The organism is Algibacillus agarilyticus (genome assembly GCF_003286125.1).
GTDB classification, from domain to species: Bacteria; Pseudomonadota; Gammaproteobacteria; order Enterobacterales; family Alteromonadaceae; genus Algibacillus; species Algibacillus agarilyticus.
The window spans coordinates 1-57,671 of the sequence record NZ_QMED01000017.1 but is presented as its reverse complement, the minus strand read 5'-3'; the positions used below and the strand labels follow the sequence as shown (position 1 = coordinate 57,671).

At 39.3% G+C, this 57,671-nt stretch carries 53 protein-coding genes (1 of these 53 running past the window's edge); 28 read left to right on the top strand and 25 right to left on the bottom strand.

What is annotated here, in order from left to right:
* The 3 genes from yidC to dbpA form a co-directional block, all read left to right on the top strand.
* Positions 1–1,609 carry the 3' portion of a membrane protein insertase YidC gene (gene yidC, locus DPX34_RS13730; RefSeq protein ID WP_111979024.1) on the top strand. It extends 23 nt beyond the left edge of the window, so only the last 1,609 of its 1,632 coding nucleotides appear in the window; its start codon lies off the left edge, out of view; its stop codon occupies positions 1,607–1,609.
* 114 nt (positions 1,610–1,723) lie between these two features.
* On the top strand, positions 1,724–3,097 hold the full coding sequence (mnmE, locus tag DPX34_RS13725; RefSeq protein ID WP_111979065.1) for a tRNA uridine-5-carboxymethylaminomethyl(34) synthesis GTPase MnmE: 1,374 nt from the start codon (positions 1,724–1,726) through the stop codon (positions 3,095–3,097).
* Positions 3,098–3,145: 48 nt separating this feature from the next.
* A complete protein-coding gene (dbpA, locus tag DPX34_RS13720) occupies positions 3,146–4,531 on the top strand; it encodes an ATP-dependent RNA helicase DbpA (RefSeq protein ID WP_111979023.1) in 1,386 nt (461 codons plus the stop codon).
* A gap of 326 nt (positions 4,532–4,857) precedes the next feature.
* Here the strand turns inward: dbpA and DPX34_RS13715 are convergent, their stop codons facing one another.
* Positions 4,858–6,366, bottom strand: coding sequence for an MFS transporter (locus tag DPX34_RS13715; protein WP_111979022.1), 1,509 nt, complete (start codon positions 6,364–6,366; stop codon positions 4,858–4,860).
* Between the two features lie 215 nt (positions 6,367–6,581).
* Positions 6,582–7,277 carry a M48 family metallopeptidase gene (locus DPX34_RS13710; protein WP_269815528.1) on the bottom strand — a complete coding sequence of 232 codons (696 nt, stop codon included), beginning with the start codon at positions 7,275–7,277 and terminating at the stop codon, positions 6,582–6,584.
* 167 nt (positions 7,278–7,444) lie between these two features.
* On the opposite strand from DPX34_RS13710, the gene DPX34_RS13705 reads away from it, so the two are divergent.
* On the top strand, positions 7,445–9,229 hold the full coding sequence (locus DPX34_RS13705) for an ABCB family ABC transporter ATP-binding protein/permease (RefSeq protein WP_111979020.1): 1,785 nt from the start codon (positions 7,445–7,447) through the stop codon (positions 9,227–9,229).
* 56 nt (positions 9,230–9,285) lie between these two features.
* On the top strand, positions 9,286–9,639 hold the full coding sequence (locus DPX34_RS13700) for a RidA family protein (RefSeq protein WP_111979019.1): 354 nt from the start codon (positions 9,286–9,288) through the stop codon (positions 9,637–9,639).
* A gap of 43 nt (positions 9,640–9,682) precedes the next feature.
* On the opposite strand, the gene DPX34_RS13695 is transcribed toward DPX34_RS13700, so the two are convergent.
* Positions 9,683–10,273: a TetR/AcrR family transcriptional regulator gene (locus DPX34_RS13695; protein ID WP_111979018.1), complete on the bottom strand. Its 591-nt coding sequence runs from the start codon at positions 10,271–10,273 to the stop codon at positions 9,683–9,685.
* Positions 10,274–10,430: 157 nt separating this feature from the next.
* On the opposite strand from DPX34_RS13695, the gene DPX34_RS13690 reads away from it, so the two are divergent.
* From DPX34_RS13690 to DPX34_RS13680, 3 genes are all read left to right on the top strand, one after another.
* Positions 10,431–10,904 (top strand): nuclear transport factor 2 family protein, encoded by a 474-nt coding sequence (locus DPX34_RS13690; protein ID WP_111979017.1) that lies wholly within the window; start codon positions 10,431–10,433, stop codon positions 10,902–10,904.
* A gap of 143 nt (positions 10,905–11,047) precedes the next feature.
* Positions 11,048–11,989 (top strand): 23S rRNA pseudouridine(2604) synthase RluF, encoded by a 942-nt coding sequence (rluF, locus tag DPX34_RS13685; RefSeq protein WP_111979016.1) that lies wholly within the window; start codon positions 11,048–11,050, stop codon positions 11,987–11,989.
* Between the two features lie 102 nt (positions 11,990–12,091).
* Entirely contained in the window at positions 12,092–12,958 is an 867-nt protein-coding gene (locus tag DPX34_RS13680; protein WP_111979015.1) for an aldose 1-epimerase family protein, read from the top strand.
* 161 nt (positions 12,959–13,119) lie between these two features.
* Here DPX34_RS13680 and DPX34_RS13675 read toward each other — a convergent pair whose 3' ends face one another.
* A complete protein-coding gene (locus tag DPX34_RS13675; protein WP_111979014.1) occupies positions 13,120–13,821 on the bottom strand; it encodes a glutathione S-transferase C-terminal domain-containing protein in 702 nt (233 codons plus the stop codon).
* A 438-nt stretch (positions 13,822–14,259) separates the two neighbouring features.
* Entirely contained in the window at positions 14,260–14,574 is a 315-nt protein-coding gene (locus DPX34_RS13670; protein ID WP_232824743.1) for a DUF1294 domain-containing protein, read from the bottom strand.
* Between the two features lie 618 nt (positions 14,575–15,192).
* Between DPX34_RS13670 and mnmG the strand changes: the two genes are divergently transcribed.
* The 14 genes from mnmG to glmU all read left to right on the top strand — a co-directional run bounded on the left by mnmG (position 15,193) and on the right by glmU (position 28,148).
* Positions 15,193–17,079 (top strand): tRNA uridine-5-carboxymethylaminomethyl(34) synthesis enzyme MnmG, encoded by a 1,887-nt coding sequence (gene mnmG / locus DPX34_RS13665; protein WP_232824742.1) that lies wholly within the window; start codon positions 15,193–15,195, stop codon positions 17,077–17,079.
* Positions 17,080–17,167: 88 nt separating this feature from the next.
* Complete coding sequence (gene rsmG / locus DPX34_RS13660; RefSeq protein ID WP_111979011.1) at positions 17,168–17,797, top strand: 16S rRNA (guanine(527)-N(7))-methyltransferase RsmG; 630 nt, start codon at positions 17,168–17,170, stop codon at positions 17,795–17,797.
* 34 nt (positions 17,798–17,831) lie between these two features.
* Complete coding sequence (locus DPX34_RS13655; RefSeq protein WP_111979010.1) at positions 17,832–18,623, top strand: ParA family protein; 792 nt, start codon at positions 17,832–17,834, stop codon at positions 18,621–18,623.
* A 25-nt stretch (positions 18,624–18,648) separates the two neighbouring features.
* Complete coding sequence (locus DPX34_RS13650) at positions 18,649–19,545, top strand: ParB/RepB/Spo0J family partition protein (RefSeq protein WP_111979009.1); 897 nt, start codon at positions 18,649–18,651, stop codon at positions 19,543–19,545.
* A gap of 209 nt (positions 19,546–19,754) precedes the next feature.
* Positions 19,755–20,126: an ATP synthase subunit I gene (locus DPX34_RS13645; protein WP_111979008.1), complete on the top strand. Its 372-nt coding sequence runs from the start codon at positions 19,755–19,757 to the stop codon at positions 20,124–20,126.
* Positions 20,127–20,148: 22 nt separating this feature from the next.
* On the top strand, positions 20,149–20,949 hold the full coding sequence (atpB, locus tag DPX34_RS13640) for a F0F1 ATP synthase subunit A (protein ID WP_111979007.1): 801 nt from the start codon (positions 20,149–20,151) through the stop codon (positions 20,947–20,949).
* A gap of 123 nt (positions 20,950–21,072) precedes the next feature.
* Positions 21,073–21,294, top strand: coding sequence for a F0F1 ATP synthase subunit C (atpE, locus tag DPX34_RS13635; protein WP_111979006.1), 222 nt, complete (start codon positions 21,073–21,075; stop codon positions 21,292–21,294).
* A 42-nt stretch (positions 21,295–21,336) separates the two neighbouring features.
* Positions 21,337–21,807: a F0F1 ATP synthase subunit B gene (atpF, locus tag DPX34_RS13630; RefSeq protein ID WP_111979005.1), complete on the top strand. Its 471-nt coding sequence runs from the start codon at positions 21,337–21,339 to the stop codon at positions 21,805–21,807.
* An 11-nt stretch (positions 21,808–21,818) separates the two neighbouring features.
* Positions 21,819–22,352 (top strand): F0F1 ATP synthase subunit delta, encoded by a 534-nt coding sequence (gene atpH / locus DPX34_RS13625; RefSeq protein ID WP_111979004.1) that lies wholly within the window; start codon positions 21,819–21,821, stop codon positions 22,350–22,352.
* An 11-nt stretch (positions 22,353–22,363) separates the two neighbouring features.
* On the top strand, positions 22,364–23,905 hold the full coding sequence (atpA, locus tag DPX34_RS13620) for a F0F1 ATP synthase subunit alpha (RefSeq protein WP_111979003.1): 1,542 nt from the start codon (positions 22,364–22,366) through the stop codon (positions 23,903–23,905).
* A gap of 37 nt (positions 23,906–23,942) precedes the next feature.
* Positions 23,943–24,803: a F0F1 ATP synthase subunit gamma gene (atpG, locus tag DPX34_RS13615; RefSeq protein WP_111979002.1), complete on the top strand. Its 861-nt coding sequence runs from the start codon at positions 23,943–23,945 to the stop codon at positions 24,801–24,803.
* Positions 24,804–24,827: 24 nt separating this feature from the next.
* Positions 24,828–26,213 carry a F0F1 ATP synthase subunit beta gene (gene atpD / locus DPX34_RS13610; RefSeq protein WP_111979001.1) on the top strand — a complete coding sequence of 462 codons (1,386 nt, stop codon included), beginning with the start codon at positions 24,828–24,830 and terminating at the stop codon, positions 26,211–26,213.
* A 22-nt stretch (positions 26,214–26,235) separates the two neighbouring features.
* Complete coding sequence (locus DPX34_RS13605; RefSeq protein ID WP_111979000.1) at positions 26,236–26,652, top strand: F0F1 ATP synthase subunit epsilon; 417 nt, start codon at positions 26,236–26,238, stop codon at positions 26,650–26,652.
* 128 nt (positions 26,653–26,780) lie between these two features.
* On the top strand, positions 26,781–28,148 hold the full coding sequence (glmU, locus tag DPX34_RS13600) for a bifunctional UDP-N-acetylglucosamine diphosphorylase/glucosamine-1-phosphate N-acetyltransferase GlmU (protein WP_111978999.1): 1,368 nt from the start codon (positions 26,781–26,783) through the stop codon (positions 28,146–28,148).
* Positions 28,149–28,249: 101 nt separating this feature from the next.
* Here the strand turns inward: glmU and arsJ are convergent, their stop codons facing one another.
* Together arsJ and DPX34_RS13590 are read right to left on the bottom strand one after the other, a co-directional pair.
* The gene (arsJ, locus tag DPX34_RS13595) at positions 28,250–29,473 is read right to left on the bottom strand and encodes an organoarsenical effux MFS transporter ArsJ (protein WP_111978998.1); all 1,224 of its coding nucleotides are present in this window, start codon (positions 29,471–29,473) and stop codon (positions 28,250–28,252) included.
* An 87-nt stretch (positions 29,474–29,560) separates the two neighbouring features.
* Entirely contained in the window at positions 29,561–30,571 is a 1,011-nt protein-coding gene (locus tag DPX34_RS13590) for an ArsJ-associated glyceraldehyde-3-phosphate dehydrogenase (protein WP_111978997.1), read from the bottom strand.
* Between the two features lie 94 nt (positions 30,572–30,665).
* Here DPX34_RS13590 and DPX34_RS13585 point away from each other — a divergent pair, with 94 nt between their 5' ends.
* Positions 30,666–31,016, top strand: coding sequence for an ArsR/SmtB family transcription factor (locus DPX34_RS13585; RefSeq protein ID WP_111978996.1), 351 nt, complete (start codon positions 30,666–30,668; stop codon positions 31,014–31,016).
* 87 nt (positions 31,017–31,103) lie between these two features.
* Here DPX34_RS13585 and DPX34_RS13580 read toward each other — a convergent pair whose 3' ends face one another.
* From DPX34_RS13580 to DPX34_RS13560, 5 genes are all read right to left on the bottom strand, one after another.
* A complete protein-coding gene (locus tag DPX34_RS13580) occupies positions 31,104–32,030 on the bottom strand; it encodes an AEC family transporter (RefSeq protein WP_111978995.1) in 927 nt (308 codons plus the stop codon).
* 105 nt (positions 32,031–32,135) lie between these two features.
* Entirely contained in the window at positions 32,136–32,477 is a 342-nt protein-coding gene (locus DPX34_RS13575) for a hypothetical protein (protein WP_111978994.1), read from the bottom strand.
* Positions 32,470–32,649, bottom strand: a complete 180-nt coding sequence (locus tag DPX34_RS13570) for a hypothetical protein (protein ID WP_111978993.1) — start codon at positions 32,647–32,649, stop codon at positions 32,470–32,472. The genes DPX34_RS13575 and DPX34_RS13570 overlap by 8 nt, the downstream gene beginning before the upstream one ends.
* 13 nt (positions 32,650–32,662) lie before the next feature.
* Complete coding sequence (locus DPX34_RS13565; protein WP_111978992.1) at positions 32,663–33,361, bottom strand: DUF4097 family beta strand repeat-containing protein; 699 nt, start codon at positions 33,359–33,361, stop codon at positions 32,663–32,665.
* A gap of 156 nt (positions 33,362–33,517) precedes the next feature.
* Entirely contained in the window at positions 33,518–35,455 is a 1,938-nt protein-coding gene (locus tag DPX34_RS13560; RefSeq protein ID WP_157964733.1) for a lytic transglycosylase domain-containing protein, read from the bottom strand.
* Positions 35,456–35,935: 480 nt separating this feature from the next.
* Between DPX34_RS13560 and DPX34_RS13555 the strand changes: the two genes are divergently transcribed.
* The gene (locus DPX34_RS13555; protein WP_111978990.1) at positions 35,936–36,586 is read left to right on the top strand and encodes a class I SAM-dependent methyltransferase; all 651 of its coding nucleotides are present in this window, start codon (positions 35,936–35,938) and stop codon (positions 36,584–36,586) included.
* Positions 36,587–36,641: 55 nt separating this feature from the next.
* Here DPX34_RS13555 and DPX34_RS13550 read toward each other — a convergent pair whose 3' ends face one another.
* The 5 genes from DPX34_RS13550 to trxA form a co-directional block, all read right to left on the bottom strand.
* Complete coding sequence (locus DPX34_RS13550) at positions 36,642–36,878, bottom strand: DUF1059 domain-containing protein (protein WP_111978989.1); 237 nt, start codon at positions 36,876–36,878, stop codon at positions 36,642–36,644.
* A 486-nt stretch (positions 36,879–37,364) separates the two neighbouring features.
* Entirely contained in the window at positions 37,365–38,543 is a 1,179-nt protein-coding gene (locus DPX34_RS13545; protein ID WP_111978988.1) for a methyl-accepting chemotaxis protein, read from the bottom strand.
* Positions 38,544–38,593: 50 nt separating this feature from the next.
* A complete protein-coding gene (locus DPX34_RS13540) occupies positions 38,594–38,884 on the bottom strand; it encodes a hypothetical protein (protein ID WP_157964732.1) in 291 nt (96 codons plus the stop codon).
* 214 nt (positions 38,885–39,098) lie between these two features.
* Positions 39,099–39,896, bottom strand: coding sequence for a substrate-binding periplasmic protein (locus tag DPX34_RS13535; RefSeq protein WP_157964731.1), 798 nt, complete (start codon positions 39,894–39,896; stop codon positions 39,099–39,101).
* A 488-nt stretch (positions 39,897–40,384) separates the two neighbouring features.
* A complete protein-coding gene (gene trxA / locus DPX34_RS13530; protein WP_111978985.1) occupies positions 40,385–40,702 on the bottom strand; it encodes a thioredoxin in 318 nt (105 codons plus the stop codon).
* Positions 40,703–40,864: 162 nt separating this feature from the next.
* Between trxA and DPX34_RS13525 the strand changes: the two genes are divergently transcribed.
* The gene (locus DPX34_RS13525; protein WP_232824740.1) at positions 40,865–41,761 is read left to right on the top strand and encodes a LysR family transcriptional regulator; all 897 of its coding nucleotides are present in this window, start codon (positions 40,865–40,867) and stop codon (positions 41,759–41,761) included.
* Positions 41,762–41,844: 83 nt separating this feature from the next.
* Here DPX34_RS13525 and DPX34_RS13520 read toward each other — a convergent pair whose 3' ends face one another.
* Entirely contained in the window at positions 41,845–42,261 is a 417-nt protein-coding gene (locus DPX34_RS13520) for a hypothetical protein (protein WP_111978983.1), read from the bottom strand.
* Between the two features lie 231 nt (positions 42,262–42,492).
* On the opposite strand from DPX34_RS13520, the gene DPX34_RS13515 reads away from it, so the two are divergent.
* Complete coding sequence (locus tag DPX34_RS13515; protein ID WP_111978982.1) at positions 42,493–43,116, top strand: porin family protein; 624 nt, start codon at positions 42,493–42,495, stop codon at positions 43,114–43,116.
* Positions 43,117–43,360: 244 nt separating this feature from the next.
* On the opposite strand, the gene DPX34_RS13510 is transcribed toward DPX34_RS13515, so the two are convergent.
* The 7 genes from DPX34_RS13510 to DPX34_RS13480 form a co-directional block, all read right to left on the bottom strand.
* A complete protein-coding gene (locus DPX34_RS13510) occupies positions 43,361–44,413 on the bottom strand; it encodes an aldo/keto reductase (protein ID WP_111978981.1) in 1,053 nt (350 codons plus the stop codon).
* Positions 44,414–44,559: 146 nt separating this feature from the next.
* Positions 44,560–45,276 (bottom strand): DUF6445 family protein, encoded by a 717-nt coding sequence (locus DPX34_RS13505; RefSeq protein WP_111978980.1) that lies wholly within the window; start codon positions 45,274–45,276, stop codon positions 44,560–44,562.
* Complete coding sequence (locus DPX34_RS13500) at positions 45,257–46,771, bottom strand: tryptophan halogenase family protein (RefSeq protein WP_111978979.1); 1,515 nt, start codon at positions 46,769–46,771, stop codon at positions 45,257–45,259. The genes DPX34_RS13505 and DPX34_RS13500 overlap by 20 nt, the downstream gene beginning before the upstream one ends.
* 132 nt (positions 46,772–46,903) lie before the next feature.
* A complete protein-coding gene (locus DPX34_RS13495; protein WP_232824739.1) occupies positions 46,904–47,890 on the bottom strand; it encodes a cupin-like domain-containing protein in 987 nt (328 codons plus the stop codon).
* An 84-nt stretch (positions 47,891–47,974) separates the two neighbouring features.
* A complete protein-coding gene (locus DPX34_RS13490) occupies positions 47,975–48,703 on the bottom strand; it encodes a SapC family protein (protein WP_111978978.1) in 729 nt (242 codons plus the stop codon).
* Between the two features lie 30 nt (positions 48,704–48,733).
* A complete protein-coding gene (locus DPX34_RS13485) occupies positions 48,734–50,317 on the bottom strand; it encodes a tryptophan halogenase family protein (RefSeq protein WP_111978977.1) in 1,584 nt (527 codons plus the stop codon).
* Positions 50,318–50,984: 667 nt separating this feature from the next.
* Positions 50,985–54,002, bottom strand: coding sequence for a TonB-dependent receptor (locus DPX34_RS13480; protein ID WP_111978976.1), 3,018 nt, complete (start codon positions 54,000–54,002; stop codon positions 50,985–50,987).
* Positions 54,003–56,020: 2,018 nt separating this feature from the next.
* Here DPX34_RS13480 and istA point away from each other — a divergent pair.
* Complete coding sequence (istA, locus tag DPX34_RS13475; RefSeq protein WP_438938521.1) at positions 56,021–57,058, top strand: IS21 family transposase; 1,038 nt, start codon at positions 56,021–56,023, stop codon at positions 57,056–57,058.
* On the top strand, positions 57,055–57,671 hold a 617-nt coding region (gene istB / locus DPX34_RS13470; protein WP_111978974.1), incomplete at its 3' end, for an IS21-like element helper ATPase IstB. The genes istA and istB, both read left to right, overlap by 4 nt.

Genomic DNA, 57,671 nt, shown 5'->3' with positions numbered 1-57,671 from the left:
GATTATTGGCTTGCTCCTTGTCAGCTTCATGCTGTGGCAGCAGTGGCAAGTAGATTACGCACCGAAACCCGTTGAAACTGAACAAGCAGAACAAACATCATCTGCAAATTTAAGTAACAGCCAACCAGTAAACGGTAACTCAGATGTACCGGCTGCTTTACTTCAACAATCGGTAGCGGAACAAGCAAATAAATCAGCTTTTGTAACGGTTACCACCGATGTATACGAGCTTACAATAAGTTTAGTGGGTGGTGATATCACTAACCTTAAGTTATTAAAGTATCCAACAGAAAAAGACGGCGATATTCCTTTCCCGCTGTTAAAAGAACAAACAGCTGAAATATACCAAGCACAAAGCGGTTTATTAGGTATCGACACTCGTGCTGGCCGAGCCGTTTATCAAGCTAACCAAGAAGCCTATCAGTTAACGGGTGATACCTTAACCGTGCCGTTTACTTATACCAACGCTAAAGGTATGCAAGTCACTAAAATATTCACGTTCAATGCGAACAGCTACACTATCAATGTGGAATATGTTGTTAATAACCAAACTGACAGTGTGCAAGCCGTGCAATTATATGCACAGTTAAAACAAAGCACAGCAATGCAAGGTGGCAGCATGATGATGCCGACTTACCGTGGTGGGGCTTATTCAGCTAATGATGATAATTATGAAAAAGTTGATTTTGACGACTTTTATGAGCGTGACATAAACGTATCAACTAAAGGTGGTTGGGTTTCGATGATCGAGCATTACTTTGTCAGTGCTTGGGTACCCACACAAGAAGACAAAAACCAAATTTATTCTAAAACCGTAAATGGTAATGCAATCATTGGTTTTAAAGGCCCGCAAGTTGATGTCGCGCCTGGCACCATAAGTAAGGTTAATACAAATTTATATGTCGGGCCAAAAGATCAAGAAGTACAAGGTCAATTAGCTAAGCACTTAGATCTCACTATTGATTACGGTATTTTGTGGTTCTTATCTCAGCCGCTATTTACGTTATTAAAATTCTTCTATGGTTTAGTCAGTAACTGGGGTGTAGCGATTATCTTAATCACCATCGCAGTAAAAGGGGCTATGTATTGGTTAACGAAAAAGCAATACACGTCAATGGCAAAATTACGTCAACTACAACCTAAAATGGCAGAACTTAAAACACGTTTTGGTGAAGACAGACAAAAAATGTCAGTCGCCATGATGGAGCTTTACAAGAAAGAAAAAGTTAACCCGATGGGTGGTTGTTTACCTATGTTGATCCAAATGCCTATTTTCTTGTCGCTTTATTGGGTATTTGTAGAAAGTGTTGAATTACGCCATGCTGAATTTGCCCTTTGGATCCACGATTTATCGCAGCAAGACCCATACTACGTGCTTCCTATTTTAATGGGCGCGAGTATGTTCTTAATGCAACGTTTACAACCAACACCCATGACAGACCCGGTACAACAAAAGATATTCCAATTCATGCCGCTCATGTTTACGGTATTCTTTTTGTGGTTCCCATCTGGCTTAGTATTATACTGGTTAGTCAGTAACGTAATTTCTATTCTTCAAATGTTATTAATAAACCGCTCTATAGAGAAGCAAGGTTTAAATAAAAAATAACGGTATTTGAAAAAGCATTAAACCAACGGCCGCTTGCAACATGCGGCCGTTTTTGTTTATCCCGAACGATAAATTTCGCGTTAAATAAATTTAAAGTAAAGAGTGTTAAACATGATCGATAATCAAGATACGATAGCGGCTATAGCCACCGCACCCGGTAGAGGGGGAGTGGGAATTATTAGGGTTTCAGGTAAATTAGCAGAGCAAGTCGCCCACACGATATTGCACAAGTTACCCAAAGTCCGCATGGCCGAATATTTAAAATTTTATGATGAAAATGATCAAGTTATCGATCAAGGTATTGCCCTATTCTTTAAAGGACCCAATTCATTTACCGGTGAAGATATTCTTGAACTGCAAGGGCATGGCGGCCCCGTTATTCTTGATATTTTATTACGTACTATTTTAAGTATGCCAAATATTAGAATGGCCAACCCAGGTGAATTCTCTGAACGCGCATTTTTAAATGACAAACTCGATTTAGCACAAGCAGAGGCCATAGCGGATTTAATCGAATCATCATCAGAACATGCAGCCCGGAGTGCTTTGCAAACACTACAAGGCGAGTTTTCTAAACATGTGCATTCACTTAACGAAAAAATTATTAATTTACGCATATATGTTGAAGCCGCAATTGATTTCCCAGAAGAAGAAGTCGACTTTTTATCAGACGGTAAAGTGCTCAACAGTTTAAATACCGTAATCGCGCAAACCAAAGAGGTGCAAAAGAAAGCCCAACAAGGTGCTATCTTAAAAGAAGGTATGCGCGTGGTCATCGCAGGTCGACCCAATGCGGGTAAATCAAGTTTACTCAACGCGCTTTCTGGTAAAGATTCAGCGATCGTAACGAATATCGCTGGCACAACACGCGATGTATTAAGTGAACAAATTCATATCGATGGTATGCCTTTACATATTATTGATACAGCAGGCTTAAGAGAAAGCCCAGATGAAGTTGAGCAAATCGGTATACAACGAGCGTGGAAAGAAATAACCCAAGCCGACCGTGTTTTACTGGTTGTTGATGCAACCGATACCGAGCATGAACCACAAGATTTCTGGCCCGAGTTTTTTGAAAAGCTGCCAACCGATATGGGTGTCACCCTTATTCGAAATAAAATCGATGAACTCGACTCGTCAATTATTGAAAAAGCAGGGTTTACTGAAGAAGAACCTTATTCGGTGGTGCGCATATCCGCTAAAACACATGATGGTTTAGACGATTTAAAAAACCATTTAAAAGGTTGTATGGGCTATCAAAGTTCAACCGAAGGTCAGTTTATGGCTCGTCGCCGCCATATAGATGCCATCAATCGCGCTTTAACCCAATTACATAATGGTAAAGACCAATTGCTTGGCGCTGCAGCGGGTGAGTTACTCGCTGAAGATCTACGCGCAGCACAGCAGCATTTGAATGAGATCACCGGTGAATTCACCAGTGACGATTTATTGGGCCGGATCTTTAGTAGTTTTTGTATTGGCAAATAATAATTTAAGGCGTTAATCATAACGCCTTTTAATCAATAGGATAACCTCGTGAGTAACGCAGCGTTTAATTCATTAAATTTAAAACCTGAACTATTAACCACACTTGAATCATTAAAATATACGGCAATGACGCCGATCCAAGAAAAAAGTCTACCGCCAATTTTGGCCGGGAAAGATGTCATTGCACAAGGACAAACCGGTTCAGGCAAAACAGCCGCCTTTGCTTTAGGCTTATTGCAAAAACTCAATGTGAAACGTTTTCGCATTCAAACACTTGTATTGTGTCCAACACGTGAACTCGCTGATCAAGTGGCAACTGAAATCCGAACCATCGCCCGCGGTATTCATAATATAAAGGTATTAACCTTATGTGGTGGTATGCCATTTGGGCCACAAGTTGGCTCACTCGAACATGGTGCTCATATTATTGTCGGCACGCCTGGTCGTATTGATGATCATCTCAACCGTAAAACATTATCACTGGCGGATGTGGATACTCTTGTGCTTGATGAAGCTGATCGCATGCTCGACATGGGCTTTCAAGAAACATTAGATGCGATCATCGACCGTACACCAAAACACCGACAGACCTTGCTCTTTAGTGCGACCTACCCTGACACCATTCAAGCGATTGCTAAACGGGTAATGAAATCGCCCGAGATGATAAAAGTAGCCTCTCAACATAGCGAAAGCACAATCCAAGAAATTTTTTATAAAGTTGATGGCGAATCTCATCGTTTAACGGCCGTACGATTATTACTGCAAGCCCATAAACCACAATCAACTATCGTTTTTTGTAACATGAAAAAAGATACACAAGCGGTAGCCGATTCATTATGTGATCATGGGTTTGCTGCACTCGCGTTAAACGGTGATTTAGAGCAACGTGATCGTGACAAAATGCTCGTTCAATTTGCCAATAAAAGTGCCACGGTATTAGTGGCCACCGATGTAGCCGCCCGTGGCTTAGATATTTCAGATTTAGATGCAGTAATTAACTTTAATTTAGCCCACGACCCTGAAGTGCATACACACCGTATCGGTCGAACAGGGCGTGCAGGTAGCAAAGGTATTGCCTGCACACTCTATAATGAAAAAGAATCATATCGTGCAGCTCAATTAGATTCACTTGTTGACCCTATCGACGATTGCCAGCCATTACCATCAAGTAGTTTGTTGCAAGATACACCACCACAGCCATTAAATACCACATTGCTTATCGACGGTGGTAAAAAGCAAAAACTACGCCCAGGTGACATACTAGGCGCGTTAACTGCTAAAAATGGGATCGATGGTAAGCAAGTGGGTAAAATTAATGTTGCGGCTACGTGGTCGTATGTCGCGGTCAATACCAAAGTCGCTAAGCGCGCATTAAAGATATTAAGTGAAGGAAAAATGAAAGGCCGTAATTTTAGAGTGCGTACGGTAAGTTAATCGCTACACATGCCGCTAACTTATAGTCAAAGCGATCGGGGTTTAGGGGCAGGTTTCTAGTTACAGACGAAACATAAGTACTTACATCCATGTCAGCAAAGCAGTCAAAGCTACCGCGTCCTGCTCTCGCCCCTTACCTGCATCCATGCAGGCAAGCTTCGAGACGCTATGAGCATATGCTCTACTATGTGATTGGGGCGAGTAAGCGCTGACAATGAACCATAAAACCTGAACTAGAAGACTATATTTAGCGTTTGAACACATAACAAAAAGCCGCTTTTCAGCGGCTTTTTAATTTTGATTCTAAAACGCAGTCGGTGACAAACTTAATTTGTACTACCGGTTAACGTCGCGTCATCACTTACCGATTCATCTTCATCTGGTGCATCGTCAACAATAAAGACCGAAGCGGCACCTAAAATCATGGCAACCCCCGCCAACATTAAAATATAAATTGCATTGTTATCAAATACAGCACTCACAATCCAACCGGCAAATAAACCTGAGATAATTTGCGGAGCGGCGATCGTAAAGTTGAAGATCCCCATATAAACCCCTGTTTTTTCGGCCGGTAACGAGCCCGCTAAAATAGCGTAAGGCATGGCTAAAATTGCCGCCCAAGCGACCCCAACACCGATCATTGGGAATATTAGGTTTAACGCACCACTTGGAATTTCAACTTCAGTGATCAATAAATTAGCCGTTACAATTGTCGGATCATCAAACAAAACAAAACTTAAGTAACCTAATCCACCGGCTAATAATGCCAAAGAATAAGTTAATTTGCGCCCGACTTTATTGGCAATTCGGGTAATAAAAATAGCAAAGATAGCGGCAAATAATGAATATGCGGCAAACAAAATCCCCACCCAATCACCCGCGGCACCTTTAGCTTCGGCAATATAAGCAGGCACTTCACTTAACGATGACAAATAAGCTGAATCAAACCATTTAGCTTCGATTCCCCAGGCATTTTGGGTTATTGCCGGCATGGTATAAACCCACATAATAAATAACGCAAACCATGAGAAAAATTGCACTAATGCGAGTTGCTTCATTGTTTTAGGCATGGTGATCATTAATTGCACAAAACGACGCATTTTCTCGCCAAAAGTTGCTTTGCGCTCGGCGGCGAGTTGCGCTTCAACTTCTTTACGATCAAGGCCTTTATAAGCGTAATATTTTTTAGGTGGATATTCACGCGTTCTAAATACCGTCCATAAAACCGTGCCCAACATAATTGAAGCTCCAACATAAAACGCCACCGTAACAGACGGGGCGACCTCACCCGCTTTAGAAGCATTTTCGAGCCCAACAACATTGGTTAAAACAAACGGTAAAATAGAGCCAATAATCGCACCAACATTAATTAAAAACGCTTGTACGGCATACCCTTTATTACGCTGTGAAGACGGCACCATATCTGAAACTAATGATCTAAACGGCTGGAATGCCACATTAAACGAAGCATCCATCAAGGCTAACATCACAGCCCCAAATAACATCGGCGACATTAACTGCACAAACAAAGGGGCATTCGGCATCATGCACATCGCAAAAGCAGCCGCGACTGCCCCCCCTAAAATATACGGGTTACGTCGACCCACACCATTCCAGGTATGATCAGAAGCCGCACCAACAATAGGTTGAATTAGCAACCCCATAATCGGTGCGACTAACCAAAATAAAGAAAGAGAGTGTAAATCGGCACCTAAATCAGACAAAATACGACTGACATTAGCATTTTGTAAAGCGAAGCCAAATTGCACGCCTAGAAAACCAAAACTGACATTCCAAATTTGCCAAAAAGATAATTTAGGTTGTTGTTTCATCAAACGAATCCTTAATAACGGACCGGCGCAGCATAAACAATGCGAAGTCACAATAATGAGTGTTAATAAAAAGTAACAATGATTAAAAATTAATTACAGCATGTTTTGTCTATTTTCGCGACAATGATTTGAATACATACGTATGCTAAACAAAATGAAGTGGAAAAAAGCCAGGCTCTCGGCTACTTTCGCAAAATTAATGAAGACTCAGTGGCTGATTAAAACCAAATTTGCGTACTATATTGGCGCAAAACTTGTTTATGAAATTGATATTCGGGATCATACTTAGCGACTAAGGCCCAAAAATCACGACTGTGATCTAAATGTTTTAAATGAGCCAACTCATGTATGCAAACAGAATCAATGGTTTCAAATGGCATGGCGGCTAAGCGCCAATTAAAATCTAATTCACCTCTATTATTGCAACTGCCCCATTTCGCTTTGAAATTTTTAACACTGACTTTTTGATAAACTAATCCCATATTATCGGCTAATATCGGCAACCTATTTTGTAGTTGAGCTTGTAGTTGCTCACGATAAAAAAGTTGAACTTGCTTGCTCAAATGCGCTTGAACATTCTCTGGTTTCACACGTGTAGAAATAATTAACGCAAGCCTGCCGCGATTAAAAACAAACTGTGTTTTTGTACCTGATTTAATGGATATCGAAAACGGCTTACCAAATAACGTGAGCGTCGTATCTTCAGCAATGACAGGTAAAGGGGGCCGAGTGGCTAATAAGGCATTTTGTTCTTTAAGCTTATTTGTTATCCATTGTTGCTTCGCATTCAGCATGGCTATTATTTTTTTTTCACTCAACCACGTGGGTGCTAAAACCCGCACTACCGCCTCTTTAATTATAATCGATAGCGTTTTTCGTTTTGACGAACGAGTGATGGTGTAATCGAATGGCAACAAAAAAATCTCTATTTAATAGATAACAACAAGGAGAATTATATACCTTAGCCACTTAAGGATAAATTGCAGACAGGTAATCAATTAGAAATAAGTTAGGTGATATAAACAGACAAGGTTAAAATTTACACTTTACTGACCGCTCATATATTCAACACAGGACACACATGCGCCCTTCTCACCACGCTAATCACCCAACTGGTCCGATAAATTGGCAGGTTGCCAAAAAAATATGGCCTTATCTATTTGAATTCAAAGCGCGAATATCACTCGCCGTTTTATGCTTAATACTGGCCAAGTTAGCCAGTATAAGCATGCCCTTTTTGCTTAAAGATGCGGTAAATGCACTCGACGACCCTATTAATATTGCACTAGCAGCCCCCATTTCATTAGTGCTCGCTTATGGTTTATTTCGTTTTTTAAATACGATTTTAGGTGAGATCCGCGATACGTTATTTGGCCGAGTAACCGAACGTGCAATGCGTCGTATGGGTTTAAGTGTTTTTCAGCATTTACATAATCTTGAGCTTGCGTTTCATCTTGATCGGCGCACCGGTGGGTTATCACGCGATATTGAACGTGGCACATCTGGGGTTAGCTTTTTAATGCGTTTTATGGTGTTTAATATTATTCCGACATTACTGGAAATTCTGTTAGTGATAGGCATTTTCTTTAATCAGTATGGTATTGAATTTGCGATGATTACCTTTATGGCGATCGCCTCATATATTGCATTTTCTGTTATCGCGACTGAAAAAAGAACCGCTTTTGTAAGAGAAGCAGCTAACGCCGATTCAAACTCGAACACGACAGCAATCGACAGTTTATTAAATTTTGAAACCGTAAAATATTTTAACAACGAACAATACGAAGCCAAACGATACGATCAAGCACTAGCCGATTGGGAGCAAGCTAAACGTAAAAACCGGCTCTCATTGTTTGTATTAAATGGTGGGCAAGCTTTTATTATTGCCGCCTCAATGACGGCAATGATGGCTTTAGCCGCAATACAAACGCATGATGGCACAATGACACTGGGTGATTTTGTTTTAATAAACGCCTTTATGATGCAACTTTTTTTACCCTTAAATTTTTTAGGTTTTGTTTATCGCGAAATACGTGGATCATTAGCAAATATAGAACGCATGTTCGAATTATTAGCCAGAACCCCCGCAATTAATGACAAAGAACACGCACGTGAATTAACGGTCTCTAATGCTGAAATAAACTTTGAGCAAGTGCAATTTAATTACAGTGCCGATCGCGCTATTTTAAATAATGTCAGTTTTAGTATCAAAGCCGGTCAAAAGGTTGCGATTGTTGGGGATAGTGGCGCAGGCAAATCCACATTAATTAAATTACTCTTTCGATTTTACGATTTAGATCAGGGCGGTATAACCATAGATGGCCAAAATATTGCAGATGTTAGTCAACAAAGTTTGCGTCGAGCGATAGCGATCGTGCCACAAGACACCGTTTTATTTAATGCGACTTTGTATGAGAACATTCGATATGGCAGACCTGATGCCAGCGACACCGAGATACAAAATGCGATAAAATCAGCTTACTTAGAAGAATTTGTACAAAGTTTATCAAAAGGATTAAACACGCAAGTCGGTGAACGAGGATTAAAACTATCAGGAGGTGAAAAACAGCGGGTTGCGATTGCCCGTGCAATTTTAAAACAAGCCCCCATTTTAGTGTTTGATGAAGCCACCTCTAGCCTTGATTCACGAGCTGAACAATCAATTCTGCAAGCACTAAAAGCGGTTGCAGCCGATCATACAAGCTTAGTGATAGCGCATAGATTGTCTACGGTTATCGATGCCGATAATATAATCGTATTAAGCAAAGGTAAAATAGTAGAACAAGGCACTCATGCTGAATTGCTGCAACAAAATGGCTTATTTAAAAAAATGTGGCAGTTACAGCAAGAAGATCAACACGCGTAAAAAATTGACGTAAAATAACGCCAAGAAAATTAACAACATAAATAGGTAATAAGATAATGACAACGATCGAACGAATTGAAACAAAACAACGCATGAGCCGTATTGTAAAACACAACGGTACAATCTATTTATGTGGGCAAGTTTGCACAGATGCCACCCAAGGCATTACCGAACAAACACAAACCATGTTAGATAAAGTTGAAACATTACTTGAACAAGCCGGTAGTGACAAAGAACATATGTTATCGGCCACTATTTATATAAAAGACATGCAATATTTCGCTGAAATGAATGCCGTTTGGGATGCTTGGGTACCGGAAGGCTATGCCCCAGCAAGAGCCTGTGTGACCGCAAGCATGGCACGTGAAGCCTTGTTAGTAGAAATTTCAGTGGTTGCCGCAGAGAAATAAATGGGTGTATAAATGACGTTGATATACTCAATAAATTTTAAGTTTATTGAGTATAATTTAAGCAAAAATGAGTCAGTACGGCCTGAGCCGCTATTTTAGCAAACCGTGTAGAATCCGATTCACTCATCGTATGTGCCCCCACAATGGCGCCATCAGCAATAATAGAGAGCTGACGCACAACACTTTTTTTATCACTCAATTCAACTTCCACTAACAACGATTCGATAAGCTGCATCATTAAAAGTTTGTGTTCTCGACACGCTAAATGAATAGGATCATCATGCCGAGGATATTCAGCCGACCCATTGATAAACATACAACCAAAAAATTGTTCAGATGTGATCCATTCCGCTAAAGCATCAAAAAAAGCCATTATAGGCGCAAGCTTAGTTTGACACGTTTGCACCGGTATCAGTCGTTGCGTATCGGTTTTTAACCGTAATAAAAGCTGTTGATCACGCTGCATTAAAGTTGCAATGATCAAATCGTCCTTAGAAGTAAAATGATGATATAACGTTTTTTTAGCAACGCCTGCTTCAGCCAAAATAAGATCGATACCCGTCGCTCTAAAACCATTTTTATAAAAAAGCGCTTGTGCGGTATCAATTAATAATGCTCTTTTACTACTCGCCATCACATCGCCTCATTTCTAAAATCAGCAGAAGTATACAGGTCGGTCTAGTTATTTCCAACAACGTATTGACATGCTTAGTGTTCAGCCTATACTGCAAAAGTAGACAAGTCTGTACACCACCAATACAAAACGAATAACAACTTAAAGGAAAAGCATAATGACAACAGCCCAACGCCCACCTTTACCTCCCTTTACCACCGAAACAGCAATACAAAAAGTACGTATGGCTGAAGATGGCTGGAATTCACGTAATGCTGATAAAGTTGCTTTAGCTTATACAGCAGATTGCACATGGCGAAATCGTGCAGAGTTTATACAAGGCAGAGCCGAAATAACCGACTTTTTAAATCGAAAATGGGCCAAAGAATTAGAATATAGATTGATAAAAGAACTATGGGCTCATAGCGAAAACCGTATCGCGGTTAGATTTGCTTATGAATGGTTAGATGATTCAGGCCAATGGTATCGATCATATGGTAATGAAAACTGGCAATTTGATGAAAACGGTTTAATGGAAAAACGCATTGCCAGCATCAATGATTTGCCTATAAAACCTGAAGAACGTTTATTTCATTGGCCACAAGGCAGAAGACCAGATGAGCATCCAAGCCTAAGCGACTTAGGCTTATAATTAAATGCGTCGGTTATTTGCAGTTTAATTACAACCCGACCATGATTAACCGTGTCGGGTTGTATTAACTATTCATTGCGGGCAACCGTTATCCTCTCTACAATGCGAATCTTATTTTCTGTTGTTAAGTAAACCTATTATTTATGTCTGATCCAAAACGCTTAAACAAATACATTAGTGAAACAGGTTTTTGTTCACGCCGAGACGCTGATCGCTTTATTGAAAAAGGCCGAGTGACCGTTAACGGTAAATTACCCGAATTAGGGACGAAAGTGACCGATGATGATGACATAAAAATAGATGATAAACCTTTAAAAGCGAAGCCCAAGCAAGTTTACATTGCTTATAACAAACCGGTTGGCATTACTTGCACTACCGATTCACTCGTTGAAGATAACATTGTTAAAGCCATTCGTTATCACGAACGAATATTTCCTATTGGCCGCTTAGATAAACCATCTGAAGGGTTGATATTTTTGACCAATGAAGGCGATATTGTTAATAAAATTTTACGCGCTGGTAACCAACACGAAAAAGAATATATTGTGACCGTAGACAAACCGATCACAAAAGACTTTATTAATAAGATGGCAAATGGCTTACCTATTTTAGATACCATTACTAAAAAATGTCGAGTTGAACAAATCAGTTCACGGACTTTTAAAATGGTATTAACTCAGGGTTTAAACCGCCAAATTCGCCGTATGTGTGAATATTTAGAATATCATGTACGTACTCTTAAACGCGTGCGCATCATGAATGTTGAATTAGGTGATTTACAAGCAGGTGAATGGCGCCATTTAACAGCTGATGAAATGGCTGAAATAAATGATTCGATTAAAGATTCTGGTAAAACAGAAGAACAATCGGTTGATCACAACAAACGCCCTAGCAGTCAGCCCAATCAAACAAATGCTCAATCACCTCAGCATAAAACAAAACGTACGCGGGCAAACACGAATAATCGCAACAATGATCGCAATAATGAACACAGCAAACGCGATAACCGCTTTAATAACGATCAAGAACAACGTCACACTCAACCACGTAAAAAAAAGCCAAGTAAATTTGCACGTCGCTCGTAAAAATTACACCGCTCACTAAACCGCTCAGCTATAAATCAGTTTATACCCAAGTCACTTGGGTATAAACTCAAGATATCACTCCATCATCAAAAATACACACCGATGTCTTACGTTGAAATAAGTAATGAATTTTTAAAAGCCAAGATCAGACTTTTTGGTGCCGAACTCGCTAGCCTGACAAAAACAGAAACAGAAGTCGAATACATTTGGCAAGCAGACCCAACTGTTTGGCAAGGTAGCGCCCCTATCCTTTTCCCGTTTGTCGGAAAACTCAATCAAGGCAAGTTTTTATACCAAACACAATCATTTGAAATTGCGAAACATGGCTTCGCACGTAATCAATTGTTTAATCTGATTAGCCAAACAGCAAACAAAGTGACCTTAGGCCTTAGTCAAAATGACGAAACGCTCACCGCTTACCCTTTCGAATTCTATTTAGAAGTCACGTTTGAGTTGGTTAAAAATAAAATGTTTGTGAGTTACCAAGTAACTAATAACAGTAATACCGATATGCCATTTAGTATAGGTTCACATCCTGCGTTTAATCTGCCAGCAGAGACAATGGAAAACGCACAATGTAGCTTAGCTTTTGATGCAGAAGAAAACCCTGATTGCTACACACTGATTCAGGGGTTACTTTCGGAAAGCACGCAAACAAGTCCAATAAAAAATAAATGTTTACCATTAACAGCTGGTACCTTTGCTAAAGATGCTCTCATTTTACGCCATATCAATTCTAAAGAGGTAAGCTTAATCGATGCCCACGAGAAGCAATTATTAACCATGCGCTTTGATGTACCACATTTAGGGTTATGGGCAAAGCCTAATGCTCCCTACGTTTGCATAGAACCTTGGTTTAGTACCGATGATAAAGCATCATCTCCATTAGAGTTGGAAGAAAAAGAAGACTTAATAAATCTAGCTTCAAAAGTCGTGTTTGATTGCCAATATGAAATAGAAATTTATTAATTTTACCCTGTGCGACTCAACAAAATTTAACAATCCCAATCTATAGCACTAAGCACTAAGCACTAAGTAATTTGGGTATGGATTAAATTATTTATCAACTTGTTTAATGTATACCCAAGTGACTTGGGTATACATTGTCATTTTTAAGAATTTATCCGGCTTTATTTATAATAAAGCTCATTTATACGATGACAGTAAGCAACTAAGTTATCGTAGCTACGCGCTAACTCGCACATAGGATTGGTTAAATCAACTAAAATCAGCTCAGCGAGAAAAGCAAATACACTGGCATCCAATGAGCTCGGCTTATCACCAAATATATACGATTGGCTGCCTAACAGGTGTGCTAAGCTCTCTATCGTTTCTTGCGCAATATCCATTATCTCGGCATCATTATGTAAACCCATACCATGTTTAATAAAGGTTTGTTTAATCTTTCTACGTGCGACTATCGGTGCAATATAGCGAATAGGAAAAGGGAATTTGCTAAAAAAAGTCTGTTTTAAAATAGGCCAAGTATCTTCTCTTATCCAACGTGAATAAATAATGCACCAATAAAAATTTTCATCTAACGACTTAGTAATTAAGTGACTTGTTGCAACTTGTTCTTTTGTTAAATGCGCGTCTATCTCTAAGTTATATTTCCGCTTTAAGTGCTGAATAATAAAAAATGAATCACTTACACGTGTTTCATCATCTTTAATAAAAGGTAGTTTACCTTTGGGCGCTTTGCGCATGTAACCCAAGCCTGTTTTAGTTTGGTATTCAAGGCTGGTTAAACGCAGAAAAGCATCTATTTTTAAAACAAATGGGCTGGCGTCTGTAACACCAAAACGCGGCCCAAAGCCATAAAGTGTGATCATATAATCCCTTAAAAAAACACCACAATGTTAAATTAATTGCGGTATCGATAATTAATCTAAATAGGCAATCATAAAAATGAATCATCGCACTAATTAGTTAAAATTAAAGTATTGCAGCTATTCTTATCATTTTTAGCTACTTAAAATTAGTCTCTAAATCTGCAATATACAAAAAAATGATCATGTAATGATTAATTAAACAGCTAAAATATAAGTTTATAAACACGAATTTTTAATTAATTATAAAAGCGATAACCCTAATAAAACCGAACCTAAAAGTTAAAAAGCTGTGTGTAACCTTAAAAGTAGCCCTATTTTAGATAACTAGGCGCCCAAAAAATTAAAATAGAAACTACGTTAAAACTTCATATTTAGTCAAAATAACGGCTTGTGATCATTAAATAACAACATTTGATCATCAATTATAATAAGCGATCGTTAGTTAAAAAAATGACTGAATTGCAACCCCGTTTCAGACCAATTAATAAGCCCAAATAAGCCCACAAACCAACCCAAACCGATCGTATAAAAACGGATCAAAAAAGCCGTTTTATTCGTTTTATGCCTAAATAAATACATAGAGACCCACCCACCAAACCATCCACCAATGAGTGAAAATAGGTATAAATTACGTTCTGGCACTCTATTTTTGTCTTTGATCGCACAGTATTTATCAAACGCAAATATGATCAAAGTGATCGAATTTATTAAATAAAAAAAGATTAAAACTAATAAAAAGGCATTTATTTGCACTATCAAACACACTAAAACCGTTATAAACAGACTAAATATTCGCAAAATGCAGCCTTTTTGAAAAAAAATAAAAATAATTTAAAAATAATTTCGATGTGTGATCAATTATGATCTTACTAAATAAATGTGAGTGAAAAACAGCCTTTTTGCTAGTTTTATCCACTAGATCAGAGGAAGCACACAGAGAACACACAAGTTACCCACAAAATCCGATCGAATTTGATCACGCTGTGCATAAACTAGCTAACAACAAGTGATCAAACCGTGATCAACCTGATGAAAAATAGCAGGTTGCGATCGGGTTGTGTATAACTAGCACTTTAATCCTCAGGTTGATCAAAGTTTGATCAACGATAAGTTACAAGTTTAAAAAAATATAACAATATGAAATATAAAAGTTTTTTTGGCTTGTCCACAGAGATCGCAGATCCTAATAACAACAAAAATAAGATCTCTATATAAAGATCTTTATATTATTAAAGCCCATCACAAAATAAAAAATCACAAAAAAGAGTCCTACAAAAAAAGAAAAGTGAAATCAAGATTCCCTTTCTGATCGATTGACTATAAAATAGCCGCCCTTTTCTTCAACTTGGCTATTGGAGATCGCAAATGTCGATGTTTGACCAAAAATTTGATGTAATTATTGTTGGCGGTGGTCATGCAGGCACTGAAGCCGCAATGGCATCTGCCCGTATGGGGCAAAAAACATTATTACTTACCCATAACATTGAAACCTTAGGTCAGATGTCATGTAACCCTGCAATTGGTGGTATTGGCAAAGGCCATTTAGTTAAAGAGATTGATGCTTTAGGCGGCCTAATGGCAAAAGCCACCGACAAAGGTGGCATCCAATTTAGAACACTAAATTCAAGCAAAGGACCTGCGGTTAGAGCAACACGCGCTCAGGCAGACAGAATTTTATACAAAGCAGCAGTACGCGAAGCTTTAGAAAACCAAGAAAATTTACTTATTTTTCAACAAGCATGTGATGATTTAATTGTTGAAAACGATACAGTCGTTGGTGTTGTGACCCAAATGGGTCTTAAATTTACAGCCAAGTCTGTAGTTTTAACGGTAGGTACATTCCTAGGCGGACAAATCCACATAGGTTTAGAAAACTATCGTGGTGGTAGAGCCGGTGATCCACCATCAATCGCCCTTGCAGAACGTTTACGTGCTTTACCGTTTAGAGTTGGCCGATTAAAAACCGGTACACCTCCTCGAATTGATGCACGTACTGTTGATTTTAATCAGATGCAAGAACAACCAGGTGATTTTCCAACACCGGTATTTTCATTTTTGGGTAAGCAAACCGATCATCCACAACAGATCCCTTGTTACATAACCCATACAAATGAAAATACACACGATATTATTCGAGGTGGATTAGATCGTTCACCCATGTATTCTGGTGTTATCGAAGGGATTGGACCTCGTTATTGTCCATCAATTGAAGATAAAATAGTTCGTTTTGCCGATAAAGATTCACATCAAATATTTATCGAACCTGAAGGTTTAACCACTCATGAACTTTATCCAAATGGTATATCAACGAGTTTACCTTTTGACGTGCAATTAAATTTAGTTCGTTCAATCAAAGGCATGGAAAATGCGCATATAACTCGACCGGGTTATGCTATTGAATATGACTTTTTTGATCCACGCGATTTACGTCAAACGCTTGAAACCAAATTTATTAAAAATTTATATTTTGCTGGCCAAATTAACGGCACAACAGGTTATGAAGAAGCGGGCGCTCAAGGTTTATTAGCGGGAACAAACGCGGCTTTACGCGCTCAAGAAAAAGATGATTTTATTATACGTCGTGATCAAGGCTATTTAGGGGTACTGGTTGATGATTTAATCACCATGGGCACTAAAGAACCTTATCGCATGTTTACCAGTCGAGCGGAATACCGATTGTTATTACGTGAGGATAATGCTGATATTCGTTTAACTGAATCTGGCTACAATGTTGGTTTAGTGGGTGAAGAGCAATGGACTGCATTCAATGAAAAATTAGAATCAATTGAAAAAGAACGTCAGCGTTTAAAAACGACATGGATCCATACTAAACACGAATGCATTGATGAACTAAATCCATTGCTAAAAAACCCAGTTAGCCGTGAGCATTCACTTGAAGATTTGATTCGACGCCCTGAAATGAGTTATGACGATTTGATGAAAATTGGCAACTTAGGGCCCGCTCTTGAAAATAAGCAAGCCGCGGAGCAGGTCGAAATTCAAATCAAATATGCAGGTTATATTGAACGCCAGCAAGAAGAAATTAATAAGCAATTACGGAATGAAAATACCTTGTTGCCTGCTGATTTTGATTACACCAATGTTAATGGTTTATCAAATGAGGTTATTGCTAAATTAAATGATCATAAACCTGAAACAATCGGCCAAGCTTCACGTATATCAGGTGTTACACCCGCCGCAATTTCTCTTTTGCTAATAAGTTTGAAAAAACAAGGTTTATTAAAACGCTCAGCGTAATATAATCTACCCATCTACGGCTATATTGTTTAAAATATAGCCGCTTTACCTTTGAATGTGTTATCGCATTAAGAAAATTAGAACTATCATGTCTTTATCTGAACAATTTTCGAACTTATTGAAAAAAACATCGCTAACCGTTACAACAGAACAAAGTGAAAAATTATTAGCTTTAGTTGAAATGCTAAATAAATGGAATAAAGCGTATAATTTAACCTCGGTTAGACAGCCATCTGATATGCTGGTTAGGCATATTATGGATTCAATTGTTCTGATTGAGCATTTACCACAAGAAGGTAAACTTATTGATGTTGGAACGGGGCCTGGTTTACCCGGTTTACCACTGGCTATTTGCATGCCTGATGTACAATTTACCTTGCTCGACAGCTTAGGTAAGCGAATCAGATTTATTCGACAAGTATGTTATGAGCTTGAAATCACCAATGTGACAGCCATTCAATCAAGAGTTGAAGAGCACCAACCTGATATTTTATACGATGGCGTGTTAAGTCGAGCTTTTGCATCACTTGAAGATATGCTCACTTGGTGTCACCATCTAGTACCTGAAGATGGAAATTTTTATGCTATGAAAGGCATTCATCCTGATTCAGAAATCGATAATTTGCCTACTGGCTTTACGCTTTGTAAAACCATAACGTTAAACGTTCCTAATTTAGCGGAAGAAAGGCATTTGTTGCATATAAGAAAATCGTCGTAACAAACCGGAATTGGTTCTAAAAGAGAGGCGTGTCATGGGAAAAATTATAGCAGTAGCAAATCAAAAAGGTGGCGTTGGTAAAACAACGACAGCGGTAAATCTAGCCGCGTCAATGGCCGCTACTAAACGTAAAGTATTATTGATTGATCTCGATCCACAAGGTAATGCCACCATGGGCAGCGGCGTTGATAAATATGATGTGCCGGCAACCGCTTATGAATTATTGATTGAAGAAAAGCCCGTCGATGAAGTGGCGGTGAAAGAAACATCAGGCAGTTATCATCTTATCGCGGCTAATTCAGACGTTACCGCTGCCGAGATTAAATTAATGGAATGCTTTGCACGTGAAGTTCGTTTACGCAATGCGCTTGAAAAATGTCGTGACCAATATGATTTTATTTTCATTGATTGCCCACCATCGTTAAATATGTTGACGGTTAATGCCATGGCTGCTGCTGATTCTGTATTGGTTCCTATGCAATGTGAATATTATGCACTTGAAGGTTTAACTGCGTTAATGGATACAATCCAAAAATTGGCTTCAGTTGTTAACCCTAATTTAGCTATCGAAGGGATCTTGCGTACGATGTATGATCCGCGCAACCGTTTAGCGAATGATGTATCAGAACAATTAAAAAGTCACTTTGGTGATAAAGTTTACCGAACGGTTATTCCACGGAATGTGCGATTAGCTGAAGCGCCTAGTTTTGGTACGCCTGTAATGTATTATGATAAATCATCAACCGGTGCTAAAGCGTATTTAGCGCTTGCCGGCGAAATGATCCGAAAAAGCGAAACGACTAAAGCAAGACAGCAAGTCGCTTAATAATAAAAATTGAATTGGATAAAAAATGTCGGCAAAAAAAAGAGGTCTCGGACGCGGTTTAGATGCGCTACTCACAACCAGTGGTGCTTTTCAACCCTCGCATCAAGATGGTGTTCAGGAAGAAAGTGAATCACAGCGTAACGAATTACAAAAAATAGCTATTGAATATTTACACCCTGGTAAATATCAACCTCGCAAAGATATGTCGCCGGAAGCATTAGATGATTTAGCTAATTCAATTAAAAGCCAAGGTATTATCCAGCCAATTGTTGTTAGATTGATAAGCGAAAATAACTATGAAATTATCGCGGGTGAACGCCGTTGGCGAGCCGCGCAACTCGCGCAATTAGATTTAGTTCCGTGTTTAATTAAAAATGTGCCGGATGAAGCCGCCGTTGCTATTGCATTAATTGAAAATATACAGCGCGAAGACCTTAATGCCATGGAAGAAGCAACCGCGTTGCAACGTTTAATGAGTGAATTTGAATTAACACATCAACAAACGGCAGATGCGGTGGGTAAATCACGTACCACAGTAACAAACCTATTAAGATTAAATAATCTTAATACTGATGTAAAAACGTTATTGGAACATGGTGATATTGAAATGGGGCACGCTCGTGCACTATTAGGTTTAACGGGAAATTTACAATCTGATACCGCTAAAACGGTTGTTGCTAAAGGTTTAACGGTTCGTGATACCGAAAAACTTGTGCATAAAGTTCAACAACCAGAACAACCTAAAGTTGAAAAAGTGATTGATCCTGATCTTGCTGCTTTGCAAAATACGTTAACCGATATTGTTGGTTCAAATGTGACCATTAGTCACAACGCGAAAGGAAAAGGTAAATTAGTGATCGATTTTTCAAATTTGAATACGCTAGATGGCATTATTGAAAGATTAAAAAAACAGTCATCTTAACGCCTTTTTGACGTTTTTTTTTGTTAACAATGGTTACGTAGCCCTTAATATCAAAATATTATAAGAAACTTAATATCAATTCCATCTGATCAAGTTGAAAAGCTAGTATAAAACAGTATACTTTCGCTAGCTTTTTTACGCCTTGAGTTGTAATACTCGTAAATAAAGCAGCAAGCTGTAAGGACTTAATAATTTGGAGCTCAATAACCTTGAATAAATTAGCGCTTAAAGGCCTAAAGATAGGATTCAAGTTAATTGCAATTCAAGCTTCATTTGTCTGCAGTGCTGCAATTATTGGGCTTATATTTAAAAACGTAGAATCGATGCAATCGATTTTAGTTGGTGGCTTTTCAGTTATTTTACCAAATAGCCTTTTTGCTTTACTGCTGTTTTCAACGGCAGGTGCCAGCCAACTAAATACGACGATGAGACGATTCTTCAGAGGAGCCGCACTGAAATTAGTGCTCTCTAGCATGTTATTTGCTTTAGCAATGAAATCAGGGTTTTTAATTCCCTTTTTGTTTATTGGTTTTGTTGTTGCTATTTTGGCTCACGTTTTTACACCAGTTTCAATTACTTAAACTTTTATTAGGAACTTTAACAATGGCAGCAAATGGTGAAGCCTTGACAACACAAGGTTACATCCAGCACCACCTTACCAACGCCGCAGTTGGTGAGGGCTTTTGGACATGGCATGTAGATACACTTGCTTGGTCAATCGCTCTTGGTCTGGTTTTTATCCTTTCTTTCCGTAGCGTTGCAAAAAAAGCAACCTTGGGTGTACCGGGCAAATTTCAATGTTTCGTTGAAATGATTGTCGAATTCGTGAGTCAGAGTGTAAAAGATACATTTCATGGCAAAAACGCATTAATCGCTCCGCTTTCATTAACGATATTCGTTTGGGTTCTGCTTATGAACTTTATGGATATTATTCCGGTTGATTTTTTACCGTCATTTGCCCAATGGGTTGGTGGTTTAATGGGCTACGATCCTCATCATGTTTACATGAAAGTTGTACCCACAACTGATTTAAATACGACATTAGCATTGGCGCTAGGTGTATTTGCATTAATGATTTACTATTCAATCAAAATTAAAGGCTTTGGCGGCTTCATGAAAGAGCTATATGCTCATCCATTTAATACGCCTTGGTTATATTGGTTCAACTTTATCCTTGAAGTTATCGCGCTTATCGCGAAGCCAATGTCACTCGCTTTACGTTTGTTCGGTAACTTATATGCAGGTGAGCTTATCTTTATCTTGATAGCTGGCTTGATTGGTATTTGGCAGTTGCCTGCGCACTTTATCTGGGCTGCATTCCACTTACTCGTAATTCCGCTTCAAGCCTTTATATTTATGATGTTAAGCATCGTATATTTAAGCTTGGCGCACGAAGATCACTAACTTTTCGGGATTTAAGTTAGGCGACTTATTTTAAGTCGGCCCGAAGGGTAAAGGGCAGGATGCCCAAAAAACTTTTTACATTTTATTTTTTAAACTTTAACTTTCTACAATTGGAGAAAAACAATGTTATACATCGCTGTTGCTCTGTTAATCGGTTTAGGTGCGTTAGGTACTGCTATCGGTTTCGGTCTTTTAGGTGGTAAATTCTTAGAGTCTGCTGCACGTCAACCTGAGCTAGCTCCACAGCTTCAAGTTAAAATGTTCATCGTTGCAGGTCTTATCGATGCGATCGCTATGATCGGTGTTGCTATTGCCTTGTACTTATTGTTCGTAATTGGCGCTTAATAACAACTTTTGCTTTTTAACGAATAATAAGGAGGCGCGATTGTGAATATCAACGCCACTCTACTCGGCGAATTAATCGCATTTGTATTTTTTGTTTGGTTCACCATGAAATATGTGTGGCCACCATTAAACGGTGCAATTGAAGATCGTCAAAAGAAAATAGCCGATGGTTTAGAAGCATCTGAGCGTGCAGCTAAAGATTTAGAATTAGCTCAAGCAAAGGCGTCTGAGCAACTTAAAGAAGCTAAAGCGCAAGCTGCTACTATCATCGAACAAGCCAAGAAACGTGAAAATCAAATTATTGATGAAGCGGCTCAGAAAGCGCGTGTTGAAGCTGAAAAAATCTTAGCTCAAGGTCAATCTGAAATTGAAGCTGAGCGTAATCGTGCAAAAGAAGATCTTCGTAAGCAAGTTGCTGTTCTAGCAATTTCTGGCGCAGAGAAAATTCTTGAGCGCTCGATTGATGCAACTGCACACGCTGACATTCTTGATAAGCTTGTTGAAGAATTATAAGGGGTATAAAGATGTCTGAATTGACAACTATAGCCCGACCATACGCTAAAGCTGCGTTTGATTTTGCTGTTGAAACAAATAAAATTGATGCTGTATTTGCTCAATTGACATTTGCTGCAGAAGTAACGAAAAACGAATCAATTAAAGGTTTGTTATCGGGCTCTGTAAATCCAGAACAACTTGCTGAAATTTTCATCAAGGTTTGTGGAGAACAGCTTGATCAAAATGGCCAAAACTTGATTAAAGTGATGGCTGAAAATGCACGCTTAGCGGCTTTACCTGACGTTGTTGCTTCATACTCTGCATTAAAAGCAGAGTATGAGAAAACAGCTGAAGTTGATGTTTTATCAGCAGTAACGCTGACAGAAACACAAATGAGCTCGCTAGCGGCATCTTTAGAAAAGCGTTTAGCAAAAAAAGTTAAGCTGAATTGTATAGTAGATACATCCGTGGTTGGTGGACTTGTGATCAAGTCTGGCGACATGGTGATCGACGCTACTATTCGCGGAAAATTGGATCGACTAGCAATTAGTTTGCAGTCGTAGGGGAACAGAGCATGCAACTGAATTCCACAGAAATTGCCGAGCTGATCAAAAAACGTATTGAACAGTTTGAAATCGTCAGTGAAGCTCGAAATGAAGGTACAATCGTATCTGTAACCGATGGTATCATCAGCATTCACGGCTTAGCCGATGTAATGCAAGGTGAAATGATCGAGCTTCCTGGTAGCCGTTACGCAATCGCGTTAAACCTTAACCGTGATTCGGTTGGTGCGGTTGTTATGGGTCCTTATGCGGATCTACAAGAAGGCACAAAAGTAAAAGGTACTGGCCGTATTTTAGAAGTACCGGTTGGTCCTGGTTTATTAGGTCGTGTGGTTAACACTTTAGGTGAACCAATCGACGGTAAAGGTCCTATCGAAAACGATGGTTTTGAAGCAGTTGAAAAAATTGCACCAGGCGTAATCGAGCGTCAATCAGTTGATGAACCTTTACAAACGGGCTATAAGTCAATTGACTCAATGGTTCCAATCGGACGTGGTCAACGTGAGTTGATTATCGGTGACCGTCAAGTAGGTAAAACTGCTTTAGCCATCGATGCCATCATTGCACAAAAACATACAGGCGTTAAAAGCGTTTATGTTGCAATTGGTCAAAAAGCGTCAACAGTTTCTAACGTTGTACGTAAATTAGAAGAGCACGGAGCATTAGAAAACACGATTGTTGTTGTTGCTACCGCTTCTGAATCTGCAGCGTTACAGTACTTATCAGCTTACGCTGGTTGTACGATGGGTGAATACTTCCGTGACCGCGGTGAAGACTCGTTAATTGTATATGATGATTTGTCTAAGCAAGCTGTTGCTTACCGTCAAGTATCATTATTATTACGTCGTCCGCCAGGTCGTGAAGCCTACCCTGGTGATGTATTCTATCTTCATTCACGTTTATTAGAGCGTGCATCACGTGTAAATGCTAACTATGTTGAGCGTTATACAAATGGTGCGGTAAAAGGTAAAACCGGTTCTTTAACTGCGTTACCGATTATCGAAACGCAAGCGGGTGATGTATCAGCATTCGTACCAACTAACGTAATTTCAATTACTGATGGTCAGATATTCTTAGAATCTAGCATGTTTAATGCGGGTATTCGTCCTCCTGTTAACGCGGGTATTTCTGTATCACGTGTTGGTGGTGCTGCTCAGACTAAATCAGTTAAGAAATTAGGTGGTGGTATTCGTTTAGCACTTGCTCAATATCGTGAATTAGCGGCATTTGCTCAATTTGCATCTGACCTTGATGATGCAACTCGTGCTCAATTAGAGCATGGTGAGCGCGTTACTGAATTAATGAAGCAGAATCAATATGCTCCATTAACAGTAGGCGAAATGACGGTTTCTTTATTTGCTGCTGATAAAGGCTATTTAAACGATATCGAAGTTAATAAAGTACTTGATTTCGAAGCAGGCCTGCAATCATTTATGCGTTCTGAATACGCTGAACTAATCGAAAAAATCGACGCAAGTGGTGCCTACGACAAAGACGTAGAAGCAGGCTTGAAAGAAGGTATCGAGAAGTTTAAAGCTACTCAAACTTGGTAAGAGTAGACGATTAACACATTAATCGGAGTGATTGATTATGGCTGGCGCTAAAGAGATAAAAAGTAAAATTGCGAGTGTTAAAAATACTCAAAAGATTACCAGCGCTATGGAAATGGTTGCCGCGAGTAAAATGCGTAAAGCACAAGATCGCATGGCATCATCACGTCCATACGCAGAAAATATGCGCAAGGTGATTAGTCATATCGCGCTTGGTAGCTTGGAATATAAGCATGCTTATATGGAAGAGCGTGAAGCTAAGCGCGTAGGTTACATTGTTGTTTCTACCGACCGTGGTTTATGTGGCGGCTTGAACATTAACTTGTTCAAAAGCGTCATAAATTCTGCAAAAGAGTGGAAAGAAAAAGGGGCTGAAGTTGATTTTGCTGCTGTAGGTAGCAAAGGCACTTCCTTTTTCAACAGCTATGGTGGTAATCTTATTGCTCAAACCGATGGTTTGGGTGATGCACCATCAGTATCCGACATAGTAGGTTCTGTACATGTGATGCTAGATGCATACGATAAAGGTGAAATTGATCGCCTTTATGTTGTTTACAATAAATTTGTAAACACCATGACGCAAACACCTACGACTGATCAGCTATTACCTTTGCCAAAGGCAGAGGATAACGAACTGAAACATAAATGGGATTATATATACGAGCCTGATCCAAAAGAAATTTTGGAACAGTTATTAACTCGCTATATAGAATCTCAGGTTTATCAAGCTGTTGTTGAAAACGTAGCAAGCGAAATGGCTGCACGTATGGTTGCGATGAAAGCTGCAACTGATAACGCAGGTGAGCTGATAGACGATTTACAATTAGTTTATAACAAAGCGCGTCAAGCGGCGATTACTCAAGAATTGGGTGAAATCGTTGCTGGTGCAGCTGCCGTCTAAACATTTAAGGTTAGAGGAACGATCATGAGTACAGGTCACGTCGTACAAGTTATCGGCGCGGTCGTAGACGTAGAGTTTCCACAAGATTCTGTACCTCAAGTTTACGAAGCGTTAAAAGTAGAAGAAGGCGATTTAGCTGGTCTGACGATAGAAGTTCAGCAGCAATTAGGCGGCGGCGTAGTTCGCGGCATCGCAATGGGTTCATCAGACGGCTTACGCCGTGGATTAAAAGTGGTGAACTCAAACGGCCCTATTATGGTACCAGTTGGTACTGCTACATTAGGCCGTATAATGGATGTATTAGGTAACCCAATTGATGAAGCGGGTCCAATCGGTGAAGAAGATCGTTGGTCAATCCATCGTGAAGCGCCTTCATACGAAGACCAAGCTAATTCAAACGACCTTTTAGAAACAGGTATCAAGGTTATTGACCTTGTATGTCCATTTGCTAAAGGTGGTAAAGTTGGTTTATTCGGTGGTGCCGGTGTTGGTAAAACCGTAAATATGATGGAATTAATCCGTAACATCGCGATCGAGCACAGTGGTTACTCTGTATTCGCCGGTGTTGGTGAGCGTACTCGTGAGGGTAACGATTTCTATCATGAAATGAACGAATCAAATGTACTTGATAAAGTATCGTTAGTATACGGTCAAATGAATGAGCCACCAGGTAACCGTTTACGTGTTGCTTTAACTGGCTTAACAATGGCAGAAAAATTCCGTGATGAAGGTCGCGATGTATTATTCTTCGTTGATAACATTTATCGTTACACACTAGCGGGTACTGAGGTTTCTGCATTATTAGGTCGTATGCCATCAGCGGTAGGTTACCAACCAACACTTGCTGAAGAAATGGGTGTACTACAAGAGCGTATTACGTCAACTAAGACGGGTTCAATTACTTCAATCCAAGCGGTATACGTACCTGCGGATGATTTAACGGATCCATCTCCAGCGACGACGTTCTCTCACTTAGATGCAACTGTTGTATTATCACGTAACATTGCTGCATTAGGTATTTATCCTGCTATTGACCCATTAGATTCAACTTCGCGTCAGTTAGACCCGTTAGTTGTTGGTCAAGAGCATTATGATACTGCCCGTGGTGTGCAAATCGTTTTACAACGTTATAAAGAACTTAAAGATATCATCGCAATCTTAGGTATGGACGAATTATCTGAAGAAGATAAACAAACCGTTGCCCGTGCTCGTAAGATCCAGCGTTTCTTATCTCAGCCGTTCTTCGTAGCTGAAGTATTTAACAGCACACCGGGTCGATATGTATCTTTAAAAGATACTATTGCAGGCTTTAAAGGCATTTTATCTGGTGAGTATGATCACTTACCAGAGCAAGCTTTCTATATGGTTGGTGCCATAGAAGAAGCTGTTGAAAAAGCTAAAAGCATTTAATTATTTCGGATAGGAGGTAGCTATGGCAGCTATGACCGTACACCTAGATATCGTTAGTGCAGAAAGTGGTATATTTTCTGGCCTAGTTGAATCTATTCAGGTAACTGGTAGTGAAGGTGAGTTAGGTATTATGCCTGGCCATGCACCTTTAATCAGCCCGTTAAAACCTGGCCATATCCGAGTTGTTAAGCAGTTTGGTGAAGAAGAGTTCATCTATCTGTCAGGTGGTATTTTAGAAGTACAACCTAATGGTGTAACTGTGCTGGCTGATGTTGCTTTACGCGGTGACGACATCGATGAAGCAGCAGCACAAGCAGCTAAGCAACGTGCAGAAGATGCTATTGCTAATCCTAAAGGCGACATTGACTTTGCTCAAGCCGCTCGTGAGTTAGCTGAAGCGATTGCACAAATAAAAGTACTTAATAATTTACGTAAATAATCGTTGTTAAGTATTGATATGATTAAAAAAGGGCGGTTTTTAAACCGCCCTTTTTGTTATCTGTCACTTTAAATTTATTATGTTTGTTATAAACTAACCCCGCCTAATCAATTATATAAAAGTCTATTATGGAAAAGAAACTCTCAGCAGTTATTCTCGCGGCCGGTAAAGGTACGCGCATGAAATCTAATTTACCAAAAGTACTACATAAAATTGGCCATAAGCCTATGGTTAAACATGTAATCGATGCTTCACGTGAGATGGGTTGCGAAAATATTCAGCTGATTTATGGCCATGGTGGTGAGCAACTCAAATTAGCACTAAAACAAGAAGATGCGAATTGGGTTGAGCAAAAAGAACAACTCGGTACGGGTCATGCTGTACAGCAAGTTATTCCATTTTTAAGCAATGATGAAGTGGCGTTAATTCTATATGGTGATGTTCCGCTCATTAAATCATCAACGTTATCCAAGCTAGTGGCTGCAACCCCAGAAGAAGGTATCGGTTTACTTACCGTTAAATTAGCCAATCCATTTGGTTATGGTCGTATTGTGCGAGATGAAAATAATTTAGTCACCGCAATTGTAGAGCAAAAAGACGCTAACCCAACTCAACTTACGATCAATGAAATTAATACTGGTATTATGGCTGTACCAGCTAAGCAGTTAAAAAAATGGTTAGGTGCGTTAAACAATGATAATACCCAAGGCGAATATTATTTAACGGATATTATTGGTATGGCCGCCGCTGAAGGTAAAGAAATTTGCACCGTAAGTCCGCATAATGCCGATGAAGTTGAAGGCGTAAATAACCGCATGCAACAGGCGCATTTAGAGCGTGTATATCAGTTAGAGCAAGCAACCGAATTAATGATCCAAGGTGTGTCTTTGCGAGATCCTGCTCGATTTGATGTGCGTGGCGATGTAACGGTTGGTACAGATGTGATCATTGATGTTAATGTCATACTTGAAGGCCAGGTTGTATTAGGGAATAACGTGACTATTGAAAGCAATTGTGTACTTAAAAATGTCACGATTGGCGATGGAACGGTCGTTAAAGCTAATAGCCACTTTGAAGACGTTACTGTGGGCAAAAGTAATGCCATTGGTCCATTTGCACGATTAAGACCGGGTGCTAAATTAGCTGATAATTGTCATGTTGGTAATTTTGTTGAAATAAAAAAAACCACATTAGGTGAAGGTGCCAAAGCTAATCATTTAACTTATTTAGGTGATGCTGAAGTCGGTGCGGGCACGAATATTGGGGCTGGTACGATCACGTGTAATTATGATGGTGTAAACAAGTTTAAAACGATCATTGGTCAGAATGTCTTTATAGGTTCTAACTCTGCGTTAGTTGCGCCGGTTAACATTGGCTCTGGCGCTACCGTGGGGGCTGGTGCAGTTGTAACAAAAGATGTTGAAGATGGCGAGTTAGCCATTGCGCGTGCAAAACAGCGCAATATTGAAGGTTGGCAGCGCCCAATTAAAAAGTAACCAGATCACCGCTTGTTGTTCGGGTTATAAACCCATTGTTTCTCACTTGCATGCAAGTCAGGAAACAATGGGTTTTTTATTACGCTACATTAAAATTTTACTTATTGACCTTCGTTTGCCGGTAACAAAAGAGAGATAAAGGCCGCTACAAGCAAGCTGCCACTCGATATCCATAAACAAAGCTCGATGCTGCCGACTTGAAATGCCCAGCCTGATAACAGCGTACCAATTAAACGCCCTAGTGCATTCGCCATATAATAAAAACCGACATCGAGTGAAACACTATTTTGATCGGCATAACTCACAATCAGGTAACTGTGAATAGCAGAGTTAATAGCAAATAGTGCACCAAATACAAATAACCCAGTGATTAAAACGGTGGATAAATCATAGACTGGCATTAATAAAGCAATTGCGGCAGGAGAGAGAGCTAACATAAAAGTCCAAATAAATACTTTATGTTTATTGGGTGATGTACCTGCGTTTTTACCCGTAATGAAAGGGGCGATTGATTGCACTATGCCATACAAAATAACCCATAAAGCTAAAAAGCTACCAATGGCGGTATGTGACCAACCTAACTGTTGAGCTAAAAAAACAGGTACTGCGATCACAAACCAGACATCGCGTGCACCAAATAAAAATAAACGAGCAGCCGATAACGCATTAATCGCTGGGCTTTTTGAAAAAATATCAGAAAATTTAGCTTTGTATTTGCTTTTACCTAAATCTTGTTTCAATAAAACAAGGCTAAGTAACCAGATAATGGCCAATACAACGACCATACTGAGTATGGCACCCCGAAATCCTAAAGTCGCAAGCAAAGCCCCACCCATGAAAAAACCAGCGCCTTTAAGCGTGTTTTTAGAACCGGTTAAAAAGGCAACCAGTTTAAATAAGCGTTGTTCATGGTTGTTTGCATTATTTTGCTGAGGCAATAACGCTTTGACTGCACTTTTGGCACTCATCTTATTGAGGTCTTTTGCAATACCAGAGCAGGCTTGAGCAGCCATAACATAAACCACAGTAAGATAATCAGCTGGTACTAATAACATGCCTAAAGCGATTACCTGTAGCCCTAAACCAATATTCATCGTGCGGTTTAAACCTATTTTAGCGCCTAACCACCCACCAACTAGATTGGTTACCACACCAAAAAATTCATAAAAGACAAATAACCCTGCGATCTGCAGAGGGCTATAGCCTAATGTATAAAAATGCAAAATAACCAACATGCGGAGCGCACCGTCAGTTAACGTGAAAAACCAATAATTAGCGGTGATTAAAAAATATTGTTTTATGGCGGGTGATAAACTTTGCAGCATAAGTTAACTCTAAACAGAAAAGAAATTAATAAGGAATGCGAGTCAAAGCACTCCTTGTACATAAAATCTAAAACTAAAACATAGACGTTAAGCTTTATCTATTTGCCCAACTAAACGCATTAACTCTGCTGTTCGGTTAACGTATCCCCATTCATTGTCATACCAAACATAAAGTTTAACTTGCGTATTATTAATAACCATCGTTGAAGGTGCATCAATAATGCTGGATCGCGGATCAGTTCGATAATCAATAGAAACTAACGGGCGTGTTTCGTACCCTAAAATATCAACTAACTCGCCTTCTGCTGCTTCTTTTAATAAAGCATTCACTTCTTCAACGGTGGTGTCGCGTTGCACTTCAAATACACAATCCGTTAACGAGGCATTGGTTAATGGCACACGAACAGCATGGCCGTTTAATTTGCCTTTTAACTCCGGAAAAATATGGGTAATTGCGGTGGCTGAACCCGTTGTTGTCGGAATTAAGCTTGCGCCGCAAGACCGTGCTCGGCGTAAATCACTGTGCGGTGCATCAATAATGGTTTGCGTATTGGTAATGTCGTGGATAGTGGTCATCGAGCCATGTTTAATGCCAATGTTTTCGTGTATTACTTTGACAACGGGCGCTAAACAATTGGTTGTGCACGAAGCGGCTGTAATAATACGGTGCGCTGTTGGATCATATAAACCTTCATTAACGCCCATCACAACGTTTAAAACGCCTTCTTCTTTGACTGGTGCGGTCACAACAACACGTTTTACACCTTGATCAAGGTAAGCTTGCAATAACGCTTTTGTTTTCATTTTTCCAGATGCTTCAATCACTACATCACAGCCAGACCAGTCTGTATCGGCAATATGCGTATTGCGGCTGCAAATGATTTTTTGATCATCAACCGTGATTTCATTTTCTTGAGCTATGGCTTCATGTTGCCAACGGCCATGCACAGAATCAAAATTAAGTAAATGTGCTAAGGTTGCAGCATCACCTGCTGGATCATTTATTTGCACAAATTCTACATCTGGCCATTGCCATGCTGCACGTAACGTTAAACGCCCCATGCGACCAAAACCGTTAATACCCACTTTAATTGTCATTTGAAAACCTATTTGATAAATGAGACTATATAAACATGCGAAAAATCATATATGTGTTTTTTCATATGTACAATAAACTTTTAAAGAATTTTTTATGTCATTACCCACGTCAGAGTCTTTATGTTCACCTCAGTTATTTTTTAAGGCGTTAGCAGAACCGACACGTTTAAAGATAATATTGCTGCTGTTCAAAAAAACAGAGCTGTGTGTGTGTGATTTTACGCAAGTCTTTGCAATGGAGCAGCCACGTATTTCACGTTACTTGGCCGAGCTGAAAGGGTTTGATCTTATTGTGGGTGAACGCAGAGGTAAGTGGGTTTATTATCGTTTAAATATCAATGCAGGCGATTGGCGCTATGATGTGATACAAACCACCTTAGCGCAGCAAGCTGACTTTATAAAAACGGAGCTAGCCACGTTGTTATCGGCAGATAACTGTTGCTAACTTGGTTGTTGGAATGGGTTATTTTCGAGTTTGTCGACTAAGCAAGTAACCATCAAGCTATTTCTAGTTTAATGCCACTTCCACGCATTAAATATAATGATAATAACTCAATACAACCAAGCCTAACGTAATACTAATAGGGCTTAAAGCCGTCGACAGCGTAATAATCTCAGCCGCTAAATTACCATAAGGCGTCATTTGTTTACTCATAACAAAAGCGGCTGCTGCAGTAGGCGTTGCCATCATTAAAAATAATACCCCTAATGGCGCACCCGTAAAGCCAAGATTTATGGCAATTATTGTGATAATTGCAGGCAACACCACTAATTTCAGTAGCGTGCCATATAAAGCTTCTTTATGATTTGCTTTTAAACTTTGCCACTCTAAGCTCGCACCGATACACAACAAGGCTAATGGTAAGGTTAATTGCGCTAAATACTTAAGTGAATCATTGGCTACGCTAGGCATGGTCAAACCCATTTGCGCCCAACTGCCCCCTAAAACAATGCTGATGATCAAAGGGTTTTTCATCAGGTTTTTGAATACACCGCCAGGTGAGTCACTTAATAATAAAACAGATAAAACATTATAAAAAATGGTTAAGACCGCTAAATAAACAGCAGCCATTGCCAATATGTCACTACCAAATGCATTAACACTTAATGCTAAACCTATGATCCCCATATTGCCGCGAAAGGCACATTGTGTAAATACTGCGCGCTTTGCTTTAGCGATCAAAAGTGGAGAAATAAACCAAACTAGAACAACACTCGCGACCGTTGCAGCAACCGCATAACTAACCAAAGGCAAATTTAAGCTTTCACTTGGGTTATTGGCTGCCACACTTAAAAAGAGTAAACACGGTAAGGTGATAGTAAAAACTAACTTACTACCTGTCGCAACAAATTGGCTATCAATAAGTTTTAAATGCTTGAATAAAATACCGGCTAATAAAATAAAAAGCACGGGTCCGGTAATGTTTAATGCGCTAAGTAAATGATCGAGTAAAGACAAAGTGTGATAGCCAAAATGAAAGTGATATTTAATTATACCTACATAAAATTAATAACACCTGCATTCACTTTGTATTTCGATTATTTTTTGCATGTATTCGTGCGGTTATCGTGAGCTGCTGCGATCAAATTTTATAAAAGCATAAACAATCGCGACGATGAGTAACGCGGGTAATAACAACGGACCAAACAATGCAAATATAAGGGTGCCGATAATAAAATATATCAGTACGCCCAGCGTAATTGATGTCACCAGTGCTAACAAAGTCACGAGTAATATCATGCCTAAGGTTGATAAAATAACGCTAGAGATGCCCGATATATGCACTGTTTCATGTTGATCATGCTGCCAACTAAAGTGGGCATGGGTTGTTGCAGAACTAAATAACTCTTGCAAACCGGCTAACAGCAAAGCAGCTAATACAATATAAAAAATAACTTTAAACATGGTCGGCTCCTTTCTTTTTGCGGTTTTTAAATAGCAGCCACCAACAAGCACCTTCAAAAATAACGCCTGCGATCAAAAAGAGTGAGCCACCAGGGCCAGCGCCTTGTGAGTAAAAAACTAAAGCGGTCATAAATAAACAAAACGAGATGAGATAACGTAAAAAGCGATTCATTATTTATCCTTACTTACTGACCCATATTATTCAAAGCAACTTGACCACTGGTATCACTTAGCAATTTAAATTCAGTTGTATTACTAACCTTAATATCACCAGACGTGTCTGCCACACTTAATGTGCCTTGTATTTTATCGGCTTTAATATCACCTGAATTATCATCAATCATGACGTTACCAATTATGTTTTTCAGATTAATATTGCCGCTGGTATCATCTATTTTTATGTGACCTGCAATATCCCATAAGCGAATATTACCCGAGCCATCATCAACACTAACATGATTGTTTAATTGGCTTATTTTTAAGTTACCTGAGCCTTGAGTCGCACTTAAAATTAAATGTTTAGGCATTTGGATGTGCAAATTAATGCGAACGGGTTCATGCCAAGCAGAATCAAACGAATCCCAGCCCGCAGATTGGATCGTTAGTTGTTGTTCAACTTGCTGTTTGTTTATATATTTTTCAGCATCAATATGATCTGATATGGTTTTAATTTCAGCGTTAACATGGATCTCGTCGAGTCCGTCAACCCCTTCAATAAATAAATTACCCGAATTAATATCAACATTGAGTTGAGCTAACTCGCTTGCTGGCACCGAAAAGTGATGGTGATGACTTTGCCAAGAAGGGTCGTTATCAATTACTACAACGCAGGCTGTTAATGAAGTACATAAACCGAATAATAAAAGTGAAGTTCCTTGTCGCATACTATTTCTCGTTAAAATAAATAAAAGTAACTAGGTATTACATTTTTTATACCAAGTTGTTTTTATTGTTATTTAACAATGATTTATGGTTTACTTTAATCGTGGTTAATTATTTTTTTGGTTAAAATAACTAAAATTTAGTTATTTTAACTCTATTTACTTTCTCTTGATTATTTGTGATGAAACTAAAGGTATAAATAAATTTTTATTGTTACCTAACAGCTGCTCATAAACTTGTTGATAAGCTAGAACGGCTTTTACATATTCACGGGTTTCTTTGTAGGGAATGGTTTCTATCCATAGATCAAAGTCTTGTGGCGCATCTTGAGGGATCCACTTAATTACGCGATGATAACCGGCGTTATAAGACGCGATCGCTAAAGGATATTGTTCATCAACCCGATCGAGCAATTGACGTAAATAGGTGGTGCCTAGCTTAATGTTAGTATTAGGTGTAAAAAGTTTTTGGGTTGACATACGTCTACCTGCAACTTGCTTGGCGGTGCCCGGCATAAGCTGCATTAAACCTTTGGCACCGGCACTAGAATTAGCATCCGACATAAACGTACTCTCACGTCGAGCAACGGCAAAAGCCAATGAGGTCGGTATTTTATTTTTCTTGGCGTTTATTTCAAATTCAGTTTGATACGCTAAAGGAAAACGTAAGTTTACATCATCTAAATAACCGGCTTGCGATATTGTGCTTAAGGCTTGATCGTGCCAGTCCCAGCGCGAAGCTAAAATGGCAGCGGTCGCTTTTTCTTCTTTAGTTAATGTGCGTTTTAAATGCCACCATTCACGCCTAGCTTGGGTATAACGTTCTAATTGTAAAAACTCAAAAGCGCGTTTTGCTGCGGGTGCATCGGCCATGATGTCTAATTTTTCATAATGGGCTTGAAAAGGGTAATTATTAATATGTGTAACTTGATTAACTTGGGCTGCGGCTAAAAAACCATAATAATGTCGTTCTAATGCTACTTTTTTAAATAGCTGTTGGGCTAAGTTGGTTTGACCAAGAGACTCTTGTGCTCTGGCTAACCAATATTGATTTGATAACTCACTTGCCGCTTCAGTGGGTAAGCTCGTGATAAAGTCGACAATTAACTGCCAGTCATCGGGTTGCGATGCTTTTTGTAATAATAAAGCCAGATGCCAGTGGCGTAATTGATTGTCTAGTTGATCAACCGGGATGTGTTTAAAATAACGTAGAGCTCGTTCGTCGCCTTGACTGGCTAATGCCAGTGCGAATTTTTGATTGAGGCTTATTTTTTGTTCTTTGGTAAAGGTAAATCGAGTTTGGGCTTGTTGCCAAGCATCAATCGCGGCATCTTCATCGCGCCAAATTAAACGTTTTAAACCATAATGCACAATTTGCGCATGTTCATTATCACCCGCTTTAAATGCATTAATATTGGCCGTTTTTCTTGGGTCTCGTCGCACTTTATACCAAAGGTTAGCCCATGCTTTTTCGTTATCGGGTAATTGTTTTATTAGGTAGGGGAGCAATGAGTGTTTACCGCCATCTGCGGCTAAGACAATACGTTTTTTAATATCTTCGGTGGTTCTGTAACCGTTTTTGGTCCATTGTTTAAAAAGTCCATCACAGGCTTTGGGTTGTGATTGGCCGACTATCCATAGATCTTTGATATCGTCTACTATGCTTTCTAATTTGCCGCCGATCGCCAGTTCTGATTGTAATTTATAGCAATTTAATTCTGCGTTATTGGTTTTGCGGTAATCATTTAAAAAAATAACCGCTTCATTTTTTTTACCTAAAAAGGTTAACCACGCTTTACGTAATGGCCATTCTAGCGGGGTGCCGGTATATAAATTTAAAAAATGACGTATACGCTTTTTATTAACCAAGTAAGGGTATTTTTTTAGGTAGGCAAGTTCGACGTAAGGTGCCAGTGGGTAATCACCCAGATCTTTAATGGCTTGACGATAAGCTTTAACCCGACCTTTTTTAGCGTCGTATTCGGCGGCAGCAAATAGTTTTCGCTGCTGTTCTAGTGTGAGTTCTTTAGTTAAGCCTAGAGTCGAAAAGCTAAACACAAAGATGAACGTAACTAAATATATCAATCGAATAAACAATTAAAGCCAACCTCGAAAATAAGTGTTAATCAAGATATCCCAAACCACTTAAAGGTTGTGGTTTAGTATTCGGTGCGTATAAAGTGGATGCGTCTTTTAGAGTTGGCGAATACCCACTTATTTCTCTATCCAACTATCCCTGTTTTTTGTACTGAAACCTAATCTATTCAAGCTGTTAGAATACAACTCTACCCTATCAATAATAAAAGCTTTTACCAACCGTATCGTTCAATTAATTAAATAAATAATAATAAAGTAAGATTTTGTACAATACGGGGGGATAAAGAATGGCTCGAAGCGCGAGTTAGTCAATGTAAGTAAGAACTTACTTGCCATAAAGTATTTATATACTTTGACTTTTAATTTAATGCAAATGTGAATAAAGGTTGCTATTAGCGGTTACTACTATACCCTCGTTACTTCTTTCGTTTGTCATTTATCCTAGATAGCTGGCTTAGCCTCATCAAACATTGGATATATATGACACCTCTTCGTTTGCGTTACCAAACTATTGAGTTCGACAACACCGATATACATTTGTGCACGTTACGTGATAATCAGCAATTTTATGACCCTGAAGATATCGCTAAAAACTTAGGTATTTCATCTGCTTTGTGGCCTATTTTTGGCATCATTTGGCCTTCGGGCGTAATGTTGGCTAATCATATCGAAAAATGTGATACCCAAAATAAGCGCATACTTGAAATAGGTTGTGGTATGGCACTTTCTAGTTTGTTGTTAAATTCACAAAATGCCGACATTACCGCAACGGATTATCACCCTAATGTGGGTGAGTTTTTATTAAGAAACACCGAACTTAATAACGACAAACCTATTGCTTATGAACAAGTTGATTGGGCTGATGGCAGTGACACGCTGGGTTTATTTGATTTAATTATTGGCAGTGATGTTTTATATGAAGATGAGCATATTGAATTGCTAGCGCATTTTATTAATGATCATGCAAATGCTAAATGTGATGTGGTATTGGTTGACCCCGACCGTGGCCGAAAAGGCAAATTAAGCAAGTTAATGATTAAGTTAGGTTTTGATTATACGCCTGAGCGCGCGGCTAAAATTGACCATTTAGGTAAAGACTACAAAGGTCATATTCTTACGTTTACGCGCTAATTGAAGCATCAAGCGGTTGGTTGTAAACCCGCCGCTGATATTTAGCTTTGATTAATTAATCATCGGCTAGCGCATCAAACTCTTGTTTTTTAGTATCAAACCAAGCTTGCATTGCTTGTGGTTGTTGCATTAAAGCCATGACTTTTTGCATCGCTTCAAGATGGTCGGGATCTTGTTTTTGAAACATTTCCATGCCGTGCAATTTACTTTTTTCGGCAAGTTCTTCAAATGTTTCTGCGCTAAATTTAATGTCACAAGCACCGCCAAGTTGCTTACAAGTCATTGTTTTCATCTTAATCTCCGCTTTATTTTTTATTACGCTTGAATAACATTATATACCCAAGTGACTGCTATTTAAATTCTCAGCGATTTGTATTCGCTATACCGTTAAAAACCTATAATTTTTCTATCATTTCTAAAATATAGATAAATTATAGGACGCTAGCCCTTATTCCGCCTAGATTTTGCTTGAACTTTTAATGTTGGAAAATAACATGTAGGTCCGCCACCAAGTTACATTTTGTGCCGCCATTCAATTACATAAAGCTTTGCCACCTCAGAGCCTGATATAGTCACCAACCTTAACTCGCTTTTGGACATAAATGAGTTAGTCCGAATGCGGATTTAGTGCGGCTCTTTTTCCTTCAACATCATTTAAATACTCAAAACATAAGGCAATAGAGGATGCTCTTTCAAGTAAATTCGAGATTAATAGAGCTCCCGCATAATTTCTAGAATAGTTTAGTAGATTAAACTCGCTCTCAATTCGGTGGTTAGTTTAGTCTAACTTAAAACGCTCAACTGAAGAGGCAAGCCTCTGAGCAAGAGCCATAGTATTGTTAGCTTGAGTGCCGTTATCAATTGCAACATCGAAATTATCTTGAGTATGCCCAGCTAACGTCGTTAAATTTTGACTTATATCCTGTGCTACCTGCGCTTGCTCTTCAGTAGCCGTAGCCGTTTGTGCGGCCATTTCACTAACATTGCTACATGCCTTTGTTATGTTGTTTAATGATACCAATGCTTGCTTAGCTTTCTCCGCAGTTGAGATTGTTCCTTGGCTACCCTTATTTATTGAATTAACGGCCTGTTCAACCCCAGACTGTAAACTTTCAATCATTTGCTGAATACTTTGAGTAGATTCTTGCGTGCGACTTGCTAGAGAGCGAACTTCATCTGCAACCACTGCAAAACCTCGACCTTGTTCTCCAGCTCGAGCCGCTTCAATTGCCGCATTTAATGCCAATAAGTTGGTTTGCTCTGCTATGCTTCTAATAACATCCAAAACAGACGCAATGTCATTTGAATTTTCAACCAAATTTTCAATTACGTTTGCAGCAGTCCCTATTGTTATCGAAAGCTCTTCCATATCCTTAACCGTACCTTCAGTAACGTGACTCCCTTCTTGAGTGAGCCTATTTACCTCATCAATTTCGTCTGACGTCGAAACTGCATTTTGCGCTACTTCTTTGACTGCGTATGACATTTCATTTACTGCGGTAACAATAGAATCAACTTTATCTGTTTGTTGCCGACTGGTATCCTGAATACTTGCAGCTCCTATATCAAGTTTCTCAACTCCAGATATAACAGCTTTTGACTGTTCCAAAATAGATCTGATTAATTCTGCTAAACCAGCAATGAACTCATCAAAATCGTTCGCTAACTGTCCAATCTCATCTTTACGTTTAGAGTTAATCCTTCTAGTAAGATCACCATCACCGCTATTTAAGCCTTTAATTTCATAGGACAGGGTTAGAATTAACTCTGACAATGACTTTGGCCCTAACGTGCCAACTGCAATCGTGAGCACCACTATTAAAATGCTGAAAATCATTAACGCCAAACTAGTACTATTAACACTACCAATTGTTTCTTTGCTTAAATCTGAACTTGCTTTATCAGCATCCTCTCCAGCTACATTATAATATCCTCGTAAAGTGTTAAATTTCGTCACGACTTCAGTTTTACTTAAGGCTTGAGCAGCGGCCAGGTTACCAACTTCTACTAATGTAAAACCTCTCTAGCATGATTAAACCAATCGTCGTAAGAAGCCTGAAACGTGTTTAATTTTGACAGTATTTCAGGGAAGGCTTTCATCAACCTTTGATACTCCCGCATTCGATCTAATGCTTGTTGTGCATTTTCTTCAAATTCACCTTTATTTTTAAAAAAACTAGAGTCACTAACTTCCTCTTGAAATAACCTTAATTCTGCTACCTGCGCTTGATAAAGGTCTCTGTCTGCGTTCAAAACCAATGATATCGCTAGATTGAATGTTTGCCCTATTTGAGTCATTCCTTCTTCAGTCTTAGTTATTAACTTTGTATAGAGAAATACAGAAACAATAAATATCACAGCAATAGAGCAAAACATGGCTGTATATCGAAATCGGATGCTTCTCAAGTTCATATTTAAGGCCTTCTATTCAAAGAGATTTTTGAAAACTATAACTGTTATTACTATCGGTATTTTTAAGGCTTCCTTCAGTAATTAAATTTTTAATTTGCGATTAATAATTCAGAATGTTGCCTTTTATCCAGGCATCAGCTGAGCCCTCGGCGTTTAATTTTTTGACCCACTCATTAACATGGTTTGCATACCACTCAGAAGAAACTAAAAGAATAAATTGCTTTTGTAATTGTTCCGCCAATTTTTTAGACGTACCTGATTTTGACAACGCAATGTACACGTCAGATTCATTTGCAACTAATAAACTTCTCACGGAGTCGGTTCTATAGCCGATCTTTTTAAGCGTGCTATACATCCCAAAGGATTCGAAGAACAACGTATCAAATCGACCATGCATCAACATTTTAACTGCATGATCGTAATTTAATGCACTAACTAAGTTAGAAGCATTTTTATCTAACAACCACTTCTCTCTTATATCCCCGCGAACAACACCTACAGTTCTAGAAGCTAAAATTTGCTGAATTGAGGAAACCTCAAATGGTGCATGACTTAAAGAATAGAAAATCCAACGTTTTGATAAAACATGAGCGAGCCAATGGTACCTATCTTCTCTTTCATTAGTACGAGAAAGACTAAACATAAGAACATTAGGTTCTGTGTCTAAAGTTCGTAATGCTCTAACTTCTGGCAACACTTCAGTTTCGGTATTTATGTTTAATTGTTTTTGCAATCGCTTAACGATTTCAAATACATAGCCAGATAACTCGCGCTTTTCATTTAGAAAATTAGCGGGAGCTTCATTCACTGAGATAAAACGTAATTCAGAATAGTTGAACTCATTTGAGTACGAATAAAAGCTTGCAGCGACTAGCAATACGGTCATAAGTTTTGGCATATCCATCCATCCATTCCATTGTTAAATAGACTTAATTAATCTTAGCAAAAAGTTGAAAACCAACAACTTTGTCATACCTTAATATTCGCTGTAAGCAGACTTTATTGGATTAATAAAAAAGCTACGCAATTGTTAATATAATTATGTAAACGCGTTCTGAGGTAAAAGCAAAGTCCATATTTTAAATTTTCTAACTCGTTATGGGGCAAAAACGCGTTACAACCAGAATCTTTAAATGTCAGTCCTTGGTGAAGTTTAATGATAATCACTGGCAAACTATGGCGCTATTAGGTGGCAAGAGTGATGTAATTACTTGGCGGTTATTGTGCTATTTATCAAATATTGCTTTAAACAAGGCGGTAATAAAAATCAGAAAGCATTTTCATGCCCATAATACGGATTTTACGTGATGCTTATTCCTGAGTTATGCGGATAAATTAAAAGGCAGTTAGCGCTAAACTGCCTGATTGATTCGATAGTGCTCGTGCTTAAGCTTGGTCAATAAACTCTTTTAATTGACCTAAAGAAAGCGCGCCTACTTTAGTGCCTATTTTATTACCGTTATTAAAAAGTAATAAAGTGGGGATGCCTCTAATCCCGTGTTCAGCCATTAATTCACCGGCTTCGTCGGCGTCAACTTTTACTATTTTAATATCTTCGCGCTCTGTTGATAGCGTCTCTAAAATGGGGGCTACCATTTTACAAGGACCACACCACTGCGCGTAAAAATCAACTAATACTAAACCCTGTTGTTCGATCACTTCTTGGTTAAAATCTTGAGAATTAATTTGGCTTACACTGCTCATAATGGTTTCCTTAATTGATTATATTCACTCGCTTTTCAAAGTAAAAACAGTCTATCTAAATTATTTTTTGTTGATAAGAGGGGGTTAATAGGAATCATTGTTCTATATATGCAACAATTTAGGTATGTATATTCGTTATTTAATTAATAAAAAGGGAGAGATATGATGCAAGCAAGTCTTGATGACTTATTATTTTTTGTAACGCTTGTAGAGGCCGGCTCATTAACAAAGGCGGCAGATAAATTATCAATCCCTAAATCTAAAGTCAGTCGGCACTTAACACAATTAGAACAAGCACTGGGTAACCCGTTATTAATCCGGACGACGCGCAAACAACATTTAACGGAGTCTGGCCAATTATTGTATCGTGCGGCTAAGCCACATATTGATGCCTTACATAAAGTAGAAGAAGAGGTTGGGGCGTTAATAAACGAGCCTAAAGGTCAATTAAATATACTGTTGCCGTTAGACTTCTTTAATCAAATTATGAGTGCTTTAGTGGCGGAGTTTGCGTTGATGTATCCTAATATAACGCTTAATTGCGCTCACTATTCGGGCCCATTACCTGACGAGCAACAAAAGTTTGATATTACCTTTGTGCTGCATGAGTCCCCTTTACCCGAATCCAACTGGATCGCCAAAGGTTTACTCAGTTTTCCACAATCAATCTATGCGTCTGAGCGTTACGATGCTAGTCATATATCGTCGCCAGAAGATCTTATTAATGAAAACTGCATATTGGCGCATGAGCAAGATCAGTGGTTATTTCGTGATGGCACGCGCAACAATAATAAGTTGCAAGCTGTACCCGTCAAAGCCAGAGTCGTTTTTACAAGTCCTGAGATGCGTCGCCAAGCCACTATTCGTAATATAGGCTTAGCTAAACTGCCTAATTACACTTGCCAACTTGATTGTAAAATGCAAAAAATAAAACTAACTAAGCAGCCCGTTGCGCAACAGCTTAGTGTGTTATATCACAGCCGAAGTATTCCTTTAAAAACCCGGGTTTTTTTAGATTTTTTTCAAAATAACTTAGGTCGGTTAGAGTTACTGGCATAGCGTTTATAGCCCTCGTTTTGTTGCAAAAAACGGGTTTTAATGCACTTATCTAATGTAAACAGGGTAATGCGGATTTGGCTTTGCTAACTATATTTTGCGTCAATGGCTTTTAAGGATCGTAAAAACAGCCCTAAGCCGCCAATTGCGAGCACTAAAATAACAATGAGCTCGAATGCGGTCATGGTGCGTAAGCTAAAGCGAATGGTTGAAATTACGCCAAAGATCAGAGCGGTGATTGAGCCTAATGTTAATAACCAGCCAATTACATTTTTAGCATTATAAAAAACAATGCCAATGCCCAGTATAAACGGGATCATGATCATACCGCCGGTAATACCTATGTTGCTTCCCATGGCTGAAAAACCATATAAGCGTGAGCCCATGCCAAAATTAGACGATACAGTGATGGCATTAAGTAGCATATAAAAACCGCCGCACATCATAAAAATACCTAAGAAAAAATGCCCTATTCCGCCTGAACTGCCACCTGCGCCATTCATGTTACTCTCCTTATTTTTGAATAATCATATTATTGCTGTACGTTAACTTACTCCATCATTTTGCGCAATATTGTCGATAAATATGTACTTAATCGGCGCGATGTTACGTTTAAGGCCGATAATATTCTATGTTAAACTGGTGAAACGAACGAAATCGCTTTATGTATGGAGCTTCTGTTTAAGACTTAAAATAACAATTGGACAAACAATCTTTTTTAAAATGGAATCTAAATGAAAATTAAATTACTCACGGCCAGCTTACTATTTGCTGTTACTGCTTCACAGACTGTATTCGCACAAGAAACCCCTAACGCTTCTGAAATATCTTTGGTTGCACATAAATCGACAGGCTTTCATGGCAGCTTAGGGTCCGTTAGCCTTGATGCCAAAGCGGCTTATATTGGTGAAGTAAAAGATTCAGCAACTTATTGGCGCTTGGGTTGGGAAAACCACACCGACTCTTTTATTTGGGGTACGGGATTATCGGGTTATTTATATTCAGATAAAGCCGGTTTTACGGTGCGTACTGAAGGTGCATTTGGCGGTGAAAGTGATTCAGATTCTTCTGCAACCGCTTTTAATGGTTATATTGAAGGCGGATATAAATATGCAGTCAATGATGTCTTTAGTGTTGCGTTATTAGCGGGCTATGAACTGGTTTTAACATCTGATCGCAGTGTGGGCTATTGCTCAGATTGCCCATCAGAAGATATTGATATGGATGCGGGGGTTTATCTTCAACCACGTGCAACCTTTCAATTCGGTAACGATTGGTACGCTTCGTTAGATTATAATGCTTATATGAGTGGCGATGTTGAAAGTGCGGTTATGTTATCGGTTGGTGCACAGTATTAAGTAAACGAATGATATAGTCAAAGCGATCGGGTTTTAGGGGCAGGTTTCTCGTTCCAGACGAAACCTAAGTACTTACTTCCATGTAAGCAAAGCCGTCAAGCTTCGAGACCCCATGAGCATATGCTCTATTATGTGATTGGGGCGAGTAAGCGCTGACAATGAACCATAAAACCTGAGCGAGAAGACTATAAATGAGGTGAAATAGGATTTAATCTACCTATCTCACTTCATTTAGTATATGAGTTTAAAATGGCACAGGATAACGTTTAATCACTTCATCAATATCAGCTAATACTTCCTCGCTTAATGCTAAGTGGTAAGCGCTTATATCTTCTTGTAACTGCGGCATTGAGGTTGCACCAATAATGGTCGATGTAACGCCTTTAAATTGATACACCCAAGCGAGCGCCATTTGAGTTAGGGCTAAACCATGTTTTTGCGCAACTTGATAGTAAGCTTCTATTGCTGCGTGTGTTTGACTCGTATCTCTAAAAATACCGTTGCGCTGCGACATCGTCCAACGACAGTTTGCCGGACGTTCATTATTGCGATATTTACCCGATAACGCGCCGCCTGCAAGTGGTGACCAAGGTAAATAAGCAATATCATTGAGTACGCAGTTTTCGATAACATACGGTGAATCTTTTAAATGCAACAAACTGAACTCATTTTGTATCGATACCACACTGGGTAGGTTCAATGATTCGGCTATTTTTAAATACTCGTTAATGCCCCAGGGCGTTTCATCAGACAAACCACAATATTTAATTTTTCCGGCTTTAACGCAGGTTTCTAACCCTTGTAAAATATCGGCTATTTCGTCGCGCTGTTGTTGTACATTGACTTGAGTATGATCAACATTACGTGGCCAATGGTTCGAAAAATGAGGTGAGGTGCGGTTTGGCCAATGAATTTGATATAAATCGATATAGTCGGTTTGTAAACGAGCAAGTGAACCTTCAACAGCGGCTATCACGCTTTGCCCTGATACTTTGCTACCTTCGCGTACCCAAGGCAAACCGGGGCCGGTTATTTTACTGGCCACAATCAAATCTTCACGCTTACTTTTATTAGCCGCGAGCCAGTTGCCTAAAATGCGCTCGGTTGAACCTTGTGTTTCAGCTTTTGGCGGAACGGAATATAGCTCGGCAGTGTCAATAAAGTTAATGCCTTGCTCTATGGCATAATCTAGCTGCGTATTTGCATCTTCTTGTGTATTTTGTTGACCCCATGTCATGGTGCCTAAACACACGTCTGACACCATTAAAGGGCTTGAACCTAGCTTTTTGTATTTCATTTCCGCGACCTAAATTTATGACATTGATTAACCTGAATTCAGATTGATTACTCTAGCGGCATTGTTTTGTTAACTCAACCCTCATTCGCTTTCATTCAACTCGGTCTAGTGGCTATTTACCTTACGTATTTTTTTACTCATTTGTTTTACTTTGGCGCAAAAAACTCAATAAACAAGTTAGCCGTTAAGCGCCCCGTGTGTGGGTTTGGGTCGATATCTATTTGTTTATTCACTAAGGTTGAGTGTAATAAATTACTGGGGTAAATAACTAAACGGTTTGGTTTATACGTTACTTGATCATATAAGGTGAATTCAGCCGTGCTTTGCGTGCAATAATCAACGGGGTTAGATTGCAAGTCGCTTTCTTGTTGTGTGAGTTGTTTAAAATAAGTGTTTTCACGTGCGGCGTTAATACGTTCGTATTGACTGGGGTTATGCCGATAAAACCCCGTACCGCCATGTTCTTTTGCATTTAAGTATAATAAAACCGCAAACATATTCTCACTGGTTGAATCAAAATGGGGGCAACGTTGCATCAAATTAAGTGAATCAGCCGGTTGTGTGATCAACGAAAACGCATTGCCTTTCGGTTGTGGTTGCCATTTAGGATTCAAATTATATAAGCGATATAAATAAGGCATGATGGGTTTGAGTAAACTAATCACAGTGTGCTTAGGAAGTGCTGCGCGGCAACCGGGATACAACGTGGCGGTGTCGGCGGTAAATGTGGCTTGCTGACACGCATAATCGATTATTGAAGTGATTGAATCAACATAGTCATCAATGACCATAATCGGTGTTTTTTCATGGCCTATGTATTTCACACTCGGCTGAAATGCCGAATTAATGGTCAGTGTGTGCATGGCAATAATGTTTTATAAAATCAGTATGTTTGGGCATGCTCGCGACTTTACGGGCAATACTGGTTTTTATTTGATTTAAAAATTGCTGTAGTTCTTCATCTGGCATCAGATCCACAATGGCATGATATTGTTCTGGCATAATGCCTTGTCCCAGCATGACCTGGATCCATGATGTTTCACCAAATAGTTCTTGCTCCATTTTGTAAGCTTGGCCACTTTGTCTAAAAAGATCGAGTCTTTGTTGTAATGTGTTGGGTATCGGCATGTTTTTGCAGTAACGCCAAAAATCAGAATCTTCACGTTGCGTCACGTGATAATGCAAAATAATGAAGTCGCGAATACTTTCTATTTCGTCGCGCATCTTTTTATTAAATAACGTTCGGTTTGCATCATTATTTTGCTGGCCCGGTAACAATTGCATTAAACGAATAATGCTTTGTTGAATAAGATGAATACTGGTGGATTCGAGTGGTTCGATAAAACCACTGGCTAAACCAATCGCCACACAATTTTTATTCCAGTGTTGGCGGCGAGTACCGGTGCGATACTTAATTACTCGCGGTTGGTTAAGTAATGTGCCTTTAATATTATTAAGTAACGTGGTTTGTGCTTGCTCGTCCGACATGTATTTACTGCAATACACCAAGCCATTACCTGTTCGGGTTTGTAAGGGTATTTGCCATTGCCAACCGGCTTGATGTGCGATTGAACGGGTATATGGCACAGGTGGTAATGCGTCGGTTAGTTCGGTTTGTACGGCGATGGCACTGTCGCAAGGTAGCCAATGGCTCCAATCTTCATAACCGGTATTTAACGCTTGTTCTATCAAGAGGCCTTTAAACCCAGTGCAATCAATAAACAAGTCGCCTTCAATGACTTGACCGTCGGTTAAGGTGACCGATTTAATAAAGCCATTGTTATCGGGTAAGCAAGATGAAGAGTGGTGGTGTAAATCAACCTTATCGATTAAGCCTTCTATGCGTTTAATGCCGTGTTGTTCGGCTAGTTTACGTAAATATTTTGCATACAACCCCGCATCTAAATGCAATGCATGATTACGTGCTTGTTTCGGTTGCAGCGCAAATTGCCCTTGCCGGCAAGCAACATGTTCTGGGCAGTAATCGCCTATTTCACTGGCAAACCCTTTTTGTTGACCTTTTATCCAAAAATGCTGAAAGCCTGCAGCCCAGCAATCTTGGCCTAGATAACCAAATGAATGAATATAGTCTTGGTTTACATCTCGCCAGTTCTCAAACGAAATACCCAGTTTAAAGGTGGCATTGGTTGCGGCCATTAGCTCGGCTTCGGGTATTTTGAGCAAATCATTAAATATATGCAGCGTTGGAATGGTCGCCTCACCCACGCCGACGGTGGGTATTTGATCTGATTCGATCAAGGTTACATCTAGGTTTTTACCTAATAATTTGGTGAGTGCGGCAGCTGTCATCCAACCGGCTGTGCCGCCACCTGCAATAACTATTTTTTGTTTATTCATTGTGTGTAACCTCTTGGTATTCAGCGTTGAATAGCTCGTTCGATAATGTTAAGTATTCATGACGTAAATCAGGTTGTAGCTCAGCTCGCTATTTTTACTCATACAACATGTTGTGTCGGTTGGTCTTAATGTTTAACGACGCAAAAAATGTTGCAGCTCCGCGCGTAATTGACGAGCTGTGAGTTCATCTATCGGGCTTTTTAAAATGCTCTGTGCTGCTTCCGGTATGTGTTGCGTGCTGTCAGATGAATGATTAAATATGTAATGCTCAAATAAATGGCGCCATGCTTCGCGTTGCTCACGGGGTAAGTCTCTTATACTCAAAATCGCATTGAGTAATGCCGTGGTTGGGCGGCCTAAGTGAGCTTCTGCTTTTTGCCACCAATGTGTCAGTAACACATTAAAGTCGTCTAGCCCTTCAACATGATGCCACCACATACTGGGTAAAATGAGGGCATCGCCCGCTTCTAACTCGGCAACTTGTGCCGACGCTAACGCGTTAGTAAAGTTAGGGTGTTGATTTAAATCGGGATTATTAAAGTCGACGGTGCTAATGGCTTGCCCTCCCGGAGCGAAGTTAATCGGACCAGGGTATAAATTAGCGACTTGATCAGGCGGAAACAACGTAAAACGACGGCGTCCCACCAAGCAACACGCAAAATTTTGCGCAACATCGTAATGTGCAGCAATGCGAGTTTGATTGCCAAGCCACAAATTAATCAAGGCATTTTTCGGAATGTGCGTTACAGAAATTTGCGGCAATAAATCAGCAAAATTAACCGCGACATTCGTTGAACTCATGTAAATACCTTGCGGTGTATCAGCTGTTGATTGTTGCCATAAATCGGTTAATACATCACGTAGTGGTAGGGTTTTATTGATAAAATTAAAACCCGACATGTCATGGTTGTAGTAAACCCGTCCTTCTGCGGCTGGTTCAAGATACGACGCTTTTAGTGGTAAACCCGCATTATGTTGTTGTAGATAATCTGATGCGGCTTGGGCAGACTTTTTACCGATTTTAACTAAAGGCCACTGCGCACAAAAACCTTTTAAGATAAAAGGTTCAGTGGCGTTTAACCATTCAGCCGGTAACGTTGCAGGTGTATAACCATTCAACGATTTTACCTGAACGTGAGGTTGTATCTTGAGAGGATTATGGGGGCTTTTATGCTGCTGTAACGCCATCGGGGTCATCTGATATTAACTCGCTATTTGCGCATTTTTTCGGGCGACAAGTTCGGCTATTTGTACTTGTGATGCTAATGCCATATAGATCGCGTGTAAGTAGCCGCTTTGCTGCAGTTGCTTGATTTTTTCAGCGCTTAAGGCATTTAATTTGTCTTCGTTGATGGTGTAAAAACCAATTAATTGATGCTTTTTAGTATTGTTGAGTTCGATATCAAGCGTGACCGATTCAAGTAAATCAAGATCGGTTAAAGTTTGACTGAAAATAGCATCGTCTTGTAAACCCTGATGTAAGGTTTCTAAAACATTCGCAATGGTTTCTAAGTAATCACTGTTACCGCCATAAGGCAAAAACAAAGGCTGACCTTGCGATTTACTGACTCGCGGCGAATCTAAATCAAGCGTTATAACTCTATGTTGTTCCGTTACCCCGTCGGTCGTTCTTTCTTGTTGGCCAATTAAAAACGGTTGGCGTTGTACCGATAATGGAATATAGCTCGCCTGCCAACCATTATCATTTAGGAATAAATTCTCGTTTTGCGTAAAGCCAAACAAGGCAACTGAAACAAACGTACCGTTATTCTGATCTTGCTGGAATAAAATAGGGTAATGCGCTTGAATACTGCGAAACTCTTGCGCAAATGTTTGTGCGTACCACAGATTGTCACCATATTCGCTTGAACGTTCAGTAACAACTTTAAGATCTTGGTGATCAATATTATTAAGTAATGCGTGATTAGCCATGATGACTCCCATTGAGTTTAATAATGTGAATTAAATATTCGACATGCCGTATTGGTTTATCTTATTTAGTAGCGTTCTATTACGAGGTAATACTGAGCTAATCTGACTGCGTTTTTGCTGATTATCGGCCATTAAAGCCAGTGCAAATTCCGCTTGTTTGGTTAATTTTTTTGCGCTATTGGCGTTCGTTTTAAAATGCATACCGTATAAAATATATTGATAACTAGCCGCCGGAAATAAAGGCTCTGTATGAGCGATGTCATATTGGCTTGGTGGCTGATGCTGCCAAAGTTTGAGCTGTTCTTGTAATGCCGGCGGTATTGATTCTGGCTTTCTATTGTCTAACCAATAAGGGCTGTCTTTACGCGCTGATAAAACGTAATGCAGTTTCAAAAATTCAATGATCTGTTGCCAATGTTTAGTCATTTTCTGGTTAAACCGTTTGGCTATAATGAGCATTGAATCAAATGTGCGGGGTAATTGCTCGCTGATTACTTTAGCTGATTGCTCTATTAAGGCGAGCGCAGAGGCTTCTAATGGTTCGATAAAGCCGGCTGACATACCCACCGCAACACAGTTTTTATGCCAAAAATGCTCACGGTAACCAGGCGTAAATTCAAAGGCTTTGATATTCAGTTCGTCTGTTGCTTTTAAGCTTGTATTTTTAATTAAGTATTTTTGCAAGGTGGTTTTAGCTTGCGCTTCTGTTGTGTATTCGCTGGCATAGACATAACCAATTCCGCGGCGCGTTTGTAAACCGATATCCCAAATCCAGCCATTGGATTGTGCGGTTGATAATGTATAAGAAGCGATGGCTTCATCTTCATCGGTGTAAGGTACTTGCACGGCCAATGCCCGGTCATTGAACAAAACTGATTTTTGTTCGATAAAAGGCACTTCGTAATGCTGTCCAATTAATAAAGCATGTAAGCCTGAGCAATCGATGAATAAATCGCCTTCAATCGTTCTATTTTGTTGAGTCTGTAATGATTTTATATAGCCATTTGAGTTTACATTAACGGTTTCAACATCATTAACAATGTGTTTAACCCCTAACTTAGCTGTGCAATGCTCTTTGAGTAATTGGCTAAATTTTTGGGCATCAAGGTGGTAGCCATAATTAGCGATTGCATCATATTCACGTGTTGCGACCATTTTGGGGGCCAAACCGAGATCGCAAATTTGGTCTTGGTAGCCAACAGACTGACAAAATTGACTGTAATCATGCTGACTACTGTGTTGGGCATTTAACCAGTGTTCCGCAATATTTACTTTTTTTACGCCAATGGGTAACGTAAAAGGGTGGTAATACTGATGGTTTTTTTCAGTGTGCCAGTTAACAAATTTAGAGGCCTGCTTAAAACTCACATCGCATTTTTGCAGCAGTTCGGCTTCGGTTATGCCTATCTTTCTTAACGTTGATCGCATTGAAGGCCAAGTTCCCTCACCTACGCCTAATGTTTTAACATTAGCTGATTCGACTACGGTGATCGTTATATTGGGTGCATGTGTTTCAGCACTTAAATCAAGATGCTCAGCCGCTATTATGCCAGCGGATAACCAGCCTGCGGTGCCTCCTCCAACTATAACGATGTTTTTAATTTCTGACTGCATAAACTCTCTACTACAAAATGTCAAAATAATGTAAATGTCTTTTTGACTATAACAGTCGAAAGGGTAAAGATCCAGTCGATATTTCAGCTTAATTTACTTGATGTTTAAGATGATAACGCTTTATACCAATCCGTAAGAATAAGTACCCACTCAGCGAGCGTTTAAATGCGCTTAATCAAGGCGCTGAATGAAAGAATAGTGGTGACCTTTTGAGTTTGAGCAACATAGAATAAGCGCATTTAAAACTCGCCTGAAAGGAATGCCTCAGCGGCTTTTGACCTGCGTTATCGGTATTTGAAAAGGGAACAACCATTCCTATACACCGACGCCTTGTTCAAAAACCGCTGGATGCATCCTGAGAGAACACTTATTAATATGAATTGGTATTAGATCAGGTAAATGATAAACGGTTAGATTACCTGCAGTGTTAATTCTTAAAATGAGGGTTGGACATGATTTTTAACATATGATTCGAGCCGTTACTAAACACTGGGCTTATCAAAATAGGGTTAATTAATATCGCTAATTGATATTTAGTTATGTGTTTTAGGCTTTTTTTGTTGTGTTCTTCGGTGCTAAGAGTAAAAAATAGCATACCGAGATATTCGGTATGCTATAAATGTGTGTGCATTATTGTTGTTTTTATCGCGATTGGCGATGGTTTTATTTAGAATTTAAACCGTGCACCCACGTTATAACGAGCACCTTGCTGTGTTAGCTTGTAAATAAGGCGGCTATCACGGCCATACTCTGTAACATACTCGTCGGTCAGATTAATACCTTCAACAAATACCGTTAAGCCTTCAACTGCAGGTACTTCGTAGCTCACGTTAAAATCGAGTTGCGCATATGCCTCAGTATATATCGGTGCAGTTGTGTTACCACCTGTGCGTCTTTCATTTAAGAATTCACCACGCCAGTTATAGGCTAAACGCGCTTGAAAACCATCTTGGTCGTAAAAGGCCACTAAGTTAGCCGTATCGCTCATTCCAATAACCGCTTGGCTGTCGGTTAACGATAACTTGTCGTAGCCATCACCCGAATCTACATACGTATAGTTGGCAATTGCGCCAAAGCCTGAATCACCAAAGATATGTTGAATATTGAATTCTATACCTGTGGTTTTTTCATCTTCGTCATTATTTACCGGAATGTTAATGTCAAACATAATGGTTCTATCGGTGCTATCACCAACGATCACACCCCCATCAAGCTCGCCTGCATCATTAAAGTTAGGTGTTACACTTGGGCTATCTGCGTAATTTTCAAATATATAGTTACGGATTGCTTCATTTGAAGCTGAGTTACCTAACGCGGCTCGTGCTGCATCGTATTTTTCACCATCAAATGGGTTTGGTAGGTTGAATATTGCTTCTTTACTGGTACCTGTAATGATGCTATTTGATACAGATTTACTGAAGTAACCTACTGAAGCATAGCTTCCTTCAGCATAATACCATTCAAAAGATAAATCTAAGTTGAATGATTCAAGCGGCTCTAACCCCGGGTTACCTGATTGGCCAGAATAGCCATTTAAACTACCGGATGTGTTAATCGTTGTGCCGCCGAGTAATTGATCATAGCTCGCTCTAGCAATCGTTTTACCAATTGCAAATCGTGCAGTAATGTCGTCAGTAACGTTAAGGTTTAAATTTAAGTTAGGGAGTAATTTGCTGTAATCACCAGAACGATCAAGTGCAACAATACCTGTTACGCCGGTCACGGTTGTTTGGGTCTCTTCAGGCCAAATAACTTGGTTATATGAAGGTGCATAAGATTCAGAATAAACATCAGTCATCTCATAACGTAAACCTAAATGCGCATCAAAAGTCATATCACCTAAATCACCTTCATGATTTAATTGAACGTAAATAGCTTTTGTTTCTTCTTCGGTGTATCTATTGGTATCTGAATTCCAGTTAGTTGATGCACAGAATTGACCTTCACCATTTGGACCCGCGGCTGCCCCGGTTGCTGCTTGACAATCACCCCATAAATTACCCACACTGGCTTCTGGATCCGCTAATTCTGCTGCGGCAACGATCGTATCAAAATCGGCAAAAAAGATTTTATCAAATAAGTCATATTCTGATTGCGTAGCGGTTCCTTCAAAGTTACCTGGTGTTGCTTCAAACTTGTCTAGGATGGTATCTTCAACCCAATCAATACCTTCGAAGTCACCGGTAATACCGTCTTGTAAGCCATCTGCACCGACGCCACCCCAATCATTTCTTTGTACTTGCGTGTGACGGAAGCGGTTATCTACGGTATTAATTGAGGCACCAAAATCGATACTGCTGCTTTCACCAAATAAGAATGTACCGGTTAGCTGTGTTTGTGAAACGTCTGAAGTATAGAAGTCATTGGCAAACCAACTTCCTGATAAACGTATTGATTGTGGATTGAATTTTTCAATATCACCTGTTGCGATCCCAGGTAATGTACCGGTTAAATCTAAACCGGTACGTGTACGGGTATAAGAAGGTAATTGAATGTTATTACGTGTGCCATGACGTGGATCAGAGGCTTTCATTTCAGCTTCTGAACTATGGTGATCAAGCGCTAGCGTTAAATTTTCGGTGGCTTGCCATTCAATGTTTAAACCCAGTGAATCGGTTGATTCTTTACGACCCCATGCACCAACCGTTAACGATGTATCGGTTAGAGCTGGATAAATTTCAGAATATATAAGCGGTACGGCATTTTCTACGCCATCCCACACGGTTTCACTGCGATCATCTGAATAGTTAAACCAAACTGACGCATCAGTATGTTGTTCTTCAATATGATTTTTGATCATCGTGTAGTCTAACGTTGTTGTAATATTGTCAGTTGGCTTGAATTGTAAAACTAATTGACCATTTGTACGGGTACGTTGACGCTCTTCAAATACGTAGCGTGGCTGCTGTGGGGTAGAAAGTATGCCAGTAATTAAGTCGCGGTTTTTACCCCCTTCTGCACCAGCCGGCACACTTGGGCTAGTAACTTGACTAGCCGCACTCGCTCGGTAGCCTTGGTCTTGCAAGAATTGTTGCATGCCACTTTCACGTTCTTGGCGGCTGCCTGAAATTGAAATACCAAAAGTGTCGTCAGCAAACGTTTGTGAATACAAACCACTGAATTCAGGTGTCGCGCTACCTTTATCGGTAGAGGTATCATTAACCATTTTAACGCCAATACTCGCTTTAGTGCCCGGAGCTTGTAATGGTTTATGTGTTGATAAATTAATGGTTGCACCAATGCCGCCGGTTGTAACCGATGCATTTGATGTTTTATATACTTCGACGCCACTGACGCTTTCAGATGCGATATTAGCAAAATCAAATGATCGACTGCCGGTTGTTGTTGGTAATTGACGGCCATTTAAAGTAATGAGGTTTGAACCAAAACCACGAACCGTTACATTGCTACCTTCACCATTTTGGCGATCGATTGATACACCCGTAATACGCTGTAACGATTCTGCTAAGTTTGTATCTGGGAATTTACCCATGTCTTCAGCTGATATGGCGTCAACAATACCTGCACTGTCGCGTTTAACATCCATTGATTTGATTAAACTACCGCGAATACCGGTAACGGATATGACTTCTACATCTTCCTCTGCTTCTACTGCGAATGCGGGTAATGCGGCAGTACTAAGCGCGGTTATGATAGCGCTAGAAAGTATGGTGTGTTTAAACATGTTGTTTCCCTTTTATCAAATTACTTGTCGTTATTGTGTGATTAGTAACGCTTAAGTTAGTTATTATGTTGATTATAGTCTCTAAGACTATAATTATTTTTAACACCTTATTATCATTTTGACAATAACATTTATGACGGTAGGTTGATGGTTAATAGCTGCCTTTTTAACGTTGTTAAGCGAGGATTTTATTTTAAGTTGTTGTTTTTCAACGTTTGTTTTTTGTTTTGGAATTGTTTTTTTATAGAGATATTAATGTGTTGCAGTTAAAAATTACAATTACATTGTTATAAATCGTAAATATTTATCCGGTCAATTTGATCTTCAGCATGGTTAATTCGTATTTATAATTCACTATTAATACATCTTATTAACATTTTATTGCCTTCACGTTTCGTTTTATGCATTTTTACGCGATCTTTCATTTGATTCTATTTTTCAATCAAAAAATACAGCTGATAACTAGCTTGCTAATTCATCTGAATATTTTTTAATCATCTATTAACTCCCCTCAATAGCACAAAAAACACTCACCTTATATTTAAATAGTCCATATAGACTATTTTATAGTCATAAGTTTAATTTGTGTTTATTTTATGTTTTTGTTTTGTTGTAGTCTTTTTGTTTTTATCTATTTTGTATTTAGTTAGTTGTTTATTGTATAAAGTCTACATTTAATTGTTTGTTGTTAATTATGTGTTTTGGGTTAAGTAGTCAAGATGTAGATTATTAAAATATTAATTCTTGCTTCTATTTTTGAGCGATAAAAGAGAGCCGAATTGCTCGGATAATTGGTTGTGTTAGCTGTTAGATACAATAAAAATAGTGAATTGGTGGTTGGTTAAGGTCTTGAAAGTCGATAAAAAAGTAAATGAAATTCAATGTAATAAACTTGATTTATATCGCGATATTCCCGAGTGAAGTGGTGCTTGGTTAGATGATAATTTAGGCGATAAATCAGGAATAAAAAGCTACGTGAAAAGTTTATCTTGTGCAGTTGTATATGTAAGTGTTTGTTTTTAAACGTTTAATTATTTATATGTGTTTTTATGTCATGTTACGGGGACAGTGTGGGGGTATTGTAGATGGAATTAATTATTTAGATTGTGAAAGTAGATCGAATTAGGCGTGAGGTGAAATTAACATGTGGTGGTAGACCACCCGTGAATGTTAAGTGTTTTTTTGCGTAGCAGTTGAAAACATTCAGAGAGCGTGAGTAAATCAATATGTGATCGTGCTTTAAGGCTATTCGCTATGCTACTTTTCAGTATTAGTAGTAAATAAGATAATCTGTCGGTTTTTATTTTCATTTATATTTTATTTTTATTTATATTATTTTAAATAACACTAAAATAACTCAGTTTATATGTATTGGTCTTTATGACTTTATGACTTTATGGCTTTATGACTTTATGACTTTATGACTTTATGACTTTATGACTTTATGACTTTATTTCTTTATGGCTTTAAGCGTGAAGCGGCAAATAAAAACGTTCAAATAATGTTTATCGACAAAGCCAGTTTATCCGTTCTACGAGAGAGGTAAGTTAAAGCAAAGGGGCCCCCCTCTTTAATGAGCTTATCTGTATAAATCAACGCAATTATTATCGTTGCATAAAATACAGCGTATATTGATACACAAACAGCTAGGCGATAATCCGTTAGCGATTTCTAAACGTAAGCTTGGTTAAACAGAGTTTGATGTATAGTCAAAGCGATCGGGTTTTAGGGGCAGGTTTCTCGTTCCAGACGAAACCTAAGTACTGACATCCATGTAAGCAAAGCCGTCAAAGCTACCGCGTCCTGCTCTCGCCCCTTACCTGCATCCATGCAGGCAAGCTTCGAGACGCCATGAGTATATGCTCTACCATGTGATTGGGGCCGCCTAAATGGATTTAGGGGTTAGAACGACGCAGGAGCCACAGGTTTTAAGTGTTACCAACAATGCAAAACTGATCCACTTCAACAGTTGAATTCTGATCCACTTGTTTTCACTATTGTGCCTTTTCGGAGGCACCTTGATCACAAAAGAAGAACTTATGAAAATTCAGATTCTGCACCAACAAGGCCTTTCTCAACGGGCCATTGCTAAACAACTCGGGATATCACGCAATACCGTTAAACGTTATTTGCGCATGCAAGTTGATTCGCCAGCTTATTCTGCTCGGCCGAAAACGACTTCATTACTCGATCTCTATAAACCGTTTCTTCATTCACGTATTGCACAAGCCAAGCCTGTGCACTTATCGGGCGTTGTTCTATTTCGAGAGCTCAAAGAATTAGGCTACTGTGGTGGTTTATCGCTATTACGTCAGTATTTATATGCATATCGTGGTAAGCCGTCCCCAACGGAGACTGTTCGATTTGAAACCCAACCAGGTAAGCAGATGCAGGTAGATTGGGGGCAAATGCGCGGGGGCAAGTTCCCGATACATGCCTTTATCGCTGTGCTGGGTTATAGCCGCGTTATGATGGTCGTCTTTACCGATAATATGCGTTACGACACGCTTGAGCAGTGCCACCGTTTAACCTTTGACTATTTTCAAGGTGTGCCACAAGAAGCATTGTATGACAATATGAAAACGGTCGTGATTGAGCGTGACGCTTATGGTGAAGGGCAACATAAACTCAACCAAGCTTTTTACCAATTTGCTAAAAGCATGGGATTTATACCTAAGCTCTGCCAACCTTACCGACCACAAACTAAAGGTAAGGTTGAGCGTATGGTCCGTTATGTTCGCGATAATTTTTTCAGACCACTCAATACCAAATTGGAGGCTATAGGAGAAACGTTAGATGTCATGACCGCCAATGCCGAAGTTATGTTATGGCTTGATACAGTGGCTCATCAACGCATTCACGATACCACCAAACAAAAACCAGCGAACCGCTTGATTGAAGAACGACTCGCTTTACAGTCTTTGCCACCAACACTGCTTCCAGTAGTCACGTCCCTTGCGCCTGACGTGCCTCTGCATTCAGCATTAACGGCGTTAAATGAACAGCCATTACACCACCCCCTTAGTATTTACGACCAATTGTCGGAGGCGATATGAACCTGCAATTATCACGTATAAATGAACTCACCTTGGTGTTACAGTTAGCTGGTATTGATGCCAATGCGTGTGATTTAGCTCAGCAAGCGGCCAAAGAGGAATGGGATTACCTCACTTTTTTAGAACAGGTGTTGCAATGTGAAAAACGTGCACGGCATCAGCGTAAACAGCATATGTTTACGCGCATGGCGGGGTTCCCTAGCCTGAAAACCTTAGAGGATTTCGATTATCAATTCGCAACAGGCGTCCCCAAAAAGCAAGTCATGGAATTAGCATCGCTCTCCTTTATCGAGAGACAAGAGAATGTGGTGATGTTGGGACCTTCAGGTGTTGGCAAAACTCATATCGCAGTTGCGCTAGGTTATAAAGCCGTTCAAGCAGGGATAAAAACGCGCTTTATCAGTGCTTCAGATTTGATCCTACAACTGGTCACCGCGCAACGGCAAGATAACTATAAACAAGTAATGCAACGCTCGGTAATTGCGCCAAGGTTACTGATAATTGATGAGATCGGGTACCTTCCATTCAGTGCCCACGAAGCCAAATTGTTATTCGAGGTGATCGCCAAACGATATGAAAAAGGGTCAGTAATTTTAACTAGCAACTTGCCATT

Coding starts and splice junctions, on each gene's coding strand:
- DPX34_RS13705 (WP_111979020.1), top strand. CDS start 7,445: ATGCGCCCTTCTCACCACGCTAATCACCCAACTGGTCCGATAAATTGG.
- DPX34_RS13700 (WP_111979019.1), top strand. CDS start 9,286: ATGACAACGATCGAACGAATTGAAACAAAACAACGCATGAGCCGTATT.
- DPX34_RS13695 (WP_111979018.1), bottom strand. CDS start 10,273: ATGGCGAGTAGTAAAAGAGCATTATTAATTGATACCGCACAAGCGCTT.
- DPX34_RS13690 (WP_111979017.1), top strand. CDS start 10,431: ATGACAACAGCCCAACGCCCACCTTTACCTCCCTTTACCACCGAAACA.
- rluF (WP_111979016.1), top strand. CDS start 11,048: ATGTCTGATCCAAAACGCTTAAACAAATACATTAGTGAAACAGGTTTT.
- DPX34_RS13680 (WP_111979015.1), top strand. CDS start 12,092: ATGTCTTACGTTGAAATAAGTAATGAATTTTTAAAAGCCAAGATCAGA.
- DPX34_RS13675 (WP_111979014.1), bottom strand. CDS start 13,821: ATGATCACACTTTATGGCTTTGGGCCGCGTTTTGGTGTTACAGACGCC.
- mnmG (WP_232824742.1), top strand. CDS start 15,193: ATGTTTGACCAAAAATTTGATGTAATTATTGTTGGCGGTGGTCATGCA.
- rsmG (WP_111979011.1), top strand. CDS start 17,168: ATGTCTTTATCTGAACAATTTTCGAACTTATTGAAAAAAACATCGCTA.
- DPX34_RS13655 (WP_111979010.1), top strand. CDS start 17,832: ATGGGAAAAATTATAGCAGTAGCAAATCAAAAAGGTGGCGTTGGTAAA.
- DPX34_RS13650 (WP_111979009.1), top strand. CDS start 18,649: ATGTCGGCAAAAAAAAGAGGTCTCGGACGCGGTTTAGATGCGCTACTC.
- atpB (WP_111979007.1), top strand. CDS start 20,149: ATGGCAGCAAATGGTGAAGCCTTGACAACACAAGGTTACATCCAGCAC.
- atpE (WP_111979006.1), top strand. CDS start 21,073: ATGTTATACATCGCTGTTGCTCTGTTAATCGGTTTAGGTGCGTTAGGT.
- atpH (WP_111979004.1), top strand. CDS start 21,819: ATGTCTGAATTGACAACTATAGCCCGACCATACGCTAAAGCTGCGTTT.
- atpA (WP_111979003.1), top strand. CDS start 22,364: ATGCAACTGAATTCCACAGAAATTGCCGAGCTGATCAAAAAACGTATT.
- atpG (WP_111979002.1), top strand. CDS start 23,943: ATGGCTGGCGCTAAAGAGATAAAAAGTAAAATTGCGAGTGTTAAAAAT.
- atpD (WP_111979001.1), top strand. CDS start 24,828: ATGAGTACAGGTCACGTCGTACAAGTTATCGGCGCGGTCGTAGACGTA.
- DPX34_RS13605 (WP_111979000.1), top strand. CDS start 26,236: ATGGCAGCTATGACCGTACACCTAGATATCGTTAGTGCAGAAAGTGGT.
- glmU (WP_111978999.1), top strand. CDS start 26,781: ATGGAAAAGAAACTCTCAGCAGTTATTCTCGCGGCCGGTAAAGGTACG.
- arsJ (WP_111978998.1), bottom strand. CDS start 29,473: ATGCTGCAAAGTTTATCACCCGCCATAAAACAATATTTTTTAATCACC.
- DPX34_RS13590 (WP_111978997.1), bottom strand. CDS start 30,571: ATGACAATTAAAGTGGGTATTAACGGTTTTGGTCGCATGGGGCGTTTA.
- DPX34_RS13585 (WP_111978996.1), top strand. CDS start 30,666: ATGTCATTACCCACGTCAGAGTCTTTATGTTCACCTCAGTTATTTTTT.
- DPX34_RS13575 (WP_111978994.1), bottom strand. CDS start 32,477: ATGTTTAAAGTTATTTTTTATATTGTATTAGCTGCTTTGCTGTTAGCC.
- DPX34_RS13570 (WP_111978993.1), bottom strand. CDS start 32,649: ATGAATCGCTTTTTACGTTATCTCATCTCGTTTTGTTTATTTATGACC.
- DPX34_RS13565 (WP_111978992.1), bottom strand. CDS start 33,361: ATGCGACAAGGAACTTCACTTTTATTATTCGGTTTATGTACTTCATTA.
- DPX34_RS13555 (WP_111978990.1), top strand. CDS start 35,936: ATGACACCTCTTCGTTTGCGTTACCAAACTATTGAGTTCGACAACACC.
- DPX34_RS13550 (WP_111978989.1), bottom strand. CDS start 36,878: ATGAAAACAATGACTTGTAAGCAACTTGGCGGTGCTTGTGACATTAAA.
- DPX34_RS13540 (WP_157964732.1), bottom strand. CDS start 38,884: ATGACTCAAATAGGGCAAACATTCAATCTAGCGATATCATTGGTTTTG.
- DPX34_RS13535 (WP_157964731.1), bottom strand. CDS start 39,896: ATGCCAAAACTTATGACCGTATTGCTAGTCGCTGCAAGCTTTTATTCG.
- trxA (WP_111978985.1), bottom strand. CDS start 40,702: ATGAGCAGTGTAAGCCAAATTAATTCTCAAGATTTTAACCAAGAAGTG.
- DPX34_RS13525 (WP_232824740.1), top strand. CDS start 40,865: ATGATGCAAGCAAGTCTTGATGACTTATTATTTTTTGTAACGCTTGTA.
- DPX34_RS13520 (WP_111978983.1), bottom strand. CDS start 42,261: ATGAATGGCGCAGGTGGCAGTTCAGGCGGAATAGGGCATTTTTTCTTA.
- DPX34_RS13515 (WP_111978982.1), top strand. CDS start 42,493: ATGAAAATTAAATTACTCACGGCCAGCTTACTATTTGCTGTTACTGCT.
- DPX34_RS13510 (WP_111978981.1), bottom strand. CDS start 44,413: ATGAAATACAAAAAGCTAGGTTCAAGCCCTTTAATGGTGTCAGACGTG.
- DPX34_RS13505 (WP_111978980.1), bottom strand. CDS start 45,276: ATGCACACACTGACCATTAATTCGGCATTTCAGCCGAGTGTGAAATAC.
- DPX34_RS13500 (WP_111978979.1), bottom strand. CDS start 46,771: ATGAATAAACAAAAAATAGTTATTGCAGGTGGCGGCACAGCCGGTTGG.
- DPX34_RS13490 (WP_111978978.1), bottom strand. CDS start 48,703: ATGGCTAATCACGCATTACTTAATAATATTGATCACCAAGATCTTAAA.
- DPX34_RS13485 (WP_111978977.1), bottom strand. CDS start 50,317: ATGCAGTCAGAAATTAAAAACATCGTTATAGTTGGAGGAGGCACCGCA.
- DPX34_RS13480 (WP_111978976.1), bottom strand. CDS start 54,002: ATGTTTAAACACACCATACTTTCTAGCGCTATCATAACCGCGCTTAGT.